The sequence below is a fragment of the Gardnerella bretellae genome (assembly GCF_048545135.1).
Lineage (GTDB): Bacteria > Actinomycetota > Actinomycetes > Actinomycetales > Bifidobacteriaceae > Bifidobacterium > Bifidobacterium greenwoodii.
Window position 1 is genome coordinate 692 of the sequence record NZ_JBKQXU010000004.1, and the last position, 57,671, is coordinate 58,362.

Genomic DNA, 57,671 nt, shown 5'->3' on the forward strand with positions numbered 1-57,671 from the left:
TGAGACCGCGGGTTCGAGTCCCGTTGTCCGCTCTAGGTCCGATGAGTTATTCGACCTTACGGTGGGTTAGCCAAGCGGTTAGGCAGCGGCCTGCAAAGCCGTATAGATGAGTTCGACTCTCGTACCCACCTCGATTAAGCTTCATGCTTAATAAACAACCTGGGCGGTTGGCGCAGTGGTAGCGCACTTCCCTGACACGGAAGGGGTCACAAGTTCGAACCTTGTATCGCCCACTCGAAAGGATTGCCTTTCACGCATAATTAAAAAATTTTGGGTGATTGGCGCAGCGGCTAGCGCACTTCCTTCACACGGAAGGGGTCATAGGTTCGATTCCTATATCACCCACAATATGTTCGCAGTGTAAAAGCACTGCGTTTTTTGTTTTTGTTACTCGATTTTGGACTATAACCTAACCCTATAAACCCTATAACCCTATAATCTCATAACCACGATTTTCGCCGATTACAATGATTTTCAAACCACAAGCCTTGCGACATTCCATATTTGCATTTAATTAAATAATTAACTAGAATAGCATCTTGTTTTGCGGACATAGCTTAGTTGGTAAAGCGCAACCTTGCCAAGGTTGAGACCGCGGGTTCGAGTCCCGTTGTCCGCTCCACTTTTTTAGTATTTTGTTTATGAAATCGTGTTTCCATAATTGCTACTAGCATCGATTTTGAAAGAATGGGAATTTATGGCTGACGACGTACAATCTACCAATCAGACGACTTCTAATGAAGATAGTATGTCTACAATGGTAGATGCCATCAATTCCTTATGGCTAGAAGGCAAAATTACTTCTATTCCAAACTTTGCAAAGCATAATATTTTCACCGATTTTCCAAGCCTTCCTTCTAATACTCAGGTTGGATGGTTTAGAATTCCTGGGAAATCCTTCTGCATTTCGATTGGATTAGTTAAAAATGATGGAAAGCTTTTTCGTCAACTTGCTATTGCAGATTCAGAAGGTAGAGTTTACACGGGTGACAAAGTAACTCTTGAAGATACGTTTGAACGTCTTCCGCAACTTTCTTTTATTGAGCAATCTTCTTTTACTTTACGAAATACAACTCGTTTTTACGGAAGCTTAAAAGTACCTAAATCAAATAATATTTCAAAAAAATTCCGCAATATTTTGCAAAGTTTAAAAAGCTTGCCAAGCATGTGCTTAAAAAATAAAAACGCAGCCAACTCAGCCAACTTAGCTAACGAAAGCGCAGCAATCGCCAGCAACAACAATATTTCTATAGTAAATGGCGATATTGTTATGCAAGTTTCTTTAGAAGATGGTTTGCATCAGGTTGCTTCGTGGCTTTGCTGCACAATTGGAAAGCATAAAAGATATACGCTTGAAAGCACGCGCGTAAAATTACCTGATTCTTTGCGTTGTAATCTTACTTACGAGAATGCTATTGCAACAACATTTTTCGCAACATTTTTCATACCAGATTTAAATCAAAACTTAATAGGTTTTGGATATTCGCACGTTCTAAGAAGATTGCATACTGAAGCACCTCTTGGCGCAATAAGAAGAAGCGCTGCAGATATTGCGCACGCAAAAAAAGTTGGATTGCAAGTTTCCGGCTTAGAAAGCTACTATGAGCGAGTTATGAAAGAGGTTGGAGCATTAGATCCAACTAGAAGCTTAGAAGCTGTTCATGGCGCAGAAAGACTACATTTTAGACAAGCTCAACAAACTTCTGCACATTACTTAATTTGGGACGATTCATTAGATCCTTCCTCAGCGCTAAAAGTTTTAAGAATTGAAGGAGCGCTAAATCGTTTACAAGCAATATACCAGTTCTTACAAGCTAATTCTTTGCAGGGCGGAAAGAATTTTGAAGGAAACGTTAGCTTAGAGCGCATTGCTGCTATAGATAACGCTATGATTGAAAACCCTGCTTTTAATGCTTGTGAATCTTTTGATACGCCAAGTTTAGCAAATCCTTTACAAGACGATAGTATTCGTCCTTTGCTTCACTTATGGAATAAGGCTAGAAAATATCAGCAGTCTGCAACATTTTTGAAGCAGAATGATGCGGGAGAGTGGCTTTACCGTCAATCTCTTTCTAAACTTATTAGAAGCTTATACATGCCGTTTAGATTCGACGCAGATTTTCGCTCTAATCTAAACGATGGCAATGTGGCGATTGCTTTCACTTCTACAGGATCGTCGCTAATGCCTACAAGCAAATACGATACTTTAGAGCATAAGTGGCATAGGCTAAGTAATGTTGAAAAGTCGCGTATGGCAACCTATTACAATCTGCGATTCGGCATTATGCTTGCAACGCTCGCCTTTGGTGCAAGCGAGAAAATACAGCATGTTTCAATTAGGCTTGATTCTATTGGTTTAGAAGAAATGGTTGCAGCACAAGATAATGCAATCAGTACGCTACTAAACCGCACTATTCAAGCATTAGACAATATGAATGTAAATAATGCACCTTCAAAAGGTGATCCAAAAGACGGTGACGTTCATGGAGACCCTTCACAAATCCAAGATTTGCAACACTTACCGCTTGCAGAAGTTGTTGAAGGTGTGCAATCTTTAATTGATTCTAAGCCAGAATCTAAGTCAGATTCCAACTCAAATCCTTTAGCTGCTTTTAGCGAGCCTCCAGAAATACGTACGTTAATGACAGTAACGTTTGAACGCGAAAAATTTATTAAACATATTCGTGCGCATGGTTTGCAAAATCCAATAGAAATATATAAACAGTCCAATGCAACAATGAGCATGCACGAAGACTACACTTTAGGCTCAGTAGAAGCATCATTCGACATGCACGATACTTGCTTCGCGCCTAGAGGAGCGCAAGAAGAGCCTGAATTTTCCGACACAATATTTAGCGAAGAACAAGAAGAAATACTTGGAACATCACACGCACAAGGCTTATCAATTCAAAGAGAAGACCTTTTGCAGCAAGCTGTTACAGACTTCCACCATATTGCATCTCAGCAGATTCAAACTACAGCAGAAAAAGCTAGAGAGGCAATGAATATTATTGGGCAAATTGCAGATCCTGAGCTTAGTGAAAAAGCAGACAGTGTAACAAGAGCTCTTATTGACGAAACAGACATACCTGAACTTTCATTCAAAGCTTCGCAAAGCATACGAAACATGCGTATTAGAGTCCAAGAGCAGCTTATGGAAGGCGATATTAGCACTGCAATAGAAGAATACGAGAAAAATATTGCTAAATTCGACTCAATGTTTTCCGTAGAAAATGTTGTTCCACGCTACTTTAACTCTTATGCGGAAAGAGTTGTGTACAATCACATATTTGCAACACCAGAAGAGCATACACTACTTATTCCAGACGGATTGTTCTACGCGCACATGGAACTAGCAGACTTACTTTCGCAATTAAATAAGCATGAGGCTGCATTAAAGCACTTAAACATGATGGTTGCGTACGCTCCAACATACGCACTATCTCACTTAAAGCTTGCTGCAGAATTATCTCAAAAAGAAGACTGGCCATCTGTTATAGCAGCATGCTTAAACGCTTTGAGAGTATCTTTCGACAAAGATGATGCAGCATTCGCATACTATCGACTAGCGTACGCTGCATGGATGCAAGACAGGTTTGCACTCGCTGCAAGCGCGTATCGTATGGCTGATTATTTAGCCCCAGGAAGAATAGAACCATTGCAAATGGAACTAGAAGAACTGCTATCTAGAATGCGCTCGCAGTGTTATAAAGCTCCGGCTAATATGGACGATGTGAAGCAGAATTTTATGAATGACGATATTCCTGTTTGGCCAAATATTGAAGCCAGCCATATTATTGGTAAAGCTGCAAAACTTACGGTTGATGAAGGAATGTTTGTTATTGCAAGAACTTTGTGCGTTGCTAATATTCGCATGACTTCAAACGAAGATTTGGAAGGTGCTGTGCAATCTCAATTCTTGCGTTCACTAAATGCTTAAAATGCTAAATAGAGTAGTGGGTTACGCTAAATATTTGGGTTGAAAGGGGATTTTATGAGTGCTGCTTACAATGATGCAGCGTCACAAAGCTCTCAATGGACGCTTTTTGACGATTTTGATGAGCAAGCTGTAACTGATGAAGCGCACTCTAATGCTCATATTTGGAATCCTAATGTTGACACAGATGAGTGGATTCATAAACTAGAACCTACCGATGCGGACGCTTTAGCTCTTTCAAGTCTACAACCTACATCTCTTACCACTGAACAGGCTGCACGCTTGTGGGCAAAATTAGCAGCGTGGGCGCAATCTGATCAAATTGCCTACTATGTTGAAGATGCTCCAACAAGCTCGGATGCAGCTTATGATGCGCGTATACGAGCGTTAAGTGCTCTGGAATCAGCTTTTCCAACACTTGACACTCCGCAATCTCCGACGCACCGCGTAGGTGGAACTTTTTCCAACGATTTTACTTCGGTAAAACATCCTTCGCGAATGATGAGTTTGGATGACGTGTTTTCTATTGACGAATTACACGATTGGTACAACAGTGTTCTTCGAGATTTGCAATGGCCTGAATCCAAGCCGCTTCCTATGACATGCGAAGTAAAAATTGACGGTCTTGCGTTAAATCTTATTTACAGAAACGGCACTCTTGAGCAGGGGCTTACTAGAGGAGATGGCGTAACAGGCGAAGATATTTCTCTTAATGTTAGAACGATTGAAGCAATACCAACTCAGCTTCATGCTGAAAATCCTGACGATATTCCTGAATTTGTTGAAATTCGCGGCGAAGTTTTTATGAAATGGGCTGATTTTCGTAAGCTTAACGAGGAGCAGGAAGACGCTGGAAAAGCAGCTTTTGCAAATCCTAGAAATGCTGCTGCAGGTTCGCTTCGTCAAAAAGATCCGCGCATTACCGCAACTCGTCATTTAAGCTTCTTCGCGCACGGCTTGGGGGAACTCCGTTGGAAATCAAGCTCAAGTCATGCTAATAGTGAAACAACTTTTAACCAGTCTGACGCATACAATTTTTACAAACAGTGGGGTGTTCCAGTTTCTCCATACACGCGTAGAGTAACTAATTTTGCCGAAATACAAGACATGATTGATTATTATGGCGAACATAGGGCAAATATTTTGCACGCATTGGATGGAATTGTTGTAAAGGTTGATGACCGCGCATTGCAGCGTAATCTTGGAGCAACTTCAAGAGCACCAAGATGGGCTATTGCATATAAGTATCCGCCGGAGGAAGTTAACACTTATTTGAAGGATATTGTTGTTCAAGTTGGAAGAACAGGAAGAGTTACGCCTGTAGCAATCCTTGAGCCTGTAACTGTTGCAGGTTCTACTATTTCCAGAACAACTCTTCATAACGCTTACGAAGTTGAGCATAAAAACGTGCTTATTGGCGATACTGTTGTGGTTCGCAAAGCTGGAGATGTTATTCCTGAATTAGTTGGTCCTGTTTTAAAAGCACGAGAAGGCCGTGAAAACCAATTACGAAAATTTGTTATGCCTGAGTATTGCCCTTCTTGCGGAGCAAAATTAGCTCCAGCAAAACAGGGGGATAAAGATATTCGCTGTCCTAATGTGGAAAACTGCCCAGCTCAGCTTACTGAACGTATTATTCACTTGGCTTCTAGGCAGGCTTTTGATATTGAGAATTTGGGAGATAACGCCGCTTTAGCTCTTACAAATCCTGAAGATTCTAGGCCATCTACCGCTGAAGTTTACTGCCCAGATATTGATAAGATTGTGGTTCAAAGAGGCTCAATGCAGCAGCCTTATGTTCCTCCTGCTAATTTAACGTTACCTAAGCCTCAAATTCCTGTGCTTAAAAGCGAATCTGGAATTTTTAGCATAACAGCTAACGATTTACAAAATGTTATGGTTTGGAAGGAAATTCCGCTTGTTGAAGAATGGCAAGAAGTAGGAAAAGACGGAAAATTAAAAAAGCATACTCGAAAAATTGGGGGATCTGGTCTTTGGAGGCAAGTGCGAGCATTCTGGACGCGCACAATTGAAGCAAAATTTGCTGAATCTTCTAGCCAAAACATTGAAACTGAAGCTTTGGATCAGAACAGTGAATTTGATTCTAAGTATCCAGAATTTCAGGTTCCAAAAGATGCTCGAGTAGTTTTTTGGAAAACTAAACGAGCTTCAAATAATGCAAAAGAAACAATTAACGTTCCGTGGTACACAAGACCATCGGAAACTACTCGTAGCATGCTTGAAGAAATAGCCCAAAAAGGCAAAAATGCTGCCCTGTGGCGCGTTTTAGTTGCGCTTTCTATTCGTAGACTAGGCCCACCAACAGCGCGTCTGATAGCGGCAAAATTAGGATCTTTAGAAAATATTGCAAATACTTCAGTTGAAGAACTTACTAAGATTGATGGCGTTGGTCCAGAAATTGCTCAAGCTGTTTACGACTGGTTTAAGCAAGCAAAAGATAGTAGCAACTGGAGATTTGAAGTTTTGCACGCTTGGCAAGAAGTAGGGGTAGTTGGAAAAGTTGAAACATCATCCCTTGCTCAAACTCTAGCTGGTAAAACTGTTGTTGTAACAGGATCTTTGCAAGGCTTTAGTAGAGATGAAGCAAAGGAAGCAATAGTGTCTCGAGGCGGTAAAGCTTCAGGATCAGTTAGTAAAAACACGTACTGCGTAATTTTGGGAGAAAATGCTGGTTCTAAAGCAACCAAAGCTCAAGAACTTTCTATTCCAATGCTTAACGAAAATCAGTTTAGTGTTCTTTTGGAAACTGGAAGCGTGGAAGAAGCTCTACAAAAAGCTAGCGAAAATTCTCTTGATATTAATGACTAAGGAATCATAACATAAATGAACACGAGCGAACTCGAAACACGCGTTTACGATTTGCTGGGTAGCGTTATTGATCCAGAATTAGGCCGTTCAGTTACAGAACTAAATATGGTAACTGGCGTTAGTGTTAGTGAAGCTGAAAATTTAGATGCTTCTAAACCGGTTTATAACGTAAGAATAAAGCTTGAACTTACTGTACCAAACTGCCCATTGGCTGAAATTATTACAGAACGAGTAAAAGAAGCTGTATCTAAATATCCTCAAGCAACTCTTATAGCGCATGTTACTTCTAGCGCAATGAGTAAAGATAAGCTAGAAAAACTAGTAGAAGATTTGAAGGCTGAGCGCAGAGAAAATCCTTTTAACAAAGCTGGTACGCGTACGAAAATTTTTGCTATTGCTTCAGGAAAAGGCGGCGTTGGAAAATCTTCTATAACTGCTAATTTGGCCGCAACTTTTGCAGCTTTAGGATACGATACTGCAGCAATCGACGCGGACGTATACGGTTTTTCTTTGCCGCGCATGTTTGGAGTAAACTCTCAGCCAACTAATCTTAACGGCATGCTTATGCCAGTTGTCTCTTGGGGAGTAAAGCTTATTTCAATCGGCATGTTTGCTGGAACTGATCGTGCTATTTTGTGGAGAGGACCGCGTTTACAGCGTTCGCTAGAACAGTTTCTTTCAGACGTTTGGTGGGGAAGTCCAGATGTTCTTTTGCTTGATTTAGCACCTGGTACAGGAGATATGGCACTTGCTGTGGCTCAAACTTTACCAAACGTTGAGCTTGTTGTTGTTACAACACCTCAACCTAGTGCGTCGGACGTGGCGGTTAGGGCAGGTCTTATGGCTTTGCAAATTCCTGTGAGTGTTCGAGGCGTTGTTGAAAATATGAGCTGGTTTGAAAATAATGGCGAGCGCTTGGAAATATTCGGCTCCGGAGGCGGAAAAAGAGTTAGCGAACAGCTTTGTGAAGCTCTTCATACTAATGTTCCTCTTTTAGCTCAGCTTCCTCTTGACCCAACTCTTAGAGAAATTGGCGAAGCAGGACGTCCTGCGGTTCTAAACGAAGACGGCAAGTTAGATGATTCACAGCTTGCTAATACTTTTGTGCAACTTGCTAAATCTTTAATGGAAGAATCTAATCAAAAATAAATATGGGGCCGCTTGATTTTTCAAGAAACCCCATATTTTTATTTAATTTATAAAACTAATTACTTAACAGCATTAAGCCACTGTTCTTTAGTTGCTTTTTCAGCTTCCAACTTAGCTTTACGCTTCTTGTCAGTTTCTTTAGCAATAGCAGCGTTAAGCTCTTCGAGCTGCGCTTCCAATTGCAAAGCAAAGCTGGACTTACGAGCGTTAGCTTCAGGATCAGCATCTCTCCAAGCAGCCTCTTCAACAGCCTTAATCTTCTTATCAACATCATTCAAGCGAGCCTCAATGCGACGCATATCTTCTCGAGGAACAAAGCCAATCGCATCCCACTCTTCTTGAATTTCAGACAAAGCTTTACGAGCCTTCTTAGCAGCTTCCTCATTTTCTACAGGCAGCAACGCTTCTGCTTTTACAAGCAAAGCTTCCTTCTTAACGAGATTCTCATGCTCTCCAGCATTCAACTTTTCGCGATCAGCCTGTCGAGCATGGTAGAAAGCGTCAGCAGCCTCACGGAACTTAGCCCACAAAGCATCATCATGCTGACGTCCAGCATTACCAGCCTTCTTCCAACGATCCATCAAAGCGTTAAACTTAGTAGAAGTTTCACGCCAGTCAGTTGAATCCTTCAAGCTTTCAGCTTCAGTAATAATTGCTTCCTTAAGCTGCTTAGCGTTATTACGCACGTGCTCACGTTCTTTAACCCAAGAATTACGAGCCTGGGAGAATGCGGAACGAGCCTTAGAGAAACGCTGCCACAAAGCGTCTGCATCAGCCTTATTCAAATGAATGGTAGTGCGCTGATGTTCCTGCCATTCGTCGAAAAGAGAGCGAAGCTTATCGTTAAGCTCGCGCCAATTTGTTGAATCGCCCATTTTAGCAACCAATGCTTCAGCGCGTTCTACAATATTTGCACGCTCTGTCAAAGCTTTTTCAAGAGCCTCTTTACGAGCTTTTGCAATTTCTTCTTTCTTTTCATCTCCCTTTGCTTTAAGCTCGGCGTGTCGCGCACGCAAAGCAGCAAGGTCACCAACGGCTGCAGGCTCAGCTAATTCTTCTTGCAGAGTGTTAAGCGTTTCATCAATTTCCTTCACTTTTACGTTGGTTGATTCCAACCTTTTAGCGAATAAATCGAGCTTAATCTTCAAATCAAGGTAGCGGTGAATGTAGAAAGTCAATGCTTCTTCAGGAGTTCCAGTGGAGTATTGACCAACCTCACGTTCAGTACCGTTTTCAGTAACATAAACAGTGCCATTTTCATCAACACGGCCAAAGTTTTTTGCGGATTTAATATCCTCTTCGTTATAAGAAATAGTTGGTGCTTGAGCAACAACACGAGTCTTATGCGCGAAGCTTGCAGGCGATGGAGCAAGTGGCTTTGGCGCGGTAGTAGTTTTAGTAGTTTCTTCAGGTTTAGTCTGTTCGGTCACGGTCGACTCCTTACAGCAGATGCACGGTAACAATGTTACGAATAAGTATGACGGTAAGCCATGATTTTTCCGCAACACCACCTATTATAGTGGACATGGTACAAGGCTCATCTATATCAGGTTTCCCTGAATGGCTTCCTAGTGAACGCGCTGTTGAACAGCGAGTAGTAGATACACTTCGAGAAGTCTTTGAACTAAACGGTTTTATTGGCATAGAAACGCGTGCCGTAGAACAGGGTTCAAGTTTGTTGAAAAAAGGCGAAACAAGTAAAGAAATTTATTTATTGTCAAGATTGCAAGAAGTTGGTCACGAATCTGACACTCCTGTGGAAGAACGAATTGGCTTGCATTTTGATTTAACAGTTCCGCTTAGCCGTTACGTTGTTGAACATACTGGAGATTTAACATTCCCGTTTAAACGCTGGCAAATGCAAAAGGTTTGGCGAGGGGAGCGTCCTCAAGAAGGTCGTTTCCGCGAGTTTGTTCAAGCAGATATTGATGTTGTTGGCAACGGGGAACTTCCTTCTCATTACGAAGTTGAATTGCCTTTGGTTATGGTTGAAGCTCTCGAGCGATTGAGAGAATTTGGTTTACCAAAAGCTACAGTTCACGCAAATAATCGTAAGCTTTCCGAAGGTTTTTACCGCGGTATTGGTTTAACAGATATTGAAGGTGTTCTTCGCGAAATCGACAAGCTAGACAAAATTGGTGCAGAAGAAGTATCTAAACTTCTTATAAAAGAGTGCGGATCTAATGAGTCTCAAGCTGCTGCCTGCTTAGAATTAGCTGAGCTTACTGCAAAAACTGGGGAAGAACTAAAGTCTAGCTTTGAATCTCTATGCAATAAACACAATATTTCTACGAGCGAAGATAACGAATCGTATGCCTTGGCTACAGAAGGTGTTGAAACGCTCGCAATGATTGTTGACGAAGCTGCACGAATTCGTCCGGGCGCTGTTGTTGCAGATTTGAAGATTGCTAGAGGACTTGACTACTACACTGGTTCCGTTTACGAAACTTTCCTCGATAATGCAGCATCTTTAGGCTCTATTTGCTCTGGCGGCCGCTACGATAATCTTGTTTCTCAAGGCAAAAAGAAGTATCCAGGCGTCGGTCTTTCTATTGGATTGTCTCGCTTGGTTTCTTACATGCTTCACAGCGCTGGTGCTACAGTTTCTAGAATTTCTCCTGCAGCAGTTCTTGTGGCAGTTTGGAATGAGGAAGATCGTCCTGCATGCAATGAGATTGCTAGGAAGCTTCGCGAGCGCGGTATTGCAACAGATGTTGCACCAACTGCAGCAAAGCTCGGTAAGCAAATCAAGTATGCAGATAAGCTGGGTATTCCTTACGTATGGTTCCCAGCAGACAGCACCGAGTCTGAGTCTTCCAAAGACGAGGTAAAAAATATTATTACTGGCGAGCAGACGGTAGCAGACGCCACGTCGTGGCAACCGGATACTGTTTATGCCCGGCAGACAGTTTCTTGCGCTAAATAATATTCGTGCGAAATTGCTTGAATATTAAACGCAATTTATGTCAACAAAAATGAATACACCATTATTAGAACGTAGAGGAAGTGGACTTATGAGCCAGACGGCGTATCGTACACATCATGCCGTTGAAGTGACTGAAGAATTAGTCGGGCAAAAAGTAACCATTGCTGGTTGGGTTGATCGTCGCCGTGACCACGGTGGCGTTGCCTTTGTTGATGTCCGTGATAACACAGGCTTGGTGCAGGTTGTTATTTATGATGAGGAAACTGCACGCCCGCTTAGAAGCGAGTTTGTTGTGCAGGTAACCGGCGAGGTTCGCTTGCGCCCGGATGGTAATGAGAACGACCACTTAGCAACAGGTAAAATTGAGATTGTTGCTCAAACTGTTACGATTCTCGCTAAATCCGACGCTCTTCCATTCCAGGTTTCTACTGCTTTGGAAAACGAGTCCGAAAACAAGCTTCCTAGCGAAGATGTTCGTTTGAAGTATCGCTACCTTGATTTGCGTCGCCCATCTATGCAGCGCAATCTAAAGCTCCGTTCTAACATGGCTAAAGCTGCTCGTCACGCTTTGGAAGATATGGACTTTACGGAAGTTGAAACTCCAACCTTTATTAAGTCCACTCCAGAAGGCGCTCGAGACTTTGTTGTTCCAGCACGTTTAGTTCCAGGCTCTTGGTATGCGCTTCCACAGTCTCCACAGCTCTTAAAGCAGCTTCTCATGGTTTCTGGCGTTGAACGCTACTATCAGCTTGCTCGCTGCTACCGCGACGAAGACTTCCGTGCTGATCGTCAGCCTGAGTTCACTCAGCTCGATATGGAAATGAGCTTTGCAAGTCAGGAAGACGTTATGGCTATGGCTGAGCGCGTTATTGCTGCTATTTGGAAGGAAGCAGGTCACGAAATCACTCTTCCTTTGCCTCGTATTACTTGGCAGGAAGCTATGGATAAGTATGGTTCCGATAAGCCAGATTTGCGTTTTGGAAACCCACTTATTGAGTTGACTGACTTCTTTAAGAACACTCCATTCCGCGTGTTCCAAGCCTCATATGTTGGCGCTGTGCTGTTTAAGGGCGGCGCTGATACTCCTCGTCGCCAGTTTGACGCATGGCAGGATTGGGCTAAGCAGCGTGGAGCTAAGGGATTGGCTTACGTAGTCTTCGGCGAAGACGGCGAGCTTAAAGGCCCTGTTGCTAAGAATCTTAGCGAAGAAGAGCGCGCAGGACTCAAAGAAGCTGTTGGAGCAGAAGATGGCGACGCAGTATTCTTTGCAGCAGGCTCTCGCGAGTCTTCCCAGCTTTTGCTTGGTGCAGTGCGAGTTGAACTTGCTAGCCGCGCAGGGTTGCTTCACCCAGATGAGTTTGCTTTCACTTGGGTTGTTGACTTCCCACTGTTTAAGCGCACTGACGATCCAGATGACGACGACGTTGCAGTTGGCCATTCTAAGTGGACTTCTATGCACCATCCGTTCACAATGCCATCTGCTGATTGGATTGACAAGTTCGATAAAGATCCAGAGCATGCAATGAGCGATTCTTACGATATTGTGTGCAACGGTAACGAAATGGGCGGCGGCTCTGTTCGTATTCACCGCGACGATATTCAAGACCGCGTTCTTAACGTTCTTGGAATCGACAAGGCTGAAGCTGACGAAAAGTTCGGCTTCTTGCTTGAAGCTTTCAAGTACGGTGCTCCGCCTCACGCTGGTATTGCTTTGGGCTGGGATCGTACTGCTGCAATTTTGGCAGGCGCAAGCTCGATTCGCGACGTAATCGCCTTCCCTAAGGCTGGCGGCGGTAGAGACCCTCTAACTGGCGCTCCAGCTCCAATTTCTGACGAGCAGCGTGCAGAAACTGGCGTTGACTACGATCCAGAAGAAGACGAGTAAATAAAATCTACTCGTAACATATTGTTACAAAGCCGTTGATTGTTGATTTAATAATCCTCAATCAGCGGCTTTTTTGTAACCTAAGAGTAACAAAACGTAACGGTGGCGATAAATAACCGTAACACAGCTTAGCTAGACTTCTTTTTATGGATAAGCAAGTATCAAAGTCAGATCCAAACGCCGAGGATATGACTAATAGCACTTCTAAAGTGCTCAAAGCGGCAAATCCCCTTGTAGAATTAAGCCATGTCGAAAAGCATTTCGGAAAATTACATGTGCTTAAAGATATTAATCTCACTGTCAATAAAGGCGAAGTTCTCGTTATTATTGGCCCATCCGGTTCTGGAAAATCAACAATGTGCCGTACAATCAACCGTCTTGAAACAATTGATTCGGGAGATATTCGCATAGACAGCAATCCACTTCCACAGGAAGGCAAAGAGCTTGCATCCTTGCGCGCAGAAGTTGGAATGGTATTCCAGTCATTTAATCTTTTTGCAAACAAAACGATTCTTGAAAACGTTACTCTTGCACCAATGAAAGTTCGTCACATGGATCAGCAAAGCGCTGAAACTCTTGCCATGGAATTACTCACTAGAGTAGGCGTATACAATCAGGCTAATAAAATGCCTTCGCAACTTTCAGGCGGACAGCAGCAGCGCGTAGCAATCGCTCGAGCGCTCGCAATGCAACCAAAAGTTATGCTTTTTGACGAACCAACTTCCGCACTCGACCCAGAAATGGTTAACGAAGTACTGGATGTTATGGTTGAGCTTGCAAAAGAAGGCATGACAATGATTTGTGTTACGCACGAAATGGGCTTTGCTCGTAAAGCTGCTGACAGAATTGTGTTTATGGCCGATGGTCAAATCCTCGAGCAGGGTACTCCAGAAGAATTCTTCGAGCATCCAAAAACTGATCGAGCAAAAGATTTCCTTTCCAAGATTCTTACGCACTAATAGCGCTTTTTTCAATTTCGTTTTAGCTTAAACGCCAAAACATGCGAAAACAGTTCTTATGAAGGGAAAAGATATGAAAATATTACATAATCGCATTTTTCGTGCGATACTAGCGATGCTTTGTACCGTATGCTGCGTTATGCCGCTTACAGCTTGCGATCGTAGCGATGGTAAAAAAGTAATACGCATTGGTATTAAATTCGATCAGCCTGGTATGGGTTTCAAAAAATCAGGAACTTACGTTGGTTTCGACGTTGACGTTGCTAAGTATGTTGCCAAAAAGCTCGGCTATTCAGAAGATCAAATCGTATGGAAAGAATCACCATCTAAGCAGCGTGAAACAATGCTTCAAAACGGTGATGTCGATATGATTGTTGCAACATATTCCATTACTGACGCTCGCAAGAAAATGGTTTCGTTTGCAGGACCTTACTTTATTGCCGGCCAAGATTTGCTAGTTCGCAAAGGCGAGCATAAAGTAAATGGCCCGAACGATTTAGACGGTAAGCGTTTATGCTCAGTATCTGGTTCAACATCCGCAATAGTTGTTAAAGAAAAGTTCTCTTCAAAAGTACAACTTATGCAACAGCCAGGCTACGCGGAATGTGCAACTGCATTATTCTCAGGCATTGTGGATGCTGTAACTACCGACGATATTATTCTTGCTGGCCTAGCTACAGCTTCTAGAGGCCGTTTAAAGCTTGTTAGCAAGCCATTTACCGCAGAATATTACGGAATTGGCATCAAAAAAGGAAATACTAGCTTAGCTAAGAAAATTAACGCCGCATTAAAAGACATGATTCGTAACGGATCTTGGAAGCGAGCTCTAGACGATAATTTGCGCGGAACTGGTTTTAAGCCAAACGCAAAGTATAATCCGCCAATTCCTCAAGAGGGGGAGATGTAATATGCAAGATTTCGTGCAACTTTTTACCTCCTACAATATTCCAGGAGCATTCTTGGTCAATATTGAAATCACCTTATGGAGTGTACTGTTTTCAACAATAATTGGTGTAATACTTGTTACGATGCGCATTTGCCCTGTGGCTTCTTTGCGCATGGTTGCAACCGCCTATGTTGAGCTTTTCAAAAACATGCCTCTTACAATCATCATGGTTTTCATGGTGTTAGGCGTGTACGCTCAGCTTAAGCTTGGTTTCTCACCAATTTTTGAAGTGAATTTCTTCTGGCTTGCAATTGCTGGATTATCACTATATACGGCAGCGTTTGTGTGCGAATCTTTAAGATCCGGACTTAACACTGTTCCGGTTGGTCAAGCTGAAGCCTGCCGCGCTCTTGGATTAAACTTCTTCCAGTCGGCAACGCAAATAATTTTGCCACAAACATTCTGCGGCTCTGTTGCACCTTTGGGTAACACTTTTATTGCATTGCTTAAAAATTCTACAGTTGCTGCAGCAGCATCTGTTGCAACAGAAACTTCAACAATGATGAGCGAAATGATTGAGAAGCACGCAGATTTAATCGTACCAATCTTCTTAATATTCGCCTTAGGATACATCATCCTCATTATTCCTATTGGAATTTTGACAACGTATCTGTCTAACAAGCTTGCTGTAAGAAGGTGATAGTGATGGCTAAACAACGTGAACAATCGTTATTATTTGACGCTCCAGGTCCTAAAGCTCTTAGGAAGATTCGAGTAGCAAATATTATTGCAGCCTGCGTGTTTGCTGTATTCGTTATTGCTGTACTAATGCGACTTAGCAATCCACCAGAAGGAGAAAACCAGCTTTCTTGGGTATTGTGGAATCCAGCTATTGAATCTGAAGCATGGGTTGATTTCTATCTTCCGGGATTATGGATGACTTTGAAAGCTTCTATGCTTGCTGTAGTAGGTTCCATAATATTCGGCTTATTCTTTGGATTGTGCCGTCTTTTACCTAATTTCATTATTCGTAGTATTTCTGCAGTAATAGTTGAGTTCTGCCGAGCCGTACCAGTATTAATGCTTATGATTTTCTTGTGGAGAGCATTTGCACTTTCTGGCATGAAAGAGGCATCGTACTGGGCTGTAGTTCTAGCTTTGATTATGTACAACGGCTCCGTTGTTGCCGAGCTTGTTAGAGCAGGCGTTGGTAATCTGCCAAACGGACAACGCGAAGCTTCGTTAGCATTAGGCTTAAGCGAATACCAATCCCTTACACAAATCGAAATGCCACAGGCTATTATTGCTATGATGCCTGCTGCAGTAACTCAGCTTGTTGTTGTTTTGAAGGATACTGCTCTTGGTTCGATTATTATGTACACTGATTTACTCCAGGAATCGCGTCGACTTGGATCAATGTACTTTAATATTTTGCAAACTTTAAGCGTGGCAGCAGTTATATACTTCCTGATTTGCCTTGCGCTATCTTGGTTTGCAGAATGGCTCCCAGCTCACTTGAAGAATCGCACTGCGGCTCCAACAGAGGCAGACCCTGTTGCACCAATTGCTATTATGGATCCTTCTAACGTGAACCAGATGGCTGTGGCTAACGAGGTTAAAGAGCTACCTTATGGTGGTACTCCTCGTAAGTATCACGTCCATCACCGTGGAACTAACGCTTCTATCCATCATTGGCGTAGAACTCGCTACATACAAGGCTATGATGAGCATCACTTAAAAACTGGCGACGAGACAGAAGGAAATCTTAAGAATGCTCAAAGCAATTTTGGCAACAAATCAAAAAATAAGCCAAAGGATAATCATAAAGATATTAAAAAAGATAATCCAAAAGCTTAGCTTGTAGCTAAAATTTGTAGCAAAATTTAGGAAGCGTAGTTAGTGACTTTAGTTGCTGACTACGCTTTTTGTAGCTAAACTATTAGGGTCATAAACTATTTATGGCCACATGCATACAAGGAGGCTAATACATGGATGGCGCGTTTGAATTGTCCGCTGCAAAGATGCGCGAACAAGGAATGAGCGAAATTGCTATTGAACAATTTGAGCACTTGTATAACGTTTGGAGCGTAAATAAATCTGGGGATAATTCAGGGGAGTTTATTCGCGAAAGCACAATTGAGCCTATTAAAAGCGTTCCAACTTTTCACGAAATTTACGAAACTATAGATCATGATAAAGCAGTGAACGCATTCGCAAAAACAGCGTTTATTAAACTGAACGGCGGCTTGGGAACTTCTATGGGATTGTCTTGCGCAAAATCTTTACTACCAGTTCGCAGACATAAAGCTCGTCAAATGCGCTTTATTGATATTATTATCGGCCAGGTTCTTACAGCACGTCAGCGTTTAGGAGTTGAGCTTCCACTGATTTTTATGAACTCTTTCCGCACTTCTCACGATACTTTGCAAGTTCTAAAACGCAATCGTAAGTTTATTCAGGAAGATATTCCAGTTGAAATTATTCAGCATCAAGAGCCTAAACTTGTTGAAGAAACAGGAGAGCCGGTTTCTTACGAAAAAGATCATTGCCTTGAATGGTGCCCTCTTGGACATGGTGATATTTTTTCAACTCTTTGGGAATCTAAATTATTACAAACTTTAAAAGAGCACGGTATTGAGTATTTGTTTATCTCAAATTCCGACAACTTAGGCGCAAGACCTTCAAGAACACTTGCACAGCATTTTGAAAATACTGGCGCTCCAATCATGATTGAAGTTGCAAAACGAACCCAATCTGATCGAAAAGGTGGGCATATTGTTCGAGATGCTCAAACTGGAAGATTAATGCTTCGCGAAATGACACAGGTTCATCCGGAAGATCGCAGAAGTGCGCAAAGTATTAAAAAGCATCCATATTTTAATACGAATAATATTTGGGTTCGTGTTGACGCGTTGCAAAAAAAGCTGGAAGAACATGATGGAATTTTGCCACTTCCTGTTATTTGTAACAGAAAGACAGTTGACCCAACTGACGAAACAAGCACTCCAGTAGTTCAATTAGAAACAGCAATGGGCGCTGTTGCATCGCTTTTTGACGAAGCACTTTGCGTGGAAGTAGACCGTATGCGTTTCTTGCCTGTTAAAACCACAAATGACTTGTTTATTATGCGATCCGACAGATTCCATCTTACTGATTCTTACGAGATGGAAGATGGAAATTACATATTCCCAGATATTGATTTGGATCCACGCTATTACAAGAACATAAACGATTTTGACGAGAGATTCCCATACTCAGTACCAGCTTTAGCTGCTGCAAAATCGGTTACTATTAGAGGAGATTGGACTTTTGGCAACCAGGTATCAATGTTTGCTGATGCAGTATTAGAAGACACTGGTGAGCCAAGTTATGTTCCAAATGGAGAATTTGTTGGACCGCAAGGAATTGAACCAGATTCATGGGTTTAGTATGGCGTGTCGCGAAAAAATGGCGTATTTTCAACGTTGTTTGTGTTTGTGTGAACAAAAAATATAGAATTATTGTAACTTTTTTCAAAAAATGTCCACACGTACCGCAAAACACCATTAAAATAGAAAAGGTTGTGTAATAGTGCAACGCAAATAAAACCGCATTTTGTGAGTTTTGCATGCACTTACACATAAGTAAACAGATTTCAAACATGATACGTGAGGACCAATGGTAGAAGGAAGCAACGGAAGGCGACGTTTTTCCGACAAATGGGGCAAACACGAGCTCGATGTGCTCGCTGTATTGTCTTCCGCATTCCCGCAATGGCTGACTTCGCGGCAAATTGCACAACGCGTTAAAGCATACGCAGATTCTTATGGTGAGCTTGCTGACCAAGCAGCCAAAGCAGCATTCGCAAAACAATTCCAGCGAGATCGCGCAAAACTAGCTGCTATGGGAATTGCAATCGAGTCTAGGCAGCCTGAATACTCATCGAAGTCCGAAGGTCAAGACTTTGCTTCATATCGTTTGCAATTAGGCGATGAGCCTCGCGTGCGTTTACGTTTTGACCAATCTGAATTGCCAGTGTTAGCAGCGGCAAATTATCTTGCTCGCTCAATGTCTATTTCTTCTATTGAATCGGATCAGCACGAGCAACAGCGTACTTCTCGCACAGCTCCACGAGTTCCTCAAACTCCTATTCCTGGATTAGGTTTGGATTCTATTGCGCCTGGTTTAGGTACTCAAATGCTTCCTGATTCTTTGGTGAAAGTTATTGATTCTCGTCGTTTTGCGGCAACAGTTGACGTTGACGGAGAACACTTAAACGTTGCTTATACAGATGCAGACGATTTAGCGATGTTTGTGCTAGAGCATCCAGGCTCAAGCGTTGTAAGCCCACAAGAGGCAGTTGACGCTTTCCACCGTCGCTTGCACGCAGCTGTAGATTTTGCAGCATGCAACGAAAATAACAAACTTAATAGCGAAGAAAATAACGAAGCACCTTTGCAGAATACTGAAGCTCAAGATTCTGAAGCAGATAAATCTCACGCAAAGAAAGGCTCATCCTTCCAAACGGGTAGCGAAGTTGACCGTCGTTTGCGTTTGATGCTTTTCTTATCTGCCCATCTTGGAGAAGAATTCCCATTAAACGAACTAGCTGAGCGTTTTATTGGAAAGCCAAAGAATGAGGATGAGCTTCGTCGTTTCGTTACGATTCTTCACAAAGATATTAATACGCTTACTACTGTTTCCGACGATGGCGAAATGGCAGGCAGCCAATTCTTTGACATTGATTGGACTCTTCTTGAAAACGAGGGCATTGTTTCTGCAACAAACTCTTTGGGTTTGGAGCGTCTTGCCGGTATTTCTCAACAGTATTTGAGTATGCTAACTGCATCTGCTAACTATTTGGCGCACTCTCTACTGTTGCCAGTTGAGCAGCGAGCGCAAGCTGAATCGTTGTATAAGCGTCTTCGCCGCCACGTGCTTCCAGGCCAAACTCCTTGGCTAAGCTTAACAGGCTACGAAATCGAGCCTCGCAATTGCTCGATTGTGCGTAGTGCTATTAACGCCTCCGCCTTGTTGGATATGGAGTATACCGATGGAGCTGGCCGTATTCGACGCAAAGTTGTGGCTCCTTCGAAAATTTATGTTGATGAAGGCGTTTACTACGTTGCCGTTTGGACTGACGTTGAGAATCAAACACCTGAAGATAAGCGCGAGTTTGTTTCTAAAGATACGACTATTAACAAGGCAAATGGCTTACCTCGAATTTGGCAGGTGCTTCGCGTAGCTAGAATCGAGCGTGCGGAAGTTGTGGAGCCTGTGTCTAAATTAGAAATTCCAGACGTTCCAGTTAGCGAGCTTCGTAAGTGGAGTTTTGACAATGGTACTGAAACCTGCTTCACTACTGACGAAACAGAGCTTAATTTCTTAAAGAATTTATCTGGAGCTACTATTAAACCTTGCGGAAACGGGGTTGAGGTTCATCTTACGGTTTCTTCAGATTCTTGGTTCGTTGCATTCTGTATTGCTCATGCTCGCCACATTACTGCTGTTGCTCCAGAAACATTGCGCAGTATGATTATTGCCCGCGCACAGCGTGAATTAAGCGTTAATCACGCTGATAGCACGAACTCGGAGGAGTAATATGCCATGGTGGATTTGGCTAGTCATTACAGTGTTTATGCTGTGCATGATTGCCGCCGGAGTAGTGGTAGTTGTTTTAAGCGCAATAAAACTAGCTAGGACTTGCGTTAACTTTACAGATAGTGCAGCCTCTAAGTTTGAAGCTTTGAACGAGTCTAATGAAAACGACGACGAGCCTAAAGATCCTCTTTTTACTCTGCCTATTCAAAAAGCTGCAGAACGTTATGAAAAAACCAGAGAAAAAGTGCTTGAACGCCATCAAAAAATTCGCGAAAATCATCGTAAAATATGGCAGCACTGGGATGAAAAATCTCTTCGAGAAGAAGATATTAAACTATAAAGCTCATAAAACAATTTGAACAATAAAGATAGAGCGGGGCATATTTTGCATAATTCACAAACAGATAACTGCAAAAATGGTGACGTTTTATTGTCTCCTGCTCAACGTTTTGCTGCTTTTCGTGAAGTTATTAAACATGAGCGTTCAATGGCCGCAGATTTTGAACGTTCTTTGCCTTTTGATTTAGACGATTTTCAGCGTGAAGCAATTGATGCTCTGGAAGCTGAAAATAATGTTTTAGTTGCTGCTCCTACAGGTGCAGGAAAAACTGTTGTTGCAGATTTTGCAGTATTTTTAGCTCAACAGCGTAACGTAAAAGCCTTTTACACTACGCCAATAAAAGCTTTAAGTAATCAAAAATATCATGATTTTTGCGAACAATACGGTTCTAAAAATGTTGGTTTACTAACAGGAGACACATCTGTAAATCCTGAAGCAGATATTGTTGTTATGACAACTGAAGTTTTGCGCAATATGCTGTATGAAAACTCTATTACGCTTAATTCTCTTGGCTTTGTAATTCTTGACGAAATTCATTATCTTGCAGACAAATTCCGTGGAGCAGTTTGGGAAGAAGTTATTATTCACCTTCCTAAAACTGTGAAAATCATTGGTTTATCTGCAACAGTTTCTAATGTGGAAGATTTTTCCTCCTGGCTTGAATCTGTGCGTGGAACAACACATTTGGTTGTAGATGAGCACAGGCCTGTACCTCTTGAAAGACATGTTGTTATTCAGGAAGATGGCAGAACTGAGCCTGAATTATTGGATTTATATGATCGCGACAATAAAGGAAACGAAACTAAACGAGTAAATCCTGCATTAACTAGGAAACTTAACGAATGGGAGCATCGCGCTCGTAGACGCCAGGATTCATACAGTGACAGCAAATACCGTTATAGAAAAGGCAAAAAGCGTGTTGTTAGAAGGGGAGTGGCCGAGTCAGATAAATCTACTCACCGACATACTCCTAAACGTTGGGCTGTTATTGACGAATTAGATTACTTAGGGATGCTTCCTGGAATTTACTTTATTTTTTCTCGTTCAGGCTGCGATCAGGCTGTTCAGCAATGCTTGAATGCTGGATTAATTCTTACTTCCGATGATGAAATGTATGAAATTCGCAAAATCGTTGACAGCATGGTTGCAAATCAACTTTCAAAAGAAGACTTGCATGCACTTTCTTTTGAAAGATTCAGGTTTTCACTTGAACAAGGTTTTGCAGCTCATCATGCTGGAATGATTGCATTATTTAGACATATTGTTGAAACACTATTTGAACGCGGACTTATTAAAGTTGTTTTCGCAACAGAAACACTAGCTTTGGGCTTAAATATGCCTGCAAGAAGCGTTGTAGTAGAAAAGCTAGTAAAGTTTGATGGCACAGGTCATGTTCCTCTTACTCCAGGCGAATTTACGCAGCTTACAGGCCGTGCTGGAAGACGCGGAATTGACGATATTGGTCATGCTGTATTAGTTGATCATGCTGATTTTGTGCCAGCTCAAGCTGCAGCACTTTCTAGTAAGCGCGTGTATCCTTTACATTCAAGCTTCGTACCAACGTTTAATATGGCTGTTAATTTGCTGCATTCAAGCGATGCGGATACTGCTCGCACAACTTTGGATTGCTCATTTGCACAGTGGGAAGCTAATGCTTCAGCCCAACGTTTACATAGTCGTATGAACGAGCTTGAAACAGCTCTTAGTGGATATGAAGAAGCTTTTCACTGTGAACAGGGAGATTTTGCTGATTTTCTTCAGCTGCGCATGAAACTTAAAGAAGCTCAGCATGATCAGCGTCGTAAGCTTAAACACACTTTATTTAAGACGGATGCTGAAAGAAGTGCAGCTTTTAAGAAGCTAGATGACACTATTTCTTTGCTTCGCGAAGAAGAGAGAAAGCATCCTTGTGCTGCATGCCCAGATATTCAACAACATTTACGTTGGGGATACCATTGGATGCGCGAACATAAGGAGCTTGAGCAGGTGCGTGAACGTTATGAATCTCGTACTGGTTCTGTTGCGCGAACTTTTGACCATATTTGTGACGTATTGTACAGTTTGAATTATTTGCAATCTTCTAAAGATAATAACAAGCAAAATATTTTATGCCTTACTGATCGCGGACAATTGTTGCGAAGACTATATAATGAACTAGATATTGTTTTTGCTGAGGCGATTTGTGAAGGAATTTTTAATAATCTTACGCCTATTGAATTATTATCATGCTTATCTGCTTTAGTATACGAATCTAGGGGAGCTTCAGGTGGAGAGCCTAAAAGATACCCGGGTGGTCAAAATGGAGCGGTATTTACAACTGTTTCGCGCATGAAGGATCTATTTATTAGAACAAGCGCATTGTGCGCAAACGCCCATCTTCCAGCTTTAAGACCGCTTGAATTTGGTGCTGTTGATATTATGTACGATTGGGCTCAGGGAGCAGATTTAGCCGACATTTTGCAAAATACAGACAATACTGGAGGCGATTTTGTTCGTCAAGCAAAACGTCTTATTGATTTACTCACCCAGCTTTACGCAGCGGGAGAGTATTTACAAGCTATAAGCGGTGTAGATAAAAATCTTGCATCTAACGCTCACGAAGCTGCATTACTTATGAACCGTGGCGTCGTGGCATATTCGGATGTGTAACATGTACAACAGCTAGTCCGTGCAATTAGGTAGTTTTATAAAGTACTAAATAAGGAGATACTATGGCAGAACGCAGTTTACGCGGTATGAGCATTGGTGCAAAATCTTTGGAATCTGACGATAATGTAGATTTTGCTGCACGCGAGGATGTTGCATATGTGTGCCCAAAAGGTCACCGCACAATACTTCCTTTTGCTCAAGGTGCTGATGTCCCTGAAGAATGGGAGTGCCGCTGCGGTTCAATTGCTCATCGCGAAGGTGAAGACGACCGTCCTGACGACGATTTTAACAAGCCGTCTCGCACACACTGGGATATGTTGCTTGAACGCCGTAGTGAAGACGAATTGAAGACTTTACTAGATAAGCGTTTGAAAATGCATCACGAAGGCTGGATTCCTGACTATGAGTGATTGCTCGATGGACTCGAGAAAAATCTCACGAAATGTTGTGCTATTAGATCTTGATGGCACTTTAACAAAGTCTGACGAAGGCATTATTACCTGCGCTAAGCTTGCTTTGAAAGAGTTAGGTCAGCCTATTCCTGACGATGCTGAAATGCAACGTTTTATAGGACCGTCTATTTTAGAATCCTTCCAGAGAATTAAAGTTCCTGAAAATCTGCAGATGCAGGGTCTTGCTATTTATCGCAAATATTATTCTGAGATTGCTACATTTGACGATCCGAACGTTCCTGGAAGCAAAATCCCAGGTTGTTTGCTCAATAAAGTATACGATGGCATTCCTGAGCAGCTTATTAAATTGCGCAAAGCAGGTTTTTATTTGGCAACCGCATCATGCAAGCCTGAATATCAAATGAAACCTATTTGCGATTATTTCGGATTTAATAATCTTATTGACGGAATTTATGGCGCAAGTAGGGATATGTCTCGTATTACTAAAGCGCAAGTTATTCGCTACGTATTCGATCAAATAGGCTATGATGCGTCTCAAGGAGACAGAGCACTTATGGTTGGCGACCGTTGGACTGATGCTGACGGCGCAAAAGAATGCGGATTAGATTGCTTGGGATGCGCTTGGGGTTACGCTGAACCTGGTGAGCTTAAAGCACACGGATCTTACAGGATTATTGACAACGTAAGCGAATTAAGCACAGCAGTTTTAGAATATTTCGCTTAACTTATTATTTAATAATACTTTTTAGTATATTATTACCTGATATTTATCCGATAATGTACGTTATGTCAAATTAGATTAGAATACGCAAAAGAAAGCAACAAAAAAAAACATAAAAAGTAGTACTCATTTTTATATTTGCTTACTTACTTTTATGCGGATACTTTTTTATTTTGTGATACTGCATACGCTGAATAACCAATCATTGCAGCTAAAGCAATAAAAGCACATAAAATACTACAAGTTTCAAATACAATAATCAACCATTTGTAAACTCTAAAATCAACAGTCTCTTTATCAATAAGATGATAAAAATTACAAACCTCGTTAATTATGAACGCTAAAATCATAACAGGCCATCCAGCTAAATAAACTGCAACAGCATTCCACGGAATCAACGGCATAGGCTCTGACGGCTTATATTTAGAAACATCTACGCCAATACTTTTAATATACTTTTTCTCTTCATATATCTTTTTGTTTCGACGAGAAAACGGTATAAGAAACATAATTTCGCTAACTAGGAAAATTAAAGAAGGAGCAAAACAAAAAACCATTACAACGCAAACTAAAACATTGCTAAGCATATTATTAGTAAAAAGCATCTATATCCTCCCTCTTAAAAAGGCCACGCATAATAATTGCTACTCAATAATTGTAGACTAATACCTACTATCCCCACGTTTCTTGAACGAGATTCCAAGAACTATGCTTATTCAACGAAGTTTTTGTAATAGATGATTTTGAATTAGATTTAGATGAAGATTTGCCAGAAATTTTCTTGTTGTCTTCTGTTTTAGTATTTTCAGAAGATGCTTCTAAAGCTAAATCATCTTCTACACGCGCCACAATACGCCCAACAGCAATAGCAAATACAGCGAAACCAGAAGCAAGCATACGACGCATATTTTCTTGATTCTCATCGCATTCTTGAACAGACTGGCCGTCGCAAATAATCGTCATGTTGCGCAAACGATCCTCAGAATAACGATTGAGAAAAATAATAGCAGTCGTAACATTTACTAAATTCACGCCAGCATCAAGCAGCCTTTTAGCAACTGCCATAATCGCAACATCCTTAAAAGAATATAAACGACGAGAACCAGATCCATTAGATGCATGAACCGAAGGCTCTATAATGCTTTTACGCGCCCAATAATCTAACTGCCGGTAAGTAATACCAGCAACCTTCATAGCAACGCTACCACGATATCCTAGCTGATCAGATGATAGCGAAAAACCAAAAAGCTCCCCCTGAACAGCATAAGAAGAATTATCGGAAGAATTATCGGACTGTAACTGCGTCATGAGCGAAAAATACCAGTCGGAATTTACCAATCATGATTTCATCACCATTATGAAGCACAGCTTCATCCACTCTTTCACGATTTACGTAAGTTCCGTTCAAGCTTCCAGCATCAATAATGCTAAAAACGCCGTTAACACGCTTAAACACTGCATGAGAGCGAGAAACAGTTGAATCATCGAGCAAAATGTCAGCATGCGAATCGCGACCAACTGACACCAAATCCTCGTCAAGAAGATAACGAGAACCGGAAACCGCTCCCCTGGTTGAAATCAACAATGCGGTTCCAGGCAGCAATTTTGATATTGTGTCAAAATCATCCTGCTGCAAAGGACGATCCGAAGTAGTATTCATTGGAATATGAATAGCTGGCATACCAATAATAGTTGTTTCGCCAGCGGTAGGAATTGGTTCAGTCATACTTGCTATTCTACCTTGTTACTCGACGGGTTTTGCATATTCGTACTGTTTTGGCGCGCGTGTCGCAGTAATTTCTACCTCATCTGGCACAGAAACCAAAACAGAAGAGCCAAATTTAATCTTCAAACGCGACCCAACACCGCCAGCAATATTAACAGCATTTTGAAGATTCTGCGGATCTCCGATTGCCTTAACAATATATGGCGGATCAATCATAATGCCGTCGCATAAAAGCCCATGCTTTGTTTGCGAAATATAGCTTGAAGTCACAATGCGAACATCATTAATAGACATAACTTCTACACCAGAATTTCGCAATTCCTCCACAAGCTGAAACATGGTTGCGGCGTCAATATTTTCCTTCTCTCCTGCTGTAATGTGTATAATAATACCCCTTCCAACAGCTGGAAGACGACCAGAAATAAGACCATTAGCTTGTGCGTTTTGTTGCGCAATTCTTCGCGCCTCATCCTGCTTATTAACTGCCTGCTTTAAAGAATCAAGCTGACCGGTCAACTCACTTTTTCTCATTTCAAGACTCTGAATTTGAGAATGCGTTTCGGTTATAAGTCGAGTTAATTCTTCCTCGCTCATTGTTTCATACAGTAAAGAGTTGCTTCTATTAACTTGAATCATATAAGCAAAACCTAAAAGAGCACAAAGAAGCATCATTAAAAGTCCGGTAAATATTCGCGTGTAAGTAATATGACCGCTTAAAGACGGCTTTACTCTACGGCGAACAGCAGGAAACGAACCCGTTTGAATTGCATCGCTTTCAGAATCGTGAGCATTCTGTCTGCGCATTTTATGAATAATGTCATCCCCTCGAGAAGCATTAGAAAACAGTGGTCGCATATTAACTCCTGAAAATAAAGCGACGAATTGCAGAAACGTTCGAGAATATTCGAATACCAAGCACAACAATAACTGCAGTCTGCAATTGAGCACCTACACCAAGCTGGTTCCCAAGCAAAACAAGTAAAGTCGCTGCAATAACGTTTGAGAAGAACGAAATAACGAAAACTTTATCCGAAAAGTTTCGCTCAAAATATGCACGAGCCGCACCAAGCAATGCATCCAATGCTGCGACCACCATAATTGGCAAATATGGCTGAATGACAATAGGAATATCTGGATGCACCACAATGCCAATTAGCACGCCTAAAATCAAGCCTAGAATTGCTGCCATGCTTATCTCCTATTTCTTTCGCTAGCAAAATTAATATCACCTGTACTAGCTGCGTTTAGTTTTATAACCCTGGAAGGTGAAATTTGTGGATTAATACCTGCGTTAAGTAAAGAAGTATACCAACGTACACGTTTTGCTGCATTAAATGCTCGCATTAATTCATTCGTGTCACCAATTGCTTCAATAACGTAAGGGCTTTGTGTTTGATTAACACCAACAAGAATTGTTTGACCAGCAATACGAATAGACGTTTGAGCGCCAATTCTATGCCCATTAACAGATATAGCCTCAGCTCCAGCTTCCCATAATGTTGAAACTAGTCTTTGAATATCTCTATCGGTAACAAGACGCATACGAGCACCGTTATTTTCCCTAGGCAATGAACCACTATTCGTGTCAGACCTAGCAGAAAGAGGATTTGCAATAGTTAAAGTAACTCCGCTTCCTTCAACAGCATGCGTACCGTTAACCATATCGTCGGATTTACTAACTTCGTCTTCCTCAGCAGTTGTAATACGCTGCGATTCATGATCAACACTATTTCTAAGCTGAGTTACTTCTTTAACAAGCTTGTCAAAACGATTCGTATAACCAACTAACTCGTTCGCTAAAGAAGAGCGTATTGCTTTTCTTGGATCCGTGTGCAATCTGCGAACAAACTGGCTACCAACAGTACCAATAGCAATACAAATAAGAAAAACAATGATACGCGTAAACCACTTGTGCCATGGTTTAACAGGCTGTTTGCCTAAACGAGCATCCATAAATAGCGGGTCAACAGGCCTATTGGTTAAGTCGTCAATTAGACGAAGAGCATAATCATCGATATACCTACGCCGATCGTGACTATGCGCAAAACGATCTGCAGTTAGAACAACATGGTGAGATTCAAGATTTGTAAAAGATTTGGAGAATAGTGCGCGACGACGAGATAACGCAATACCTTCCAACGCTGCAAAAGACTCAGGCATATCTACACTAGAAACGCGAGAAATGCTAGAAACACTAGAAGAGCTAGAAGTCTTAGTAGACTTCTCTTCTTCAAAATCTTTCTGAGCGTTATCTAATGCACTATTTTGAGCCATATTAACCTACATAGTTTACTTAGATTTTGCACCAGAAAGTAGCACATAGGCTTGTCTGTAATAAAGCAAACCGGCATACCAGTAAAGTACAATACCCCATATTCCGCAAGCTATAGCGGCAGCATACAGCACAAACATGGCCTCAGTGCTAACAGCATATACAATCATAAGAGACACAATAGCTAACATAATAAGAGCAGTCCCAGCTTTACCAACAAAATTGACCGGTAACGGTCCGTAATCATGTTGAGCCAAAAGAACCACCAAAGCTGCCATAATCACATCTCTTAGAACCACTAATACAAGCGCCCACCACGGTATTATTGATGCAATTGCCAACGCTACAGTACTGAAAATAATCAGAAGGCGATCAGCTATAGGGTCGAGAATTTGACCTAATTTACTAACTTGATTCCAGCGCCTAGCAATATAACCATCAATACAATCGGAAAAAGCAGAAATAGCTAAAACAACCAACGCAAGAATCATATGATTCTTAGTAATAAGCCAAGCTATGTATGGGATTGAGCATATGCGAAGAAAACTAATAAGATTAGGAACAGTTAGAACGCGATTCATCGCCTTAGGACTGTATTCCTGATTCATCACGAACTTAACCATAATTCTTCCTTAATCACATATTTTGCGTGTACTGAAACAAATATTTATATGCTCAAAAAGTTGTTACAAAAGATTTAAAATATTGGGGCACTTTTGATGCCCCAATACAAACAACTATGCACGCCAAGCGGCTTGAGCAGTATTTCTAATAGCTTCAATAGCTTTTGCAGGACTTTCAGCTCCATAAACTGCAGATCCAGCCACAAGCACATCAGCTCCAGCTTCAGCAACTGTAGCAGCCGTAGAAGGGCTAACTCCGCCATCTACCTGAATATGAGTTTGAAGTCCTCGGCGAGTAATTTCATCACGCAAACGACGAACTTTATTCATCTGATTGCTCAAGAACTTCTGGCCTCCAAAACCTGGTTCGACTGTCATAATAAGAACCATATCAAATTCGTCAAGAATATCGAAAATAGGTTCAACCGGTTCAGCAGGGCGAACAGCAAAGCATGCTTTGCAACCCATATCCCTAAGCTGGCGAGCTAAACGCACAGGAGCATGAGTAGCACCCATGTGGAAGCTTACAGAAGCAGCCCCGAGCTTAGCATATTCTGGAGCCCAACGATCAGGATCTTCAATCATAAGATGAACATCAACTGGAAGCTTGGTTACTTCGCAAATGCGCTTAACAATTGGCTCTCCCAAAGTTAAGTTCGGTACAAAGTGATGATCCATCACGTCTACGTGAACAAGATCCGCATTCGATATTGCGTCAAGATCTCGCTCAAGATTGCAAAAATCTGCGGAAAGAATGCTAGGTGCTATTTGTATATTCATGTGTTCCATTCTAGGAAATGCAAGAGACTAGAATGCTAAAAAACGGTACCTAATACTACTTTTTTGAAGTAGATTTTATTTTCTTTGACGAAACATTTTGCTCTTCGCGCTCACGCTCATCCGAAGTAATGTCAATAAGACGTTCAATTAACATTTCGCGTGTAGTATTACTTTTTTGAAGTAAAGCGAATCCTACTGCAGCAAAAATAAAAACAATAATAGAAACCCATACGTTAATTCTCACACCTAAGAAAACATGCGAAAAATCAATGCGCAAAGCCTCAATCCAAACACGACCAAGCGTGTACCACATAACATACAACATAAATAATGAGCCTGCTTTTAATTTGGCCATAAGCATTTTACCAAAGAAAATAAGCAGTGCTGCAGCAATGAAATTCCAAATCATTTCATACAAAAATGTTGGATGGAATAATGTTCCAGCCGGGCAAGTTAAACCATCGTAACAGCGCTCAGCATGCCCAATAGCTTGAGTTGCATTATAGTTTAATTTCAAACCCCAAGGCAATGTTGTTGGAGCACCATAAAGTTCCTGATTAAACCAATTACCAAGCCTACCTACGCCTTGTGCAATAAGTATTGCAGGAGCAGCAGCATCCGCAAGCAACCCGGCAGGATATTTGCGATGCTTGCAAAAAACGCATGCAGCAATCGCGCCTAAAAATATTCCTCCCCAAATACCAAGTCCACCGTTCCAAATTCTAAAAATTTCTAAGAAATCACCATGAGGTCCAAAGAATCTTTCTGGAGTTGTAATTACGTGGTACAAGCGCGCACCAACTATGCCTATAGGAAGACTTAGAAGAATAATATCGAGAATCTGATTAAAATCACCACCTACGCGCTTCCAACGACGATTGGTAATAAACATTGCAATCAATATGCCTGAAAGAATAGAAAGCGCATAAAACTTTATATTGATAGGCCCAAGTGAAAATTGCGAAATACTTGGCGATGGAATAAAACAGACTGTCATGGCGTCGATATTAGTCTAAACCCAAGATTGAGATTCTAAAGATTGACAATATTCAAGATTCTATGCTTAAAAATGAGCAAGATGAACAAGAACAAGCAGAACAGGACCACAAAGCAAAATAGAATCTACACGATCTAGCACTCCACCGTGTCCTTTAAGCAAATGGCCCATATCTTTAATGCCAATATCGCGCTTAAGCATAGATGCGCATAAATCACCAAAAGTACCAACGATACCTGAAGAAATGCCCATAACTAACGGCATCCACCAGAAATTAAACCAAGAAGAACCGTAAAAACCTGCAATAATTGCATACGCTCCAACAACAGCAAAAAGCATAGAGCCAATCAAGCCTTCAACAGACTTCTTTGGGGAAATACGCGGAGAAAGCTTATGTTTACCAAGCCAAGCACCAGCAAACAGTCCACCAGTATCGCTTAATGCTGGCAAAAATACTAAAAGCATGGCATGAGCAATAGCATAACGAGTATTAGTTAAAGCTAGAACAATGCAGGAAGCTAAAAGCGGAATATACAAAACTACAAATAGAGAAACAGACATATTTGTAAATAGCGTATGCTCATAGGATGAGCAATTAGAGCCGTTAAGCTTTTTTTCTACAGCATGCATTGTTCGAGTAGAAATAGTGTTACTAAGAGTTGCGCAAACTACAGTAAGAAGTAATGATGCTGTAATTCCGCTAGCCATCGCAACAGCGTGCCATTTTGCGTAATAGGTTGAAAAAATAGTAACAAGAGAGCAAAGCGACAAAGTTACAAACGGTATACGCAACCCAAGAGTTGCAAAATCAACGTGCAACTCCCACAACGCAAGAACCATAAAAACAGCCATTAATACAACGAAAACATCAATGCTAATAAGTAAGCATGCAACAATAGCCACAACCAAAACTGCTGCTGTTGCAATTGCTTGAGGCATATTGCGGCCAGTTCGACGATTTATGTCTGTTAAAGTTTCATGGGTGCCGCGTTCTTCCTGATTAGTAGAAGTAGCATCTGCTTTTTTTGCAGCGCAGTCAGCTCGCTTTTGATTTAATTCGCTTACGAAATCATGCTGCTTTTGTTGACTCATACGACACCCATTCAGATTGATTACAAAAATCTAAGAAAAACTGTTGAAACTCAGACTTCCATAATTTCTTTTTGCTTACCATCAAGCAAAACATCCAAAGAATCAGTAATCTGCTTAGTTACTTTATCAAGTTCCTTAAGTAAACGATCGCCTTCATCTTCACCAAGATCACCATCTTTAACAGACTTATCAATAGATTCCTTGGCTTTACGACGAATATTGCGTACAGCTACTTTGCCTTCTTCTGCCTTGTTCTTAGCAAGTTTAACGTATTCCTTGCGACGTTCCTCAGTAAGTTCTGGCATTGTTACGCGAATAACATTGCCGTCGCGGTTAGGGCTAACTCCCAAATCGGAATCACGAATAGCTTTTTCAACAGCATTAGCTTGAGAAGCATCAAAAGGAGTAACAGAAAGAGTTCGTGGCTCTGGAACACCAATAGAAGCTACAGCCTTAATCGGAGTTGGAGCACCATAATAGTCAACCATAATTCCATTTAATAAAGCAGGATTAGCACGACCAGTACGAATACCCATGAAATTTTCCTTAGTAGCTTCCACGGACTTATTCATCTGCTCTTTTGCTTGATCAATAATTGCTGACATGTGTTCTCCTTTGTAATATTTAAGCAAATGTTGGTTCTGCGTCAGACACTAATGTACCAATAGGTTCGCCAACAAGAGCACGAGTTACGTTACCTTCACCCTCTAAGCCGAACACTCGAATTTTTTGATTGTTATCTCTAGCCATAGAAAGTGCGGACGCATCCATGACAGCTAAACCATCAACAAGAGCACGCTGATAGTTCAATGTTACAAATTTTCGAGCAGAAGGATCTTTACGAGGATCCGCACTGTAAACTCCATCAACGCCATTTTTACCCATTAAAACTTCATCGCAATGGATTTCCAAAGAACGCTGAATAGAAACAGTATCTGTTGAGAAGTATGGCATACCGGCACCAGCACCAAAAATAACTACGCGACCCTTCTCAAGATGACGTATTGCTTTCAATGGAATATAAGGCTCTGCAACCTGTCCCATTGTAATAGCAGTTTGTACACGAGTTGCCTGCCCTGCCTGCTCAAGAAAATCTTGAAGAGCAAGACAATTCATAACTGTACCCAACATACCCATGTAATCACCACGGCTACGATCGATACCAGCCTGCTGCAACTCCGCTCCCCTAAAGAAATTACCTCCACCAACAACGATAGCCACTTGAACACCTTCAAGCACTGCAGTCATGATTTCCCCAGCAATTCTTCGAATAACATGAGTATCAATGCCAACAGCGCCGCCGCCAAATGCTTCGCCTGAAAGTTTCAATAAAACCCTACGGGACTTGCTTTCCTCCGCTTGTGCAATTGCCATACAGATTCCTCCAGTCATCACGGCGAATGCAAGTATATCTTTGCCATTTTATCTATAAAACGCGACACTTAACACACATTAAACTGTCAAATAAATAAAAAGGCTGCGTACAAAATGCACACAGCCCAATAGTTTAAGAATCAGAATAGATTCTTAGCATAAGCAATGCTTATTCAGCAGCGCCCTTGCCAACCTCAAGACGAGCGAATGCCAAAGCGGTACCGCCGACTTCCTTGAACAAGTCACCAACGCTCTTGGATGGATCCTTAACGTATGTCTGCTCAAGAAGAACAGTTTCCTTGAAGAAGGCGTTCATACGACCTTCAACAATCTTTGGAACAATCTTCTCTGGCTTTCCTTCAGCCAAGGACTTCTCGGTTGCAACGCGACGCTCAGATTCCAAAACTTCTTCTGGAACATCTTCGCGGCGAAGCCACTGAGCACCCATAGCAGAAATCTGCAAAGCTGCTTCGTGAGCAACCTTTGCACCAGCTTCGTCAGTAGCAATCATGGAAACGATGCTTGGAGGCAATTCCACGGACTTCTTGTGAGCATAAATCTCAACGTGTGGACCGCTTACCTTAGCAACCTGACCAACCTTGACGTGCTCGCCAAACAAAGCTGCTGCTTCTTCAACAGATTCCTTAACAGTTGCGCCATCAGCTGGTGCTGCAAGTACTTCTTCAGTAGTAGAAGCATTAGCTTCAACAGCATGGTCAAGAACAGTGTTAGAGAATTCCACAAACTTAGGGGTCTTTGCCACGAAGTCAGTTTCGGAATTCAACTCAACTGCATAACCAGTTTCACCTTCAGCAGACTTAACAACCTTAGAAGCGATGGTGCCTTCCTGAGCCTTACGGCCCTCGCGCTTACCAGCGGCCTGGATACCCTTTGCGCGGATGATTTCCTTAGCGCGGGCAACGTCGCCTTCAGCTTCAGTAAGAGCTTTTTTAACGTCCATCATGCCGGCGCCGGTTTCTTCACGCACCTGCTTAATCAACGCTGCAGTAATTGCTGCCATTTTGTTCTCCTCGTATCAATATGATTCTTAAAAGCTGCAAAAAGCAAAGAATTAATTGGATTTTGCAGCTTTAATTTAAGAATCTGGTTGCAAATTAGCTTACTAGGCTTTTGCCTCAGTATTTTCTTCCTTAGCAGGCTTAGCTTCAGCTTCGCCTTCCTTGGTGAGCAATTCCTTTTCCCAAGCTGCCATTGGCTGAGCATCATTACCTTCGGACTTAGCGCCCTTACCAGCATGCTCAAGCAAACCTTCAGCTACAGCGTCAGCCATTAAGCTAGTCAACAACTCAACGCCACGAATAGCATCATCGTTAGCTGGAATTGGGTACTCAACAGCTTCAGGATCAGTGTTGGTATCAACGATTGCCACGACTGGAATACCAAGCTTATGAGCTTCTTCAACAGCCAAAGCTTCCTTGTTAATGTCAACAACGAACATGGCAGATGGAGTACGGTTCATGTTGCGAATACCACCGAGCTGCTTGGAAAGCTTGTCCTTCTCACGCTCGAGAAGCAAAAGTTCCTTCTTAGTCAAGCCGGATCCACGAACATCGCTGAAGTCCATTTCCTCAAGTTCCTTCAAGCGCTTTACGCGAGTAGAAACGGTCTGGAAATTGGTCAACATACCGCCAAGCCAACGCTCGCAAACATAAGGCATGTTTACGCGAGTTGCCTGATTCTGTACAGCTTCCTGAGCCTGCTTCTTAGTGCCCACGAAGAGAACAGTGCCATTGTGGGCAACAGTCTGCTTGATGAAGTCATAAGCCTTGTCGATCATGTCGAGAGACTTGAACAAATTGATGATATGAATACCATTGCGCTGGGTAAGAATGAACTGCTTCATCTTTGGGTTCCAGCGACGAGTCTGATGACCGAAGTGCAAACCAGCCTTCAGCATTTCGCTCATGGTAATCTGTGCCATATCTATATACCTTTCTTGTCGGTTCTTGCCTGGCCATGTCTGTTCGCATGCAACTTGGCTTAAACATACGTCTAAGCGCAAGCCGACCGACACGAACGGACGCGTACATGGCGCGTATTTGCGAGTCCTTGTAGACAATAAAAAGCGAGCATTCATATAACGCGACAATACTCATGCTCAAAATGGACACGCAAAGCGAAATTATATCAGATACTAGATACGATATTTAATCAGCCAAAGTTAGGAACGCATATTGTTGCGAAGCTCACGCATAGCTTGCTTGCGAACGTCCTTTTCTAGCCTATCTAAATAAATATGACCGTCCAAATGATCGCATTCATGCTGCAACATTCTGGCCATAAGACCATCGCCTTCAAGAACAACAGTTTTACCGTCTAAATCAATACCGCGAGCGCGAGCATGATTATATCGGCGAGTTTTATACCACAATCCTGGCACAGATAAGCAGCCTTCATCGTCATATTGTTCTCCGCTTAAATCTTCAAGAACAGGATTTAGAATATAGCCAATACGTCCATCAATGTTGTAAGAGAACGCTCGTAAACTTACGCCAATTTGATTAGCTGACAATCCTGCACGACCTGGATCGTTCACAGTTTCCAACAAATCTTCAACCAAATGCTTAACAGCCGGCGTAATCTCACGAATCTCGTCACAAGGTGTTCTAAGAACAGGATCTGGAACAACACGAATTTTTCTAATTGCCACGCAAAAACTCCTTAATCAAGTGTAACTAATTACACATTATCTTCTATTGCAGATTAGTAATTAATTTCACTCGTTGTTGCGTACGTTATTATCGAGATTGTCTTGATTATCGCGAGGCGAAACAGATGATTCCGAGGAAGCTTCTTCACCAAAATGCTTAAGATGAGTTGCAGCCTGATCAATTGCTTGACGGACTCGAGGAGTTACAACCTCTTGCGCTTGCTTAACTGTTTCTTGAGCCTGCTTAACAGTTTCGGTAGTTTTATCGAGAATCTTAACAGTTGCAGGCAAAGGACGCGTGTTTGGCTTTGGAGCATACAATTGAGTTTCAATAATATCTGCGTAACGTGCAAGTATTTTTGGACGAACAATCTTCATACTTGGAGTCAAAGTTCCAGCATCCTGAGTGAACTCATCTTGCAAAATAACAAATTTACGAACAGATTCAGCCCTAGAAACAGTGCTATTTGCTTGATCAATAAACTGCTGAACAACAGAGCGAACAGCGTCATTGTTAGCAATTTCTTTCATAGATAAGTCAACATCCATGCTCTTATTCTTAAGCCATGAACGAACCATGTCTGGTTCAAGCTCAATCAATGCAGAAACGAATGGCTTTCCATCTCCAACCACTACTGCGTGAGAAACCAGTGGGCATTGCGCAATAATGCTTTCCATAGGAGCAGGACTTATATTCTTGCCTCCGGCAGTAATAATAATATCTTTCTTGCGACCAGTAATCGATAGGAAGCCTTCGTCGTCAATTTCACCAAGATCGCCAGAATGAAGCCATCCATCTTCGTCAATAACTTCTGCAGTAAGCTCAGGCTTATTGTAGTAACCCATGAAAACGTTAGGTCCTTTAATAAGCACTTCATCATCGTCAGCAAGTCGAATTGTGATTCCAGGACCTGGGCGACCAACTGAACCAACCTGATTTGCGTGCTCAAAATTAACTACGCACGGAGCTGCAGTTTCAGTCATACCGTAACCTTGAATGAAGGTAATGCCGTCAAGACCGTTGAAGAAATGCGCTAAATCAGCATTAATTGGAGCACCACCGCAAGCAAGCCATGAAAGATTAGGGCCTAAAGCAGAGCGTATGGAAGAACCAACTGTGCGCATGTACATAGCGTGATTCATGCGCGAAGCCAAAGAGTGAGCTTTGCCATCAACGTTGTCACGAGACCACTGAATAAAATGCTTAACAGCTTTAGCAAAAATGCGGCCACGAATACCTGCACCAGCTTTTTGAGAAGCAGCATTGTAAACTTTCTCAAAGACTCGAGGAACACCTAATAGGTAGGTTGGTTTAAAACTACGCAAGTCTGCGAGCAAATGCTTTGCGTTAGGAACATAACCAATAACACCATGCCCGCCAATAGCAACATATTGAATGTATCTAGCAAAGCAGTGCGCAAGAGGAAGGAACAAAAGTAAACGATTTGGTTTGCAAAGCATGTCGCTAAGAACATCGTATCCTGCAAAAACAATATGCGTAAAGTTACGGTGAGAAAGCATAGCTCCCTTTGGCTTTCCAGTAGAGCCAGAAGTGTAAACAATAGTAGACAAATCGTCTGCCTTAACAGCGATAACACGCTGATTTAGCTCGTCTTCACTAATTGATTTACCAAAGTCAATAACTGCTTCCAAACCGCCTGCTTTGAAATTGAATACGGTTTTAAGAGTAATGCGCTTATAATCTTGGCGAACTCGTTCTAAGCATTGAGCATGAGAATCGTCACCAGCAAAAGCAATAACCGGCTTAACTTCGTTGATAATGTCTGCAGCTTGTAAAGCAGAATCCGTTTCGTAAATAGGAATGCTAACTGCACCAATGCAAGCGCATGCAAAGTCAACAACACCCCACTCGTAGCATGTAGCAGAATAAATAACAACTTTTGATCCATGCTGCACACCAAGAGCAATTAAACCTTTAGCTACAGCCCTCACCTTGGAGAGCATTTCAGCAGCAGTAACATCATGCCACTGGCGAGTGTCGTCATCTTGCCACTGCGCAACAAGACCTTGCGGATCGCGCATAGCACGGTTAGAAAGAAGCGAGTAAATGGTGTCACCGTCTTTAGTTGGGTGAATTACTTCTACAGAAAATTCTCGGAGCATATTATTAATTGTACTTGATTCCGATGCCGACACTACTGTAAGCCATACAAAAAATAGAGATTAATATTGTTATTAGCTGACAAAATATTTAAATAAACGAATTTTTACAAGCGCTTATACTAAAAAGTTACGCAATATGCTAAAAATACAGCGGTTTAGCACACAATTCATGCACTAAACCGCATATTCTATATACAAAGTTATGCTGAAATAAACTTAACGAACATCCTGATGGAATGGGTTAAACGCAACATTGCAACGCTGGAAGCTCTTTACATCCACGTATCCGGTAGAAGACATTGTGCGACGCAAAGCACCAACAAAATTCGTTGTACCGTCAGCCTCGTGACTTGGACCAAATAGAATGTTTTCCAATGGAGCAACCGTTCCAACATTAGTGCGCATACCGCGTGGAAGTGTTAAATGACGAGCTTCAGCACCCCAATGAGTGCCGCGGCCTGGAGCTTCCGTTGCACGAGCTAATGGAGTTCCAAGCATAACGGCATCCGCGCCCATTGCAAGAGCTTTAATAAAGTTGCCAGAATTACCCATTCCGCCATCTGCAATAATTTGCACGTATCGACCACCGGACTCATCCATATAATCCCTACGAGCTTCAGCAACATCAGCAATAGCAGTAGCCATAGGTGCTTGTACTCCCAAAGTGTTCATAGTTGCAGACACAGCACCACCGCCGAATCCAACTAAAATACCTGCAGCTCCAGTGCGCATCAAATGCAAAGCAGAAGTGTAATCAGCGCAGCCTCCAACAATAACAGGCACATCAAGATCATAAATAAACTTCTTTAAATCAAGAGGCTCGTGATCTGTGGAAACATGCTCAGCAGACACAGCAGTTCCGCGAATAACAAACAAGTCAACACCAGCTTCAAGAACAGTATTGTAAAGTTCCTGAGTTCGCTGAGGAGAAAGAGCGCCAGCAACAGTAACACCAGCGTCACGAATAGCATGCAAGCGCTTAGCAATTAATTCCGGCTTGATTGGTTCAGTGTAAATTTCCTGAATTCGACGCGTTGCAACCTCGCAAGGCAACTCGGATATTTCTTTTAACAAAGGCTCTGGATTCTCATAACGAGTCCATAATCCTTCCAAATCAAGAACTCCAAGACCGCCCATTTGACCAATAGCAATTGCAGTATCTGGGCTTGTAACTGAATCCATTGGAGCGGCAATAATTGGAATATCAAAGGTATAAGCATCTACCTGCCATGAAGTAGATACAGCCTTTGGGTCGCGCGAACGGCGCGAAGGAACAATAGCAATATCGTCAAGCGAATATGCAACTCGGGCTTTTTTGCCCAAACCAATTTCAATTTCCTGAGACATACTTATTAGGCTAGTGCCTTATGCTGACGAAGTTTTATCTGCAATGTTTTACAACTATTATCAGTAGCTTTTTGATGTTGAAAAATCTAATTTTTAATGGTTTTTATAAGCAAATTTGCATAACAATGCATACAAAATATTCATCCAAATCTTACGACACACCGATAAAACCGTAATGTGTATAACTCAACACGCTTAAAATCGTTTATTTTCAACGTAAATGACGAATATTTTGTAATTTATCCACATTTTTGCATTTTAAACAGATAGACAAAAACTCGCGTTGTAAGCTTTTATCTAACTTGCTGATTTTGTAGGGATATGAGCTTAGCAAGTACTGAAATTTAAGGGCTCATAGAGCAGATGAGACACAGGAGAGAAAATGAAAATTAATATAGTTGATACATATGAAATGGATAACGATGACGAAAATGATGACGTGCTTAACAACAAGTCATCAAATAATAACAACGATAACAATGAGCATCCGCCACATGTTGTTTTTAACGCTCGCACATCGTTACCAGTGTACGAAGGCGAACTGTCTATTGCCTTATCGCGCAAAAAACTGGAGTACCATATTGGCACATGCTATTTTGACGATCAAGATGAAAAAGATCTTGTTAAGATTGCATTAAGAACTTGCCAAATAGCTTGCATTGCTTCTGATATTTCCAGAGGAAGACCTACTTCTACAGCTATGAAACAATTGCTAACACCAAAGTGTGTTACAAAATTAAATAACATGTGGAAGCTAATGGATGATTACTTCCAATATAAGAATGATATGAAAACACGTTCAGCATTGTGTGCGATGCCGGCAGTGCCGAGTTTTGTTAATGGAATGCTAACGAATCCTCATCATTTTGAAGGCGTTGTTCATATTTCTGCAGGACCGGTAGAATACTGGGCTTCAATCGTTTTGGAGCACAAATACAATAAATGGATTTGTACATATGCAGATTTGGGCTAGCGAATGGTAATGAAGTTCACAAATGTTTCATAAGTATTTAATAAAAATTACAGAAAACTCCCCCTTGTAGATTAATATTTTGCGAATCAAGCGAGAATCTTCTACAAGGTGGAGTTTTTTGTTGATACAACTTATACACTATTTTCAACTATCACTATTGAAACCGCAATTTTTACGACAACTAGCTGCCAGCTGTTTCAGAATGTAAAGCGTCAAATATGGTTTTTGCTTTACTTTCACCAATGCCATTAACCTTTTGTAAATCTTCTAACGAAGCTTTCTTTAACTCTTTTAAAGATCCAAATGAAGAAAGCAAACGTTTACGATACACTTCACCAATTCCAGGAATAGTGTCAAAAGCTGAATGCAAAGCACCTTTTCTTCTACGCTTACGATGGTAAGTAATAGCAAAACGATGAGATTCATCCCTTGCACGCTGCAACAAATACAATCCTTCTGAACTACGCTTCAAAATAATCGGATAATCTTCATCAGGAAGCCATACTTCTTCAAGTTTTTTAGCTAAACCACAAACAGTAATACCGCTAATACCCGCGTCCAGCATTGCGCGCTTAGCAGATTTAGCTTGCTCTTTTGCGCCATCAATAATAATAAGTTGCGGCTTGTAGGCAAAACGACGATTCTGATTAGAATCTGCAACAACAGCAAAATTATTCAAATTTTCAGATTCCACATTCGAATCAGAATGCTTAAATCTTCTAAAAATTGTTTCATAAACTGCGCTTAAATCATCAAGTTTCCCAACACCATTTTCTCCGCGAATAACAAAATGACGATACTCGCTAGGACGCGCAATTCCATCTTCAAACACAACCATAGAAGCAACCTGATAACTACCGTCTACAGTATTTGAAATATCGTAGCATTCAATGCGCAAAGGAGATTCCTTCATGCCAAGAGCCTTAGAAATTTCGTTCATGGCTTCAGTTCTAATATCTATGCTGTTAATACGACTTGATTTTATGCGAGTTAACGCTTGAGAAGCGTTTTCGTTAGCACGCTCCATAAGAGCTCGCTTTTCTCCACGCTCCGCAACTCTAATACTTACTTTAGAGCCGCGCATATTACTAAGCCATGATTCAAGCTCTTCTTGACGATCTTCAGGAATTGAAATTGGAACTATTATTTCGCGCGGAACTGGAGATATAGGAGCTAGTAAATCTTCGCGCCCCGTAGTTTCTTGGCGCTCTCTACGCTCTCTAGTTGCTTGAGCTCGCAATATTACATCAGTTGCAGTAGCTTTTTGCGTATCACTAACAGCATCTCGAATCTTCTTAATACTTATAGAAGTATTCTTACCATTAAAAACATTATGTTCATATTCTGCATAAACATGCGTAATTAAATCCGCTAAAAGTTCACCATCGGCTATTTGCTCATTGCGCTCAACAGACCAATTGCGCTCGCCGCGAATCATTCCAGAACGAACAAAGAATGCGTGAATTGAAGCTTCAAGCTCATCGGTACAAAAACCGAATACGTCAGCTTCCACATCGTCGTCAAAAACAGCTGAATTTTGTTGTAAAACAGTGCTTAATACTGAAATTTCGTCACGCAATTTAGCAGCACGCTCAAATTCTAAATCTTCGCTAGCTTGCTTCATTTCACGAGTTATTTGAGAAATATAAGATGAGCCTACGCTTCCAGTAAGAACCCCAACTAGGCGCTCAACTAAATAACGATGCTCATCCGGTTTAATATTTCCAATACATGGAGCCGAACATTTACCAATTGAGGCAAGCAAACATGGTCTTCCTGTTCTATGAGCCTTATTAAAAACTGCAGGCGAGCATGTTCTAACAGGAAAAGTTTTAATAAGCAAATCTAAGCTGTGACGCAATGGCCAAACTTTTGCATATGGTCCAAAATATCTAGCGTTTCTTGCGGAACGATTTCGAGTAATCCACACTCTAGGAAATGTTTCTCCTACAGATACAGCAACATAAGGGTAAGTTTTATCATCTCGAAAAACAACATTAAAACGCGGGTCGAAAGCTTTAATCCAAGTGTATTCAAGAGTAAGCGCCTCAAATTCTGTAGCAACAACAGTCCACTCCAAGCTTCTAGCAGAAAGTACCATTGATTGCGTGCGAGGATGCAATTGGTAAAGTGGCTGAAAATAATTTGCTAAACGATTGCGCAAATTTTTTGCTTTTCCAACATAAATTACTCGACCATCTGCATCACGCCACTTGTATACTCCAGGTTGCGCTGGAATATCTTTAGCCGCTGGACGGAACAAGTCTCGACTATCCCCCAATAATGGAGCTCCAAAAGCATTTACCTTTTCGCTAACATTTTCTGAATCTTCTGAATCTTCTGAATCTTCTGAATCTTCGAGATAATGTTCATCTTCAAATGATTGCGTTTTTCGCCATTTTTCGTTCGCTTTCATTTGATCTAATTCTTGCAAGTTATCTGGTTTATGCAAATTCTTATTAAGATTATTATTCTGCATTTTCACCTCCTTTCAAGCACAAAATGTAAACAATCGTTTAAGATTTACGCACAATATGCGAATTTAATTTTACGAATTTAACATTGATTTAAGGAATTTACCAGTCCAACTTGCATCACATAGTGAAACAGTTTCAGGACTTCCTTCCGAAACAACTGTTCCGCCAGAATCTCCACCTTCAGGACCTAAATCAATAATCCAATCAGCAGACTTTACAACATCGAGATTATGCTCAATAACAATAACACTATTGCCTTTATCTACCAACGATTGCAAAACATTCAACAACTTTCTAACATCCTCAAAATGTAATCCAGTAGTCGGTTCGTCGAGAATATACACTGTTTTGCCGGTTGACCTTCGTTGCAATTCTGTAGCAAGTTTTACGCGCTGAGATTCTCCACCAGAAAGAGTTGGCGCGCTTTGGCCTAAACGAATATAACCTAATCCAACTTGAACCAAAGTATCCAAGTAGCGAGAAATAGACGGGTATGCTTTGAAAAATACTGCAGCTTCTGAAATTGGCATGTCAAGAACGTCAGAAACTGACTTTCCGTTATAAGTAACTTCCAAAGTTTCACGATTGTAGCGTTTTCCGTGACAAACTTCGCATTCTACATACACATCCGGCAGGAAGTTCATCTCAATTTTTAAGGTACCATCACCATGGCAGGCTTCACAACGGCCACCTTTAACATTGAATGAGAATCTTCCAGGACCGTAGCCTCTAACTTTTGCTTCAGGAGTTTGAGCAAAAAGTGTGCGAATTTTATCCCACACGCCAGTGTACGTTGCAGGATTAGAACGTGGGGTTCGACCAATAGGATTTTGATCAACATGAACTACTTTATCGCAATATTCCAATCCTTCCACACGCTTGTGTTTTCCAGGAACTATGCGAGCGCCGTTTAGTTTGTTTGCAAGAACAGGGTACAAAATTGAGTTAATTAGTGTTGATTTTCCAGATCCAGATACTCCTGTGATGCAAGTAAATACTCCCAAAGGTATGTTAACGTCTATATTTTTAAGATTATGCTCCTGAGCTCCAATAACATGTAGCATTCGATCTGGGTTAATTAAGCGACGATTTTTTGGCACTTCAATTATTCGCCTTCTTGAAATATAGTCGCCTGTAATCGAACGTTTTGCTTTCACAATATTTGCTGCAGGACCGGAGTACACTACTTCTCCACCGTGTTCTCCTGCTTCTGGACCAATGTCAACTAGCCAATCTGCTTCGCGAATTGTTTCTTCATCATGTTCTACAACAATAAGAGTGTTTCCTAGGTTTCTTAAATGATGCAATGTTGCAATCAGTCGTTCGTTATCCCTCTGATGAAGTCCAATAGATGGTTCGTCAAGCACGTACATAACTCCAACTAATCCTGAGCCTATTTGTGTAGCTAGGCGAATTCGTTGTGCTTCGCCACCAGATAATGTTTTTGCAGCTCTTGAAAGAGTTAAGTAGTTTAATCCTACGTCGTTTAAGAAGCCAAGTCGTGCGCGGATTTCTTTTAATACTTCTCCTGCAATAAGTGCTTTAGATCCTTCTAAATGCAGCTCATTAACCCACTCTAGACTGCGTTCAACTGGCATATCGCATACTTCAGATATTGAAGTATTTGCAACTGTAACTGCAAGAACCTCTGGACGTAAGCGTTTTCCATGGCATTTTTGGCATGGAACTTCGCGCATGTACGACTCGTAGTATTGGCGCATTTGATCCGAATCAGTTTCGTCATGCTTTCGCATAAGCGTTCTAACTACACCTTCAAAGCCTGTGGAATATTCGCGCTGCCTACCCCACCTGTTTTTGTACGAGACTTTTACGCTAAAATCATGTCCGTACATGATTGCATGCTGTACGTCTTCTGGAAGATTTTTCCAAGGCGTATTCATACTAAAGCCCATGTCTTTAGAAAGACCTGAAAGTACGTGCTGATAGTACATTCCTGCAGCTTTATTCATTGCCCAAGGTTCAATAGCTCCTTGAGAAAGAGATTTGTCTGAATCTGGTATAACAAGCTCAGGGTCAATTTCAAGCTTGTAGCCAATTCCGGAACATTCTGCACACGCTCCGTACGGTGCATTAAACGAAAATGTTCTAGGTTCAATTTCTTCAAGATCTAGCTTGTGATTATTAGGGCAAGACCTGTGCTCGGAAAATGATTGGCGCCTGTTTGGAGAGTTTTCTGGCTCGTCAACAAAATCAGCAACCATAACGCCTTTAGAAAGTTTTAATGCTGTTTCGATTGAGTCTGTTAAACGAACGCGAATACCTTCTTTTATGACTATTCGATCAATTACTACTTCAATATTGTGTTTCTTTTGTTTTTCAAGAGTAATATCTTCAGAAAGTTCATGCATTTGACCGTCAATAATTGCTCGCGCGTAACCGTCCGAACGCAACAATTCAAGCGTATCTTTAAACTCTCCTTTTCTACCTCTAACAACAGGAGATAAAATTTGCAGACGCGTACGCTCTGGCTTAGAAAGCAAAGCGTCTGTCATTTGTTGAGGAGTTTGTGCACTTACCAACTCACCACACTCAGGGCAGTGAGGAACTCCAACTCTAGCAAACAGCAGTCGTAAATAATCGTATATTTCAGTAATTGTTCCAACTGTAGAACGAGGGTTTCTATTAGTAGTTTTTTGGTCAATAGAAACCGCCGGACTTAACCCTTCAATAAAATCAACATCTGGCTTATCCATACGCCCCAAAAATTGGCGAGCGTAAGCACTAAGCGACTCAACATAACGTCGTTGACCTTCTGCAAAAAGCGTGTCAAAAGCTAAAGAGGATTTACCAGATCCAGAAAGACCAGTAAAAACAACCATTCGATTTCGAGGAATAGACAAGCTCACGTTTTTAAGATTGTGCTCGCGTGCTCCTTGAATAGTGATTTTCCATTCGGAAGGCACTTTAGACAAATCCGATATTATCTTTCCGTCATGCGAAGAAAACGTAGTATTATCTAGTAATGCTTGCAAAGCATCAGACTGCTTACTTACTTGCTGATTCAAACGCATACCTCCACTTGTAACCCCATTAACACACCCCAACTATTAACAAACCACTATACTATAAAATTACATTTAGAACAAGTGTTCGAAAAACTAAAGTATTTTGCTAACTTATAATCACATATTCGTTACTAGCACACGGTACAATAGTGAGTTTGGCAATACTTTACTTATTACACATAAAATAAAGCCTAATTTTTGGGGAACGGATTATAAACTATGCCTATTGACGCACAAGCATTAACCATTCAAATTGGTGCGCGCACGCTGTTAAACCCTACCGATTTTCACGTTACAAAGGGAGACAAAATCGGTTTAGTCGGTAGAAACGGCGCAGGCAAAACAACTCTTACTCGAGTAATTACTGGAGATATGCTTCCAGCAGGAGGATCCGTTAGAGTAAGCGGAGGCCTAGGATATTTGCCTCAGGATACTCACGCAGCAGACCCTGAGCAAAGCGTAATTGATCGCATTATGAGTGCTCGAGATATTTCTTCTATTGTGTCTAGGATTCGCAAAGCAGAAAAAGAAATGACCGATCCAGACCCGGACGTAATGACTAAAGCTATGAACCGCTACGACAAAGCTATGCAAGATTTTGAAAAAGCAGGCGGTTACGCAGTACAGTCTGAAGCAATTTCAATGGCAACAAGCTTGGGACTACCTCAAGAAGTTATGCAGCAGACTCTTGGCACTCTTTCCGGCGGACAGCGCAGACGCATCGAACTAGCGAGAATTCTGTTTTCTGACGCCGACACTCTTATTCTCGATGAGCCTACGAACCATTTGGACGCCGACTCAATTATTTGGTTGCGTAATTATTTGAAACGTTTCGAAGGCGGCTTCCTTGTTATTTCCCACTCAACGGAACTACTTGACGAAGTAGTAAACAAAGTTTGGCATTTGGATGCTCAACTCGCCCAAATAGACATGTATTCAATGGGCTGGAAAGCATACTTGCATCAGCGAGTAGTAGACGAAGAACGCCGCCGCCGCGAGCGCGAAGTCGCCGAAAAGAAGGCAGAACGCCTTATGAAGCAAGGTATTCGTCTGCACGCAAAAGCCACAAAAGCAGTAGCAGCTCAAAACATGATGCGCAGAGCAGAACGTTTACTTAGCGAAACCAGCGAAGCTCAAAAACAGGAAAAAGTTGCAGACATTCGCTTCCCAGAACCATCCCCATGCGGTCGCACACCAATTATGGCAAAAGATATTTCTAAAGCATACGGTTCTAACATTGTTTTCGCTGGAATTAATCTTGCAATAGACAAAGGTTCTAGGGTTGTTATTTTGGGTTACAACGGTGCTGGAAAAACCACAACTTTGCGCATTCTAGCAGGAGAAGAAACGGCAGACACTGGAGAAGTTCAGTACGGTCACGGCTGCAAAATCGGCTATTTTGCCCAGGAACACGACACTTTGGATTTAGATGCTACGGTTCTTGAAAACCTTCAGCATGTTGCACCAAACCTGGATGACACACAAGCACGTTCTATGCTTGGCAGCTTCCTATTTTCTGGTGACGACGCAATGAAGCCTGCTAAAGTGCTTTCCGGCGGCGAAAAAACGCGTCTTGCTCTCGCAACACTTGTTACTTCGCAAGCTAACGTACTGCTTCTCGATGAGCCTACTAACAACTTGGATCCTGCGTCTCGTGACGAGATTTTAAAAGCTATATCTAAGTATGAAGGCGCAATTGTGCTAGTCACACACGACGAGGGTGCTGTTGAAGCTTTGCGCCCTGAGCGTGTTCTTCTTATGCCTGACGGCGACGAAGATTTGTGGAACGACGAATATCTTGACTTGGTTGCTGAAGAATAGTTAGAAAAATGCTCGAAACTTTGAAATAGAATGGTTATGTGGTGATTACAACGTCCATGCTTAAAAACTTGCCGCAAGATTCTAGCAATACTATTTCGCATACTAGCAGGCAAACTCACAGTCGCATTATGCGCTGCACATGGCGTTTTTTACACATTCCACTTCTTGTTTTACTTATAATTACACTATTTGAATGTTCTATTGGAAATATTCCATTTTGGAGCAGTATTACAGGAAGTACGGATAGCGCATCTGTTCACAATTCTTTAGGAAGCGGCGTTAAACGTCTTAAATCAGGCGGTCTTCTTATAACAGACCCTTCCGAAGCATACTTAGAGGTTATTTCAGATGGAAGCTCGCCTTATATTCGTCTTCAACCTTCTCGCGTTAAAAATAAGCTTTATAAAAAGCAGCAAATTATAGACGATATTCACACGCGTGTTGAAGCTAATAAATATTTAAGCAAACCACAGAGCACAAATCCTCGAGCGCTTAACGCTTCCCTACTTAGCATTCCTGAAGAAGTAGTTGATCAACCGTGCGTAGTTAGAGTATGGCTTCAGCATCCAGCTGGAGCAATACTTGATGTTGAGGATGCTAGAGCTAATGTTAGAGCGCCTTTTAGCTGGTCTTGGGGACGCGTAAGCATACTAATTGTTTTTGCAATACTTATAGCTTTATGGAATCCTTGGTCTAAGCTTTGGAAAATTAAACTCAACACAAGTAGCATTTCTCAACGATTCTACTTATTCGCATCATGGATGCCTTTTATAATCATTGCGCTTGCAACAATTATTTGGAATTTGCGTAATGCTACACCGATGCATTTTGATTCGCCTGGAAATTACGCTTACGATTTCGACCAGTATGCTCATACTGCTGACGCTCTTGCAAAAGGGCAGGTTCATCTTAATCTTCCTGTTCCTCACGAATTAACCACCTTGCCAAACCCGTATGATCCTATGGCTAGGAATAATCTTCTTAATCATTCAGTTCCTCACATGTACTGGGATTACGCATACTATAAGGGGCACTGGTACTCGTATTTTGGTGTTCTTCCAGCAGTACTACTGTTTTTGCCTTACCGTCTTATTACAAGCATTTGGATTCCAGGCGGAGCAATGCTTCCAACTACTGTTGCAACATTCGTGTTTCTTATTGCTTTTCTTATTGCAGGATCTTTACTTGTTATTCGCATAATTGAGAATACTGTAAAAAATGCTTCTTTAGGAACCGTATCAATTTCTTTAGCACTGTTCTTTATTAGCGCAAACACGGTTTACTTGTGGTTTAGAACATCTTTCTATTCCGTTCCAATGGCAGCTTCACTATTTTTCACATCTTTAGGATTATGGTTTTATTTGGGCGCATTCGGTAATAGTAAAACTAATTCTTTTAGAAATATTGCTTTGGGATCGTTCTTTATAGCGCTTAACTTAGGTTGCAGACCTACTTTTGTGATAGCAGTCTTATTTGCAATTCCTGTGCTATACCCTATTTTGAAAAAATCGTTTAACGATTTTAGTAAAGATTGGAAAAAAGCTGAATATTGGAGAATTCCTTTGCTCTATGCTACAGCTTGGATTCTTCCAGCAGTAATTACTGCAATTCCATTTGGCGTGTATAATCTTTTGCGATTTGGTTCACCATTAAATTTTGGCAACGAGTATCAAATAACTATTACAGATATGACAACTATGCGTTTGCCATCGCAAAATATTCTGCCGTCTATTCTTAGCTATATTGCTCTACCTTTACGTTTAATTCCAACTTTCCCTTGGATTGGCATTCAGCCTGTTGCTTTTGACAGATGGCAGTATGCTGAGCCTATGATTGGCGGAATGTTCGTGCTTTCTCCTCTCGCATTAGTTGCGTCTTTTGCAGCTTTAGCTATGAGAAAACGCTGCTTGCACAAGATTTCGTGGAATATTTCTATAACTTCTTTAATAATTGGCGTATTTCTTATTGTTTTTGACAGTCTTAAAGCAGGAATTGGTTGGAGATATATTGCAGATTTCGCGTGGACTTTTGCAATTACTGCGGTAGTTGGCGTAACTTTACTTTTAGAGCATGCTGCTTCTGTTCAAAAAGACGATTGTTGGCAGAAAAAAACTATTTCATACAGCATACGTTTTGTTGTAATAACACTACTTTTTGTGTCGATTATTATTGCAGCACTCAGCTGGTTTGTTACGGGTCGTGAAGATAGCACACTTCGTTTTAACCCAGACTTATGGTATTTGGTTCGCTCCTGGCTTACGCTATTTTAATAAAAGTCTTTAGTAAAACTATTCTTCACAAAGAAGAGTATCAACAGTTTTTAAAAGTGATTTCAAACCTAGAATAAACTGAGCTTCTTCCGGCAGCAAAGAAAGAGCAAGATACCCATTTACTGGCATGTCAAAATAGTATCCGGGCTGCGAAACCAAATGATAATCTTGCATTAAGCGCAACGCTAACACATCGTCATCAATGCATGATGGCACGCGCAATAAAATATTCCAACCGCCTTCTGCACGCAAAGCACTAACACAACAATTAGGCCAGGATGCTAAAGTTTCACGAAGAGTTTTAAGATTTTTACTAACCCGGTTACGAACCTTTTGAGTCTGCGAAGAAGCATACTCTAACAACTCAGGTATACGCTTAGAAACCGTTGTTCCAATCGGCAAAAAGTCGTCTGCAATAACATCAAGCCTTTTTTGAGCTTCGTAAACATCATCCTTAGGACCTGAAACTTCAATCCACCCAACTTTTGCGTGAGGAGCTGCAAGCATTTTAGAAAAACCGTCCAAAGCAAACACGAGAGTAGATGATTCCCCAGCAAGCCTAGCGTTTGTTTCAAAAGGCTCAAGATAATAATCGTAAAAAACTTCGTCAGCAATTATTGCAACATCATTATCATGACATAATTGCAATAATTCTTTACGCTCCTCACTCTTTACGTAAGAGCCGGTAGGATTATTCGGATTAATAAGCACAAGTGCTTTAATGCGCAAAGACTTATTTTCAATTAACTCTTTTACGCGAGGCAAATCAATAGTCCAAGAACCGTCGTAATGCAAAGGATACGGTATTGCGTTCACGCATTGCAAGCGCGCAATCGACTCAATAAGCGGGTATCCAGGAGTAGGACCAATAACAGCATCCCCGGCATCACAAATAAGCATCATAAGCCATGCGTAAGCTTGAGATGTTGAAGAAAGTACGTAAAGCTGATCTGGATTAAGCTTTGAAGGAGTAGAAGTATTAGTGCGATTATCGCGCTTATTAATAAAGTCTGCTAACAGTTTTCGAGATTCAATAGGTCCTCTAGGATTTGCAGCATAACTTTCAGATAAACACTCAGGTGCAAGAGAGTGAACAGTAGGATTAGAATCGTTTAATTTAGTAAGCTTTATGCCTTGAGACACAGCTTTTCTCTGCGCTAAAATAATAGGATTTGGCTCGCTTACGTCTACTCTTGAAGAAAATCGCACGTAACAACCCTAACACTTGGCATAAAAAAGCTGGGCAACAGATTAAACCTGCACCCAGCTTAAAACAACAACAAATAAACTATTACTATTTATTAATATTTAGTCCTGTTGCTGATTCTTCTGCATTGCGTAATAAGCTGCACCAATAATTCCAGCCTCATTATGCAAAGTTGCAACCACAATAGGAGTCTTAATATCAATATGTGGAAGGAATTTTTCGCTTACGCGGCTAACTCCACCACCAACAACAAACAAATCTGGGTTGAAGTATTTTTCCATCAAACCATAGTACTTAGTCAGGCGCTTAGCCCACTTCTTATAGCCCATATCAAGCTTTTCACGAACGGAAGAAGCAGCATACTTTTCAGCATCTCCCTTACCTTTTTCAAGCTGAATATGACCAAGCTCAGTGTTTGGAATAAGCACACCGTTGTAAATCAAAGCTGTACCAATACCAGTTCCAAGCGTTGTAGCAATAACTAAGCCATCCTTATCTTTAGCGGCACCAAAACGCTGCTCAGCTAAACCAGCAGCGTCAGCATCGTTAACAACTGTTACTGGACGACCGCAAGCCTCACTAAAGACTTCAGTAACGTCAACACCAATCCAAGACTGGTCAAGATTTGCCATAAAATCAAGCTTCTTGCCCGGCTTAATTGGAGCAGGGAAAGCGATTCCAACAGGAACGTCTGCAGGAACTTCAAAATGCTCAAGCTGCTGACGAACAATATCCGCAACCGCCTGAGGCGTAGAAACTGCAGGAGTGAGAATCTTATAACGAGGCTCTGCAAACTCGCCCTTTTCCAAATTTACTGGAGCAGCTTTAATTCCAGAACCGCCAATATCGACGCCAAATGCTTGTGCAGTGTCAATCATCTCACTAACACTCCCCTCTGAATGTGTGCTGATAACAGGATATTCACAAGTATTGTATCGTATATTTATTGCGACACGCTTGCTGATTGTTAACTTCTACTTCACTTCTGCTTTATTTTTACTTCAAAGAAGGCATAGGTTTCCACGTTCCGTCATGCAAAATCTTCCTAGAAGCAAGCCAACCGGTAAATAATTTCCAAATACCGGAAAGAATATGCTCACGATCAACAGCCAACAGACGAATAATCTCTTTAGCAGCAGTTAAAGCGGTTCCAAGCGCAAACATAAACGGATGGAAATCACCATGAACCATAAAGTAGCGAGCCATAAACCCACGATTTCGCATAATATGGTAACGGTTCATGTCAGAAGTTGAGTTTAGTTGACGAACTCCTGCAATATCCCAGTTTGGAATATCGCGAGTGCGACGAAGAATAATATCCGGAACAACAATAGGATTCGTAACCTTACTAGCAAGATAACCGTAAGTAGTATCATCCCAGTAAATAAAGTAGCGAGAATCCGGGAAGCCGATTTTTTCAACAATATCGCGACGAATTAAACCACCCTCGAAACACATTGTGTTCATCACACGATAACCAGCATTACCAAAAGCTGAAGGCGCAATAGGATTCGGTATACCAAGAGGAACCAAAAAATCATACTGCCAGTAGAAATTACCACCGTCGTAATCTAAACGACTTCCTTGAACAACCGAGTGGCGCTTAGTCCAAGGAGCAAGACGCTCAATAGATTCAGGCACTGTTTCAACATCATCATCCATAACCCAGAACCACTTAGCTCCAAGTTCATAAGCTTTTTTAACACCAGCGCTAAAACCGCCGGCGCCACCAAGATTCTCATCCTGCGGAGCGTAAACAACGTGAGAGCAATTGCCCTCATCGTCTTTTTCTGCCTTACCCCAACGATTAGTTAAATCAGATTCAAGAACAGAAACCATTTCGCGAGTTTTATCGCTGCACTCATTGTCAACAACAACAATTCGCCAAGGACACTCGTTCAAACATTCAAAAGAATGGAACAAATTATCCAAAAGTTCCTGACGCTTATAAGTAACCACAACAACAGCAAGCTTATCAATACTCTTGCATACGCTATTGGCTTTGCTGTTAACAATTTTCTTTGTTCCCATATTGCTCATACTTGTATTCTCGCACCTACCCTCGCCACACAATTATTACAACAATGTTCCTAGCATGAGATACAAAAGAATAGTCAGTTTCAGGGAAGGTGAAAATCCTTACTGGCGGTAACAAAATGCGTATTTTATGCCTTTTTGAAGCCCGCGAGCGGCGTAAAAGCTGCTGATTCGGTTAAATTCCGAAGCCAACGGTTACAGTCCGGATGAAAGAAACGGAGGCCCATCATGGGCATTTCTAATACGAATAATCACCAAACTTATGCAAAGAACTCTAGCTGGTCTAGCGAAAAAATAGCAAAATACGCTCTATTCGTAGCACTTTCAATGGCAGTAAGTTTCATAGAATTTCCACTTATTCCAGACTTGTCGTATTTAAAATACGATCCTTCAGGAATCGTGTGCCTAGTTGCAGGATTCGCATACGGGCCTTCAGCTGCAGCAATCGTAAGCATACTCGGCTTTTCACCACACTTATTTACCAATCCACTCGGCACAGTTATGGCAGTGCTAGTTTCTTTAGGAGCTAGTGTTACAGCGGCAATCGTATACAAGAAAATGCATACCAGAAAAGGTGCAATCATTGCACTTTTGGTAGGCTCTGTTGTTGCAATTGCGCTCGCAATAGCAGGAAATCTTGTTATTACTCCTCTTTATTCACCAAAGATAACCGTTGCTACAGTTGCATCTCTTATTATTCCAGCATTGCTACCGTTTAATATTATTAAACTTGCGCTTCACGTTGTAGTAACAATGCTTGTTTATAAACCAGTTTCTAAACTACTTCACCACAGCAAGTAAATCTTCTAAACGGCATAAACTATGCAAAATACCAGCACAAGCAGTAGTATGAACGAAGCTCAAAATTGCGCAGTTGAAAACAATACTCTAGTAGTGTTGCGAAATATTTGCTTCAGCTACGATGATGGAAAAACTTGGACGCTTGAGCAACTAAATCTTACAATTCGCTCCGGCGAGCGCGTAGCGATTGTGGGCAAAAACGGTTCTGGTAAATCAACTTTGGCAAAAATTATTGCAGGTTTAACAGCTCCAGATAGCGGCTATGTTGAATTGTGCGGCGAAAAAGTTTTTGAAAATACTACTGCTTATGCTGATGCTTACAAAAATGCGCGAAAGCTTATTGGCGCTCTGTTTCAAAGTCCAGAAGATCAGATTGTTACTACTGTTACTGAAGATGATGTTGCTTTTGGACTGGAAAATTTAAACGTAGAACAGCATAAAATGCGAAAACTTGTTAACAATGCTTTAGAGGCTGTTCACATGCAAAATCATAGACTTTCTAACCCAAGTCTTATGAGTGGCGGGCAAATGCAGAAAGTTGCTTTAGCAGGATCTATTGCAATGCAGTCAAAGCTACTTGTGCTAGATGAGCCTACTTCTATGCTTGACTCTAAATCTCGCGAAAACGTTGACACATTATTTGATGATTTGCATAAAAACGGCACAAGTATTGTGCAAATTACGCACCGAATTGACGAATGCCAGCGCGCAGATCGCATACTTCTGCTAGAAAATGGGGTGCTTCACGAAATTTGTTTAGAAAAACTGGAATCATATTTCAACAATTCTAAATCTAGTTTTTCAAAAAAAGCGCAGGAAAATATTAATAATTACGCGAATCGAAACGAAAACATAAACAATAGCACGCATTCAAATAAAGCAATTTCAATATCACACTTAACAGTTAAATACGATGATAAATCTCCAGCTGTAATTAACGACTATTCACTTGACGTAAACGAAGGTGAAATAATTGCAATAATGGGCGAAAACGGCTGTGGAAAATCCACTCTTGCGAAAGCTTTGTGCGGACTGTTAAAAGCAGAATCTGGTTCTATAAGCGTAGAAAAAATACCTGTTAGTGGAAAAACTTCTAAAAAGAATCGTCAAAAACTTCGCGAAACTATTGGCTACGTAATGCAGCTTCCAGAACAGCAGCTTTTTGCTAACACTGTGCGCGAAGATGTTGCTTACGGTCCTAAAAATTTTGGTCTAAAAGGAGACGCCCTTAAAGAACGTGTAGATGAAACGTTAAGGCTGCTTAATCTTGAAGATTTGGCTGAAAAATCGCCTTTTTCTCTTTCCGGCGGCCAACAGCGTCTTGTGGCGATAGCGGGCGTTCTTGCTTTTAGACCGAGAGTACTTGTGCTTGATGAGCCAACAGCAGGATTAGATTTTGAAGCAGCATCGCGTTTATTGCAAATTCTTTGCGAACTGAATAATCAAGGCGTAACAATTGTTGTTATTACGCATAATATTCATGATGTAAAAGCTTTAGGCGCAAGATTAGTAACATTAAAAGCAAACAATAGTGAAAGTTTAGAAGATACAAAGAAATCATCACAAGAAACGATTACAATAGAAGAATCTTCGCAAGAAAAATCAACCTCACTACTTAGCTCTTTTGATCCCAGAATAACACTTATATCCTGCTTTATGCTCATGCTAAGCGCTTTTAGCATCACTCATTACACGCAGTTAGCTGTTCTTGCTTTTGCCACACTGTGTCTAATTATTGCCGCAAAAATACAATTCATAAAACTAATTTCTTCACTACACATGCTTATTGCAGTATTTACTTTTTCGGGATTGCTGAATATTCTTGCCGTTCGCACAGGAAAAATACTTTATAAACTCGGGCCGATTATTGTAACTTACGACGGAATTAATTGCGCAATACTATTTGCCACAAGATTCTCGCTTGTAATTATTATTGGCGCAATATTAGTTATGACAATAAGCCCAACAGTACTAACCGAAGCCTGCACGTCTTTACTGTCGCCACTTAAAACTATTGGAGTGCCAACGCAGGAAATATCGCTTATTATGAGCCTAGCATTGCGATTTTTGCCAACGCTTTCTAACGAGGCAGTAGAAGTTGCGCACGCTCAAACCGCTAGAGGCGGAAGCATACGAGACGGCTCAATTTGCAAACGAATCCACGCAATTTCTTCGCTTATTGTTCCTGCTTTTGCAGGCGTTATTCGCCACTCAGAAACACTTTCTTTAGCGCTTGACACACGCTGCTACACGCCAAGCGCAACAAGGTCTCATTTGCACACGCTGAAAGTGCGCGCAAAAGATGTGCTGTTATTGGCGATTACGATTTTCGTTATAAGCGCTATTATTGCTATGAGTTTATAAATGTTATACAGAACAAAATTATGCATAGCAAAATACGCATGTTGCCATTTGGGTGTGAAATAATTCGCAAGATACTGTATAATCCGTTAAGCACTTATGTAACTTATGCAATACTTTTGTTTAATTAAACTTGATTAAACTTGCATGCGAAAGGACGCCTTATGGCATTGACTAAAAAGCAGACTAAGCAGCTTCGCGCACTTGCTAATACGCTAAGCCCACTTTTGTACGTTGGTAAAAACGACATTACTGATGCGGCCGTAAAGCAAGCAGACGAAACCATGCAGTACCACGAACTTATGAAGTGCGCTGTGCAAGATGGTTCCGGATTAAGCGCCAAAGAAGCAGCTGAAACTCTTGCTCAAAAGCTTGGCGCCGAAGTTGTGCAAGTAATCGGAAATCGTTTTGTGCTGTTCCGCGTCTCTACACTAGACAGCGTTGAACACATTATGCTTGTGCGTGAATAAAACTTTCTCTTAATATTTTTATATTTTGCGATAATTCGTAAATAAAAAATGCTCCATGATTGAAAAACTGCTGAGGCGGTTCAACATTCATGGAGCACTTTAATCTATATAACTATGTGCATTTACCTGTATCACTTCATAGGAACAGAAAGTTTTGTAATGCTGCGCTCACTGCATATTACGGAATAATATGACGATAATCAGCAGCGTCTGCTAATTCTGCATCGTCATTAGATATCCCTCCGTAATAGAAACTTTTAAAAGCTATGGTGAGCTTTTCTCCGGTATTACTATACTTCGAAAAATAGCTATCTAAAACACCAAAATCATTGCCAGTATCACGTAACAACAAGCCTTTTGTGTCAATTGGCAACGGAGGGCACAAAGCAGAATCTGTACCATGAGTAGCAGTTACAATAGGAATTTTCTTATCAAATAAGAAAACAGTTGCTTCGTGATCTTCAAAGTTTTCTTCGGAAATAGTTCCATCGTACACTTGGTATCCTTGTTCGCGCCATTTTAGTATTTCCTCTTCATGCTGACGTTCTTTTGAAGTTAATGCAGTTATGTTTGCTAGCTTATTAATTTCAGTGAAATCATCACTTTCCAAGTAATAAGGTGCAGTTACTTTTCCTAATTCATCAGTTCCTTTAGTTTTATCCGTATCATATGGATATTCAATAAAATCAGATTTTTCAGATATATCGTTACTACTCAGATTATACGTTGTTTTTTCCCACGGAAAATGACGATCATCAAACCATTTAGGATCATTAGGATAATCAGCTGGAGGTTTATCTGCAAAGAAAACAATACCATTATGATGCCTTTCGAACATCATAGTTCCTTTTGAATAACTGAGTATTTTTGAAGGAACAACTAATTTATTGCCATCATATGAAAATACTCGTGCAACTGTTACATTATTTCCACTACATTCAACTTGCG

Annotated in this window: 45 protein-coding genes, 4 tRNA genes and 1 riboswitch (1 of these 50 cut by a window edge); of the genes, 25 read left to right on the forward strand and 24 right to left on the reverse strand. The window is 41.3% G+C overall.

What is annotated here, in order from left to right; genetic code table 11:
• The first annotated feature begins 60 nt into the window (after positions 1-60).
• From ACJV7B_RS04035 to ACJV7B_RS04065, 7 genes are all read left to right on the forward strand, one after another.
• A tRNA-Cys gene (locus ACJV7B_RS04035) sits at positions 61-131 on the forward strand.
• 30 nt (positions 132-161) lie between these two features.
• Positions 162-233 (forward strand) — tRNA-Val (locus ACJV7B_RS04040).
• Positions 234-272: 39 nt separating this feature from the next.
• Positions 273-345: transfer RNA gene (locus tag ACJV7B_RS04045), tRNA-Val, on the forward strand.
• Between the two features lie 201 nt (positions 346-546).
• A tRNA-Gly gene (locus ACJV7B_RS04050) sits at positions 547-622 on the forward strand.
• 75 nt (positions 623-697) lie between these two features.
• Entirely contained in the window at positions 698-3,940 is a 3,243-nt protein-coding gene (locus tag ACJV7B_RS04055; RefSeq protein WP_419389027.1) for a tetratricopeptide repeat protein, read from the forward strand.
• A gap of 54 nt (positions 3,941-3,994) precedes the next feature.
• Positions 3,995-6,766, forward strand: a complete 2,772-nt coding sequence (ligA, locus tag ACJV7B_RS04060) for an NAD-dependent DNA ligase LigA (protein ID WP_419389028.1) — start codon at positions 3,995-3,997, stop codon at positions 6,764-6,766.
• Positions 6,767-6,781: 15 nt separating this feature from the next.
• Positions 6,782-7,915, forward strand: a complete 1,134-nt coding sequence (locus tag ACJV7B_RS04065; RefSeq protein ID WP_419389029.1) for an Mrp/NBP35 family ATP-binding protein — start codon at positions 6,782-6,784, stop codon at positions 7,913-7,915.
• A gap of 59 nt (positions 7,916-7,974) precedes the next feature.
• On the opposite strand, the gene ACJV7B_RS04070 is transcribed toward ACJV7B_RS04065, so the two are convergent.
• Positions 7,975-9,345 carry a DUF349 domain-containing protein gene (locus ACJV7B_RS04070; protein ID WP_419389030.1) on the reverse strand — a complete coding sequence of 457 codons (1,371 nt, stop codon included), beginning with the start codon at positions 9,343-9,345 and terminating at the stop codon, positions 7,975-7,977.
• Between the two features lie 95 nt (positions 9,346-9,440).
• On the opposite strand from ACJV7B_RS04070, the gene hisS reads away from it, so the two are divergent.
• The 12 genes from hisS to ACJV7B_RS04130 all read left to right on the forward strand — a co-directional run bounded on the left by hisS (position 9,441) and on the right by ACJV7B_RS04130 (position 24,277).
• Positions 9,441-10,841, forward strand: a complete 1,401-nt coding sequence (gene hisS, locus ACJV7B_RS04075; RefSeq protein WP_419389091.1) for a histidine--tRNA ligase — start codon at positions 9,441-9,443, stop codon at positions 10,839-10,841.
• A gap of 88 nt (positions 10,842-10,929) precedes the next feature.
• On the forward strand, positions 10,930-12,726 hold the full coding sequence (gene aspS, locus ACJV7B_RS04080) for an aspartate--tRNA ligase (protein WP_119521134.1): 1,797 nt from the start codon (positions 10,930-10,932) through the stop codon (positions 12,724-12,726).
• A gap of 188 nt (positions 12,727-12,914) precedes the next feature.
• Positions 12,915-13,685 carry an amino acid ABC transporter ATP-binding protein gene (locus ACJV7B_RS04085; RefSeq protein ID WP_419389092.1) on the forward strand — a complete coding sequence of 257 codons (771 nt, stop codon included), beginning with the start codon at positions 12,915-12,917 and terminating at the stop codon, positions 13,683-13,685.
• A gap of 73 nt (positions 13,686-13,758) precedes the next feature.
• Positions 13,759-14,592, forward strand: coding sequence for a glutamate ABC transporter substrate-binding protein (locus ACJV7B_RS04090; protein ID WP_419389031.1), 834 nt, complete (start codon positions 13,759-13,761; stop codon positions 14,590-14,592).
• A 1-nt stretch (position 14,593) separates the two neighbouring features.
• On the forward strand, positions 14,594-15,271 hold the full coding sequence (locus ACJV7B_RS04095; RefSeq protein ID WP_004137196.1) for an ABC transporter permease subunit: 678 nt from the start codon (positions 14,594-14,596) through the stop codon (positions 15,269-15,271).
• A gap of 5 nt (positions 15,272-15,276) precedes the next feature.
• Complete coding sequence (locus tag ACJV7B_RS04100) at positions 15,277-16,428, forward strand: amino acid ABC transporter permease (protein ID WP_419389032.1); 1,152 nt, start codon at positions 15,277-15,279, stop codon at positions 16,426-16,428.
• 131 nt (positions 16,429-16,559) lie between these two features.
• Complete coding sequence (locus tag ACJV7B_RS04105) at positions 16,560-17,999, forward strand: UTP--glucose-1-phosphate uridylyltransferase (protein WP_419389033.1); 1,440 nt, start codon at positions 16,560-16,562, stop codon at positions 17,997-17,999.
• A gap of 229 nt (positions 18,000-18,228) precedes the next feature.
• Positions 18,229-20,151, forward strand: coding sequence for a helix-turn-helix transcriptional regulator (locus ACJV7B_RS04110; protein WP_410314333.1), 1,923 nt, complete (start codon positions 18,229-18,231; stop codon positions 20,149-20,151).
• A 1-nt stretch (position 20,152) separates the two neighbouring features.
• Positions 20,153-20,491: a hypothetical protein gene (locus tag ACJV7B_RS04115; RefSeq protein ID WP_119521138.1), complete on the forward strand. Its 339-nt coding sequence runs from the start codon at positions 20,153-20,155 to the stop codon at positions 20,489-20,491.
• Between the two features lie 15 nt (positions 20,492-20,506).
• Entirely contained in the window at positions 20,507-23,140 is a 2,634-nt protein-coding gene (locus ACJV7B_RS04120; protein ID WP_410314334.1) for a DEAD/DEAH box helicase, read from the forward strand.
• A 62-nt stretch (positions 23,141-23,202) separates the two neighbouring features.
• Complete coding sequence (locus ACJV7B_RS04125) at positions 23,203-23,550, forward strand: RNA polymerase-binding protein RbpA (RefSeq protein ID WP_004126876.1); 348 nt, start codon at positions 23,203-23,205, stop codon at positions 23,548-23,550.
• Between the two features lie 7 nt (positions 23,551-23,557).
• Positions 23,558-24,277, forward strand: a complete 720-nt coding sequence (locus tag ACJV7B_RS04130) for an HAD hydrolase-like protein (RefSeq protein ID WP_410314335.1) — start codon at positions 23,558-23,560, stop codon at positions 24,275-24,277.
• 149 nt (positions 24,278-24,426) lie between these two features.
• On the opposite strand, the gene ACJV7B_RS04135 is transcribed toward ACJV7B_RS04130, so the two are convergent.
• From ACJV7B_RS04135 to ACJV7B_RS04215, 17 genes are all read right to left on the reverse strand, one after another.
• Positions 24,427-24,879, reverse strand: coding sequence for a hypothetical protein (locus tag ACJV7B_RS04135; RefSeq protein WP_004137206.1), 453 nt, complete (start codon positions 24,877-24,879; stop codon positions 24,427-24,429).
• 67 nt (positions 24,880-24,946) lie between these two features.
• Entirely contained in the window at positions 24,947-25,582 is a 636-nt protein-coding gene (locus ACJV7B_RS04140) for a MerR family transcriptional regulator (RefSeq protein WP_116794032.1), read from the reverse strand.
• Complete coding sequence (locus ACJV7B_RS04145) at positions 25,560-26,000, reverse strand: FHA domain-containing protein (RefSeq protein ID WP_004137215.1); 441 nt, start codon at positions 25,998-26,000, stop codon at positions 25,560-25,562. Before ACJV7B_RS04145 ends, ACJV7B_RS04140 begins: the two co-directional genes overlap by 23 nt.
• Positions 26,001-26,018: 18 nt before the next feature.
• Entirely contained in the window at positions 26,019-26,855 is an 837-nt protein-coding gene (locus tag ACJV7B_RS04150; protein ID WP_004137217.1) for a DUF881 domain-containing protein, read from the reverse strand.
• A gap of 1 nt (position 26,856) precedes the next feature.
• A complete protein-coding gene (locus ACJV7B_RS04155) occupies positions 26,857-27,189 on the reverse strand; it encodes a small basic family protein (protein ID WP_004135038.1) in 333 nt (110 codons plus the stop codon).
• Positions 27,190-27,191: 2 nt separating this feature from the next.
• Positions 27,192-28,274, reverse strand: a complete 1,083-nt coding sequence (locus ACJV7B_RS04160) for a DUF881 domain-containing protein (RefSeq protein ID WP_116794034.1) — start codon at positions 28,272-28,274, stop codon at positions 27,192-27,194.
• Positions 28,275-28,289: 15 nt separating this feature from the next.
• Positions 28,290-28,895 carry a CDP-alcohol phosphatidyltransferase family protein gene (locus ACJV7B_RS04165; RefSeq protein ID WP_004137237.1) on the reverse strand — a complete coding sequence of 202 codons (606 nt, stop codon included), beginning with the start codon at positions 28,893-28,895 and terminating at the stop codon, positions 28,290-28,292.
• Between the two features lie 114 nt (positions 28,896-29,009).
• Entirely contained in the window at positions 29,010-29,675 is a 666-nt protein-coding gene (rpe, locus tag ACJV7B_RS04170; protein ID WP_004126825.1) for a ribulose-phosphate 3-epimerase, read from the reverse strand.
• 55 nt (positions 29,676-29,730) lie between these two features.
• Entirely contained in the window at positions 29,731-30,672 is a 942-nt protein-coding gene (gene lgt / locus ACJV7B_RS04175) for a prolipoprotein diacylglyceryl transferase (protein WP_419389034.1), read from the reverse strand.
• A gap of 66 nt (positions 30,673-30,738) precedes the next feature.
• Positions 30,739-31,764, reverse strand: a complete 1,026-nt coding sequence (locus ACJV7B_RS04180) for a phosphatidate cytidylyltransferase (RefSeq protein ID WP_116794035.1) — start codon at positions 31,762-31,764, stop codon at positions 30,739-30,741.
• A gap of 50 nt (positions 31,765-31,814) precedes the next feature.
• The gene (gene frr, locus ACJV7B_RS04185) at positions 31,815-32,369 is read right to left on the reverse strand and encodes a ribosome recycling factor (protein ID WP_004126816.1); all 555 of its coding nucleotides are present in this window, start codon (positions 32,367-32,369) and stop codon (positions 31,815-31,817) included.
• A 19-nt stretch (positions 32,370-32,388) separates the two neighbouring features.
• Entirely contained in the window at positions 32,389-33,138 is a 750-nt protein-coding gene (gene pyrH / locus ACJV7B_RS04190; protein WP_004126813.1) for a UMP kinase, read from the reverse strand.
• 169 nt (positions 33,139-33,307) lie between these two features.
• On the reverse strand, positions 33,308-34,159 hold the full coding sequence (tsf, locus tag ACJV7B_RS04195; RefSeq protein WP_004135048.1) for a translation elongation factor Ts: 852 nt from the start codon (positions 34,157-34,159) through the stop codon (positions 33,308-33,310).
• A 102-nt stretch (positions 34,160-34,261) separates the two neighbouring features.
• A complete protein-coding gene (rpsB, locus tag ACJV7B_RS04200) occupies positions 34,262-35,080 on the reverse strand; it encodes a 30S ribosomal protein S2 (protein ID WP_004126798.1) in 819 nt (272 codons plus the stop codon).
• A gap of 240 nt (positions 35,081-35,320) precedes the next feature.
• Positions 35,321-35,809: a peptide deformylase gene (locus ACJV7B_RS04205; RefSeq protein WP_004135050.1), complete on the reverse strand. Its 489-nt coding sequence runs from the start codon at positions 35,807-35,809 to the stop codon at positions 35,321-35,323.
• 66 nt (positions 35,810-35,875) lie between these two features.
• Complete coding sequence (locus tag ACJV7B_RS04210) at positions 35,876-37,933, reverse strand: AMP-dependent synthetase/ligase (protein WP_419389035.1); 2,058 nt, start codon at positions 37,931-37,933, stop codon at positions 35,876-35,878.
• Between the two features lie 216 nt (positions 37,934-38,149).
• Positions 38,150-39,280 (reverse strand): GuaB3 family IMP dehydrogenase-related protein, encoded by a 1,131-nt coding sequence (locus tag ACJV7B_RS04215; RefSeq protein WP_004137248.1) that lies wholly within the window; start codon positions 39,278-39,280, stop codon positions 38,150-38,152.
• Between the two features lie 382 nt (positions 39,281-39,662).
• On the opposite strand from ACJV7B_RS04215, the gene ACJV7B_RS04220 reads away from it, so the two are divergent.
• Complete coding sequence (locus tag ACJV7B_RS04220; RefSeq protein ID WP_419389036.1) at positions 39,663-40,253, forward strand: hypothetical protein; 591 nt, start codon at positions 39,663-39,665, stop codon at positions 40,251-40,253.
• A gap of 181 nt (positions 40,254-40,434) precedes the next feature.
• Here the strand turns inward: ACJV7B_RS04220 and uvrC are convergent, their stop codons facing one another.
• Together uvrC and uvrA are read right to left on the reverse strand one after the other, a co-directional pair.
• Entirely contained in the window at positions 40,435-42,732 is a 2,298-nt protein-coding gene (gene uvrC, locus ACJV7B_RS04225) for an excinuclease ABC subunit UvrC (protein WP_419389037.1), read from the reverse strand.
• Between the two features lie 69 nt (positions 42,733-42,801).
• Complete coding sequence (gene uvrA, locus ACJV7B_RS04230; RefSeq protein ID WP_419389038.1) at positions 42,802-45,762, reverse strand: excinuclease ABC subunit UvrA; 2,961 nt, start codon at positions 45,760-45,762, stop codon at positions 42,802-42,804.
• A 213-nt stretch (positions 45,763-45,975) separates the two neighbouring features.
• Between uvrA and ACJV7B_RS04235 the strand changes: the two genes are divergently transcribed.
• The gene (locus ACJV7B_RS04235; RefSeq protein WP_004135059.1) at positions 45,976-47,577 is read left to right on the forward strand and encodes an ABC-F family ATP-binding cassette domain-containing protein; all 1,602 of its coding nucleotides are present in this window, start codon (positions 45,976-45,978) and stop codon (positions 47,575-47,577) included.
• A gap of 56 nt (positions 47,578-47,633) precedes the next feature.
• Positions 47,634-49,847 (forward strand): hypothetical protein, encoded by a 2,214-nt coding sequence (locus ACJV7B_RS04240; RefSeq protein WP_004137258.1) that lies wholly within the window; start codon positions 47,634-47,636, stop codon positions 49,845-49,847.
• A gap of 18 nt (positions 49,848-49,865) precedes the next feature.
• Here ACJV7B_RS04240 and ACJV7B_RS04245 read toward each other — a convergent pair whose 3' ends face one another.
• The 3 genes from ACJV7B_RS04245 to ACJV7B_RS04255 all read right to left on the reverse strand — a co-directional run bounded on the left by ACJV7B_RS04245 (position 49,866) and on the right by ACJV7B_RS04255 (position 53,094).
• Positions 49,866-51,056 carry a pyridoxal phosphate-dependent aminotransferase gene (locus ACJV7B_RS04245; RefSeq protein WP_419389039.1) on the reverse strand — a complete coding sequence of 397 codons (1,191 nt, stop codon included), beginning with the start codon at positions 51,054-51,056 and terminating at the stop codon, positions 49,866-49,868.
• A gap of 99 nt (positions 51,057-51,155) precedes the next feature.
• Positions 51,156-51,932, reverse strand: a complete 777-nt coding sequence (gene ppgK / locus ACJV7B_RS04250; protein ID WP_004137262.1) for a polyphosphate--glucose phosphotransferase — start codon at positions 51,930-51,932, stop codon at positions 51,156-51,158.
• A 118-nt stretch (positions 51,933-52,050) separates the two neighbouring features.
• Positions 52,051-53,094 carry a glycosyltransferase gene (locus tag ACJV7B_RS04255; protein ID WP_410314344.1) on the reverse strand — a complete coding sequence of 348 codons (1,044 nt, stop codon included), beginning with the start codon at positions 53,092-53,094 and terminating at the stop codon, positions 52,051-52,053.
• Positions 53,095-53,166: 72 nt separating this feature from the next.
• A riboswitch (FMN riboswitch) is annotated at positions 53,167-53,313 on the forward strand.
• A 6-nt stretch (positions 53,314-53,319) separates the two neighbouring features.
• Here ACJV7B_RS04255 and ACJV7B_RS04260 point away from each other — a divergent pair.
• From ACJV7B_RS04260 to ACJV7B_RS04270, 3 genes are all read left to right on the forward strand, one after another.
• Complete coding sequence (locus tag ACJV7B_RS04260; protein WP_410313402.1) at positions 53,320-53,892, forward strand: ECF transporter S component; 573 nt, start codon at positions 53,320-53,322, stop codon at positions 53,890-53,892.
• A 48-nt stretch (positions 53,893-53,940) separates the two neighbouring features.
• Complete coding sequence (locus ACJV7B_RS04265) at positions 53,941-56,256, forward strand: energy-coupling factor transporter ATPase (RefSeq protein ID WP_419389040.1); 2,316 nt, start codon at positions 53,941-53,943, stop codon at positions 56,254-56,256.
• A gap of 161 nt (positions 56,257-56,417) precedes the next feature.
• Positions 56,418-56,723: a YhbY family RNA-binding protein gene (locus tag ACJV7B_RS04270; protein ID WP_004135082.1), complete on the forward strand. Its 306-nt coding sequence runs from the start codon at positions 56,418-56,420 to the stop codon at positions 56,721-56,723.
• 178 nt (positions 56,724-56,901) lie between these two features.
• Here ACJV7B_RS04270 and ACJV7B_RS04275 read toward each other — a convergent pair whose 3' ends face one another.
• Positions 56,902-57,671: the 3' portion of a hypothetical protein gene (locus tag ACJV7B_RS04275; protein ID WP_419389041.1), read on the reverse strand. 376 nt of this gene lie beyond the right edge of the window; only the last 770 of its 1,146 coding nucleotides appear in the window; the start codon falls outside the window, past its right edge; the stop codon is at positions 56,902-56,904.

What these genes read in the sequence shown, in the direction of transcription:
- ACJV7B_RS04055 (WP_419389027.1), top strand. Translation starts at nt 698, where the DNA reads ATGGCTGACGACGTACAATCTACCAATCAGACGACTTCTAATGAAGAT.
- ligA (WP_419389028.1), top strand. Translation starts at nt 3,995, where the DNA reads ATGAGTGCTGCTTACAATGATGCAGCGTCACAAAGCTCTCAATGGACG.
- ACJV7B_RS04065 (WP_419389029.1), top strand. Translation starts at nt 6,782, where the DNA reads ATGAACACGAGCGAACTCGAAACACGCGTTTACGATTTGCTGGGTAGC.
- hisS (WP_419389091.1), top strand. Translation starts at nt 9,441, where the DNA reads ATGGTACAAGGCTCATCTATATCAGGTTTCCCTGAATGGCTTCCTAGT.
- aspS (WP_119521134.1), top strand. Translation starts at nt 10,930, where the DNA reads ATGAGCCAGACGGCGTATCGTACACATCATGCCGTTGAAGTGACTGAA.
- ACJV7B_RS04085 (WP_419389092.1), top strand. Translation starts at nt 12,915, where the DNA reads ATGACTAATAGCACTTCTAAAGTGCTCAAAGCGGCAAATCCCCTTGTA.
- ACJV7B_RS04090 (WP_419389031.1), top strand. Translation starts at nt 13,759, where the DNA reads ATGAAAATATTACATAATCGCATTTTTCGTGCGATACTAGCGATGCTT.
- ACJV7B_RS04095 (WP_004137196.1), top strand. Translation starts at nt 14,594, where the DNA reads ATGCAAGATTTCGTGCAACTTTTTACCTCCTACAATATTCCAGGAGCA.
- ACJV7B_RS04100 (WP_419389032.1), top strand. Translation starts at nt 15,277, where the DNA reads ATGGCTAAACAACGTGAACAATCGTTATTATTTGACGCTCCAGGTCCT.
- ACJV7B_RS04105 (WP_419389033.1), top strand. Translation starts at nt 16,560, where the DNA reads ATGGATGGCGCGTTTGAATTGTCCGCTGCAAAGATGCGCGAACAAGGA.
- ACJV7B_RS04110 (WP_410314333.1), top strand. Translation starts at nt 18,229, where the DNA reads ATGGTAGAAGGAAGCAACGGAAGGCGACGTTTTTCCGACAAATGGGGC.
- ACJV7B_RS04115 (WP_119521138.1), top strand. Translation starts at nt 20,153, where the DNA reads ATGCCATGGTGGATTTGGCTAGTCATTACAGTGTTTATGCTGTGCATG.
- ACJV7B_RS04125 (WP_004126876.1), top strand. Translation starts at nt 23,203, where the DNA reads ATGGCAGAACGCAGTTTACGCGGTATGAGCATTGGTGCAAAATCTTTG.
- ACJV7B_RS04130 (WP_410314335.1), top strand. Translation starts at nt 23,558, where the DNA reads ATGGACTCGAGAAAAATCTCACGAAATGTTGTGCTATTAGATCTTGAT.
- ACJV7B_RS04135 (WP_004137206.1), bottom strand. Translation starts at nt 24,879, where the DNA reads ATGCTTTTTACTAATAATATGCTTAGCAATGTTTTAGTTTGCGTTGTA.
- ACJV7B_RS04140 (WP_116794032.1), bottom strand. Translation starts at nt 25,582, where the DNA reads ATGACGCAGTTACAGTCCGATAATTCTTCCGATAATTCTTCTTATGCT.
- ACJV7B_RS04145 (WP_004137215.1), bottom strand. Translation starts at nt 26,000, where the DNA reads ATGACTGAACCAATTCCTACCGCTGGCGAAACAACTATTATTGGTATG.
- ACJV7B_RS04150 (WP_004137217.1), bottom strand. Translation starts at nt 26,855, where the DNA reads ATGCGACCACTGTTTTCTAATGCTTCTCGAGGGGATGACATTATTCAT.
- ACJV7B_RS04155 (WP_004135038.1), bottom strand. Translation starts at nt 27,189, where the DNA reads ATGGCAGCAATTCTAGGCTTGATTTTAGGCGTGCTAATTGGCATTGTG.
- ACJV7B_RS04160 (WP_116794034.1), bottom strand. Translation starts at nt 28,274, where the DNA reads ATGGCTCAAAATAGTGCATTAGATAACGCTCAGAAAGATTTTGAAGAA.
- ACJV7B_RS04165 (WP_004137237.1), bottom strand. Translation starts at nt 28,895, where the DNA reads ATGGTTAAGTTCGTGATGAATCAGGAATACAGTCCTAAGGCGATGAAT.
- rpe (WP_004126825.1), bottom strand. Translation starts at nt 29,675, where the DNA reads ATGAATATACAAATAGCACCTAGCATTCTTTCCGCAGATTTTTGCAAT.
- lgt (WP_419389034.1), bottom strand. Translation starts at nt 30,672, where the DNA reads ATGACAGTCTGTTTTATTCCATCGCCAAGTATTTCGCAATTTTCACTT.
- ACJV7B_RS04180 (WP_116794035.1), bottom strand. Translation starts at nt 31,764, where the DNA reads ATGAGTCAACAAAAGCAGCATGATTTCGTAAGCGAATTAAATCAAAAG.
- frr (WP_004126816.1), bottom strand. Translation starts at nt 32,369, where the DNA reads ATGTCAGCAATTATTGATCAAGCAAAAGAGCAGATGAATAAGTCCGTG.
- pyrH (WP_004126813.1), bottom strand. Translation starts at nt 33,138, where the DNA reads ATGGCAATTGCACAAGCGGAGGAAAGCAAGTCCCGTAGGGTTTTATTG.
- tsf (WP_004135048.1), bottom strand. Translation starts at nt 34,159, where the DNA reads ATGGCAGCAATTACTGCAGCGTTGATTAAGCAGGTGCGTGAAGAAACC.
- rpsB (WP_004126798.1), bottom strand. Translation starts at nt 35,080, where the DNA reads ATGGCACAGATTACCATGAGCGAAATGCTGAAGGCTGGTTTGCACTTC.
- ACJV7B_RS04210 (WP_419389035.1), bottom strand. Translation starts at nt 37,933, where the DNA reads ATGCTCCGAGAATTTTCTGTAGAAGTAATTCACCCAACTAAAGACGGT.
- ACJV7B_RS04215 (WP_004137248.1), bottom strand. Translation starts at nt 39,280, where the DNA reads ATGTCTCAGGAAATTGAAATTGGTTTGGGCAAAAAAGCCCGAGTTGCA.
- ACJV7B_RS04220 (WP_419389036.1), top strand. Translation starts at nt 39,663, where the DNA reads ATGAAAATTAATATAGTTGATACATATGAAATGGATAACGATGACGAA.
- uvrC (WP_419389037.1), bottom strand. Translation starts at nt 42,732, where the DNA reads ATGCAGAATAATAATCTTAATAAGAATTTGCATAAACCAGATAACTTG.
- uvrA (WP_419389038.1), bottom strand. Translation starts at nt 45,762, where the DNA reads ATGCGTTTGAATCAGCAAGTAAGTAAGCAGTCTGATGCTTTGCAAGCA.
- ACJV7B_RS04235 (WP_004135059.1), top strand. Translation starts at nt 45,976, where the DNA reads ATGCCTATTGACGCACAAGCATTAACCATTCAAATTGGTGCGCGCACG.
- ACJV7B_RS04240 (WP_004137258.1), top strand. Translation starts at nt 47,634, where the DNA reads ATGCTTAAAAACTTGCCGCAAGATTCTAGCAATACTATTTCGCATACT.
- ppgK (WP_004137262.1), bottom strand. Translation starts at nt 51,932, where the DNA reads ATGATTGACACTGCACAAGCATTTGGCGTCGATATTGGCGGTTCTGGA.
- ACJV7B_RS04255 (WP_410314344.1), bottom strand. Translation starts at nt 53,094, where the DNA reads ATGAGCAATATGGGAACAAAGAAAATTGTTAACAGCAAAGCCAATAGC.
- ACJV7B_RS04260 (WP_410313402.1), top strand. Translation starts at nt 53,320, where the DNA reads ATGGGCATTTCTAATACGAATAATCACCAAACTTATGCAAAGAACTCT.
- ACJV7B_RS04265 (WP_419389040.1), top strand. Translation starts at nt 53,941, where the DNA reads ATGAACGAAGCTCAAAATTGCGCAGTTGAAAACAATACTCTAGTAGTG.
- ACJV7B_RS04270 (WP_004135082.1), top strand. Translation starts at nt 56,418, where the DNA reads ATGGCATTGACTAAAAAGCAGACTAAGCAGCTTCGCGCACTTGCTAAT.